A 57,671-nucleotide genomic window follows, 5' to 3' on the forward strand; every position below is an offset into this window, starting at 1 on the left:
AACTTCATTCTATCACTAGGAGGTTCTTTCCTTTTCTCTAAGAATTTTTACCGACCCCCAGTTTAACTGGGGGTTTAGTCATGCCTATTCGGCGTACAATAAAAAAACCTCTCTAGACTGTATCCTAGAGAGGTTCAGTACTTTCACCATTATTATAGTAAAAGCAGTTCATATATTATTGTTGTTTGATATATTATTGTTGATTACGTACGTCGTTTTTGTTACGGCTCTTCCAGATAGCCCATAAGGATGTCGCTACGCAGATAGAGGAGTACGCACCACTAGCAAAGCCGATGATCATACAAAGCGCAAAGTTCTTCGTTGTATCCCCACCAAATACATAAAGAGATACGCAGGCAAACATAACAGTTGCCAATGTATAGAAACTACGATGAATACTTTGTGTAACAGAAGCGTTTGCAAGGTCTGCAAATGTATCAGAACGTTTATGCGTATGTGTATTTTCACGAACGCGGTCGAAGATAACTACAGACTCATTCATGGAATAACCTACAACCGTAAGTACAGCTGCCAAGAAAGATGCATCAATTTCCAATTGGAAATAAGAGAATACACCAAGTACCATAATCAAGTCATGGAAAATCGCAATCAACGCAGAGATAGCTACTTTATATTCAAATCGATAAGAAATATAAAGCGCTAACGCCAAGAATGCAATGAGAAGGTTTGTTAACGCGTGTTCTGTTACTTCAGAACCGATAACAGCACCTACTGTTTCAATACGCTTAACAGTATTTTGACCAACGTTTTTAGTCAAAGACTCAACAACGGCAGCGCTTTCACTAGATTCAAGGTTACGAGTACGGATCATTACATCTTTACCAGATGTATCGCCTGTAGTATCACCAGAAAGCTGAATTTGTGCGTTTTCAAGATTGTATTCTTTCAAAACATCACGAACTTGGCTAACCTCTACAGGTTGTTCAAATACTACTTCAACAATCGTACCACCTGTGTAGTCGATACCAAAGTTAAAACCTTTCATGAATATCGATATTAAGCTAATGATTACAAGGATGGAGGAAATAGCAAACCACCAACGATGATGTTTAACTACGTTTAATGTCATTTGCGTTTACCTCCTTTCGATACTTTTGGTGCAAATGCGTCAGCACTTGTGCTTGGAGAAATATTCGCACCAAACCAGAATGGATGGTTTGTAAAATTACATTCAATTAACATGCGCAATAAGAAACGGCTTACGATAATTGCTGTAAACATACTTACTACTACGCCCACACCTAAGCTGATAGCGAAGCCTTTTACTGGACCAGAACCTAAGATTGTCAAGATACCAGCCGTAATAATAACGGATACGTTCGCATCTGTAATTGTTGCTAAAGCACGACTAAAACCAGCTTCCATTGCTACACGCATGGATTTACCAGAGAATACCTCTTCTTTGAAACGTTCAAAGATAAGGATGTTCGCATCTACCGCCACCCCCATGGACAAGATAATACCTGCGATACCAGGTAACGTCATTGTAGCACTAAAACCTTTACCTAATACTAGGAGTAAAAGCATTACATATACAAGCAATGCAATATTAGCTACGATACCGGATAAGCGATATAAAATAACCAAGAAAATCATGATCATCGCAATACCAGCACTGAAAGCTACTATGGATTTGTCTTTGGAGTCTTGCCCCAGAGAAGGACCTACTGTACGCACCTCTAATACATTAATTTTAACAGGCAATGCACCAGAACGTAATAAGATAGCTAAATCTTTAGCTTCTTCTAAGCTTTGGCTACCAGAGATAGTTGCTTTACCACCTGTAATCGCTTGTTGTACTACAGGATTAGTCAATTCTTGACCGTCTAATGTAATCGCAATGCGACGGCCGATATTTTTAGAAGTCAAGTCAGCAAACTTTTTAGCCCCTTCATCACTTAACTCAATGGCAACAAGTGGTTGTTTGTTTTGACCTAATTCTTCTTTCGCATCTTTTAAGTCATCGCCAGTCATAACAGTTTGGCCTTGGTCATTTTTAAATTCCAACACCGCTGTTTTACCGATACGTTTAATCGCTTCGTCAGGATCTTTTACACCTGGCAATTCGATGATAATACGACGAGCACCTTCACGTTGTACTAATGGTTCAGATAAACCCATTTCATTAATACGACGCTCTAAGATTTGCTTTGCCCGTTCAACTGCATCATTGTCAGCTTTACCAGTTGCAGAATCTTCTGCTTCCAATACGATATGCGTACCACCTTGCAAATCAAGGCCTTGTTTCAAAGAACCCGCTAAAGGTTCAATACAATACGCAAAAGTACCAATGATGACAGCAACGACTACTAAAAACTTGATAATAGCTTTACCGTTCAAAATAGTTGCTCCCTTCTACTATACACAATGTATAACGCCCTGCTCTGTCACAATTTTGCTCATCCGTTGGTCCAATGCATCCATAGGAATTGGTGTATCCCACAATTGTACTGACCAACATACGCCCATAAATGTACTTGGTGAAAGTTCCTTGAGAAATCGATCATAATACCCATTCCCCATCCCCATGCGACCACCTTGACGGTCAAAGCCAGCACCAGGCACTAAAATCAAATCCAAGTCATGTGGATTAATAACCTCGTATGGCTCAGAGGGAATGCGTATATTTAACACACCCCGAGTGATAGATTCTAGAGACTTGAGACGAACTGCAATCATAGTCGTCTTATCAGTACATACTGGAACGTATACAGATTTACCATGTTCTAAAGCATGACGAATCACATCGTCTAAATTGGCCTCTTTGGGCATCGCCAAATAGGCCATAATGGCATTTGCTGATATATATTCAGGACAATTGACAATCTGCTCCGTCAATAGAGTCGTCCACGTATTACAATCAGCAACGGATAAAGCAGCGCGCTGGGACTTGCACGCCCGTCGCACTGCTTCCTTTGTATTCATTATTTTTCTTCCTTGTTTTTCTTGGAAAGCACGTTAGCCACAGCAGTACGAGCAAATGTTAACTCAACTTTTTCAGATACTTGAACTTTTACTTTTTCATCATCAAGTTCTACGATCTCGCCATAAATACCGCCAATAGTAACGATTTTTTGGCCTTTTTTCAAGCTGCCTAACAAATTAGCACGTTCTTTTTGTTGTTTCTTTTGTGGACGCCACAACAAGAAGTAAAAAATTACTACCATTAACAAAATAGGCCAGCTAGTTTGCAACACTTGTAAAATATCTTCCATTTTATCCTCCTAGTTTAATAAATATGTATTTCTTTTCTAGTATAGCCACCTAATATAGATTTGACTAGACTTAATTACTATTTTTTGAAGCTATCCCAAAATTGCATTCTAAATTGAGGGAATCGATCTTCCAAAATGGCTTGTCGCATTTGACGCATAAACTCTAATAAGAAGTAAAGATTATGATACGTTACGAGACGCAATGCTAATATTTCTTCCGCCTTATACAAATGACGAATGTAAGCGCGAGAATAATTTTTACATGTATAGCATTGGCAGCCTTCTTCCAAAGGACCCCAATCATGAGCAAACTGCGCATTTCGAATATTAAGACGACCACTCCAAGTCATAGCCATACCATTTCGAGCAACACGAGTTGGATAGACGCAGTCGAACATGTCTATACCACGTGCCACGCCTTCTACTAGACAGTCTGCAGTACCAACGCCCATCAAATAGCGTGCTTTATTTGTTGGCAATAGTGGTGTAGTATACTCAAGAATTTCATTCATCAAATCATGCGGTTCACCTACAGACAAACCACCGATACTATAACCTTCAAAGTCCATAGCTACTAGCTCTTCCGCACTTTGTTTACGCAAGTCTTTGTACATGCCGCCTTGCACGATACCAAACATACCTTGACGGTCATGAGCCTTACGAGCCTCTTGGCAACGATGAGCCCAACGTGTGGTACGCGCCGTAGAGCGCTTCGCATAATCGTGATCTGCAGGATATGGAATACATTCATCAAAGGCCATCGCAATATCAGAACCTAATTGTTCTTGTACCTTTGTAGCCACCTCTGGAGATAGGAACTGTTTAGAACCATCGATATGAGATCTAAAGGTTACACCCTCCTCAGTGATTTTACGCATATCACCTAAACTGAAAACTTGGAACCCACCGCTATCAGTCAATATGGCTTGATCCCAGTTCATAAATTTATGTAAGCCACCAGCTTCTTCTACTAGTTCAGGACCAGGACGAAGGAATAAATGGTATGTATTACTCAAAATAACTTGAGACCCCATCGCCTTTAATTCCTCTGGCGTCATAGTTTTAACTGTAGCTTGTGTACCTACAGGCATAAACATAGGTGTTTGGAAGGTGCCATGTGGCGTATGCAGTAAACCTGCCCGTGCCCCCGTATGAGGACATGTTTTTTGTAATTCATAAGTAATACTCGCCATGGTCCCTCCTAACGAATAAACATAGCATCGCCAAAGCTAAAGAAGCGATACCGCTCTTTTACAGCCTCTTCATAGGCCGCTAAACAATGTTCTCGACCAGCCAATGCGCTAATTAACATTAATAATGTAGATTGAGGCAAGTGGAAATTCGTTACCAATGCATCAATCATTTTAAATTTGTAGCCAGGATAGATAAAGATTTGTGTGGTCCCGCTAAGCCCTTGCAGTATCCCTTCATCATTAGTAGCAGATTCAAGAGTACGTACCGATGTAGTACCCACTGCAATAATGCGAGAGCCTTTTTGTTTAGCTGCATTAATACGGTCAGCTGTATCTTGTGACACTACGAAGAACTCACTATGCATTTCATGATCCTCAATAGTCTCTGCCGATACAGGCCTAAAGGTACCTAATCCAACATGCAAGGTTACAAACTCAAGCTCTACGCCTTTAGCTTTTATTTTTTCTAAAAGCTCAGGTGTAAAGTGTAAACCCGCAGTTGGAGCCGCAGCAGAACCTTTCTCCTTAGCATATACCGTTTGATAACGATCTTTATCTTCTAACTTTTCATGAATATATGGAGGTAATGGCATTTCACCAATTTCTTGTATCACATCATCAAATACACCATTGCAAGTGAACTCAATGATACGGCCTCCAAATTCAGTCTTATCTATTACAGTCCCACTTAAGCGGTCATCAAACTCTATGACTTGACCAACAGGACATTTTTTACCAGGTTTAACAAGGCATTCCCAGCGGTTTTCACCACACGGTGTTAGGAGTAATACCTCAACCTTGCCACCAGAGCCTTGACGATGGCCATATAATCTCGCAGGGATAACCTTCGTATTATTAAATACGAGTACATCGCCTTCGTGGAGTTCTTCTAGCAAATCGTAAAAATGCTCTTTATGCACAACTTCACCCGTTACTTTGTCCAAGGTTAAGAGTCGCGCTGTATCACGAGGCTCTACAGGGTGCTGAGCAATCAGTTCCTCTGGCAATTCATAATCAAAATCTGTAACTTTCATCGCAATCCTTATTAGTACATTTTCTTCAATGTAATGCCACTATAGTAGTGACGCAAAATAGTTTGGTAATAATTAGCATCCCCTGGAGTAGCGCGCTTAGCCATTTCCGCAGCGCCCCATTGAGACATACCAAGACCATGTCCCCAACCGTGGCCTTTAATATAGACAGTATCATTATTGCCCGTAAAGTTATGATATGCCTTACCCGTACCTTTAGCAGGGTTGTGATTTACATAGAAATCAAATAGTGTAGATTTTAAACCTAAAATACTACGCAAGGAATCGCCATCTACTGTCGTCTTTCCAGAGGTGCCTATGAAAGTAGCACTCTTAATACGTCCAGACACGCCTCTGTCAGATGTTTGTTGACCAGGATTGCCAAGAGGAGTCAATTGAATACTCTTCAATTTGCCGACACCTTTACTTGCTGCATTGAGCTTACTTTCAAGAGCTTGACGAGATGTAGTAACGGTCCAGTTTGATGTAGATGTGCCAGTACTATAGTCTTTTACACCTTTCAAATATGGAATGTCATTCCCCCAAACATTGACACTATCCTCTGTATAACCGCCACCATCGGAGTGGAATAAAGCATTGATAGGACGTTGGTTATACAGCATAACTACGCCTTTAGTTTTATTTACTGCATTTGTTGTCGCTTGGTCCTCACCACTCACACCACTATATACTTGGTGATCCGTGGAATTGCTCACATCATACAATTTACCTTTATTTTGTTCCATCGTATGAAGAGCATAGGTACGAGCTGCTACAGCTTGAGCCTCTAAAGCAGCTGCTGGCCAAGATGGTACTACCTCTTGTGGCACAACCCCATAGAGATAATCCTCAAGAGGAACAGAGTTAATCACCATCATTGTACCGTTATTAGCGCGTAATGTAAGTCCACCGCGGTACCCTTTGCCTTCAAACAAGAATGGTGCATCACTATTAGTCGGTTTCAATGTAACTACTGTATCAATAGCCTTACCATTGACAGCTATTTTACCACCTCGAACACCAATTGACGTACCACGATTAGCACTTATCGTACTAACTTGACCATTACCACTGTTCAACACAACCATATTTGCTGTAGATGTAACAGTAGCATCAGAACTACGACTACCTAATAGAACACGTACATTCGGCACATGTTCGATTCGCTCTGTAGCAGGTGTCATCACAGAACCTACTTTATTACGAGTAATCACAGCTGTATTAGCTTTAATACTATCCGCTTCCGTTGTTTTGACTACCTTAGGAGTAGTTTGTTTTGAAGCAGCTGGCTTTTGAGCTATTGGCTTAGCGCCCGCAGCTACAGGTTTAGCAACTGGCTTCGGAGCAGTACCTGCAGGTTTTGTAGCTGTTGATTTAGCAGTGCTAACTGTTTTAACAGTCGTTGCAGGCTTTGCTGCAGTACTAGGCTTTGCCGCATTCACCGGCTTAGCACTAGGTTTTGCTACAGTAGGTGTAGCAGTAGACTTAGAAGTCGTTTTCGCTACAGGCTTTGCAACGGGTTTCGTTACAAGAGGACGAAAACTAGATTTCTTCGTCGTATTTACTTTCGATACATTTGTACTAGATACTGTTGATTTTGGTGTAGGCTTTTTCGCGACTACTACATTTTTATTCTGCAATGTAGCCCCCTGTGCTACAGAAGCGCCACCAATATTTACACCTAAAAACAACGTTGCCATTATCATCAATTGTAATCGTTTCGTTTTCATTGTCATTTCCCTGTCTGTGAAATACCTAAATGCTCATAGGCAAGTTTAGTAGCCACCCTCCCACGTGGTGTGCGTCCTAAAAATCCTAATTGCATCAAATATGGTTCATACACATCTTCGATGGTATCTCTCTCTTCGCTGATAGCCGCCGCAATAGTATCAATACCTACTGGACCACCATCATAGTTTCCAATAATACACTCCAACACACGTCGATCTATTCGATCAAGTCCTTCTTTATCTATGTATAAACGTTGTAACGCTTCATCTGCAATTTCCTGAGTGATAACCCCATCACCAATAACTTGTGCAAAATCACGTACCCGCTTAAGTAGACGATTTGCGATACGCGGTGTTCCCCTTGAACGACGCGCTATTTCGCTAGCCCCAGTTGGCTCAATCCCAATATTGAGTATTTCTGCGGCCCGAGTCACAATAAACTCTAATTCCGGTTGTTTATAATATTCCAACCGATTAATAATACCAAAGCGGTCCCGCAACGGTGCCGCTAAAGCCCCGGCTCGTGTAGTGGCACCGACCAACGTAAACTTTGGCAAGTCAATGCGTACCGTTCGAGCACTTGGGCCCTTACCGATGATAATATCGATAGCATAGTCCTCCATAGCAGAGTACAATACTTCCTCTACGCTACGAGACAAGCGATGAATTTCATCGATAAATAATACATCATGATCATCTAAATTCGTTAAAATCGCAGCCAAGTCACCAGATTTTTCAATGGCAGGACCAGAGGTTATGCGAAAGTTAACACCCAATTCGTTCGCAATTATACCTGCTAATGTAGTCTTACCAAGACCTGGTGGACCATAAAGCAAAACGTGATCCAATGCTTCACCACGTTGCTTAGCCGCCTGAATATACACATTCAGATTTCCTTTGGCTTCTTCTTGACCTACGTATTCATTAAAGTATTTAGGACGTAGACTATATTGCCATATATCTTCTTCGTGCTCGCCATTTCCGACAAGGCGTACTTCTTCGTTCATCCTTATCGTCCTTTCCCAAGCTCAATCAAGCTGACCTTAATCAACTCAGATACATCGCGTTTACCATCATCTAAAGACTCCACAATATCGGCCACATCTCGCTCGGAATATCCTAATGATACAAGAGCTTCAATAGCCTCTCCTGTAGCTCCACTTGCAGTAACGCCAATTGGCTGAATCACCGCCGGTGACTCCATAGAGATAGTTGTCATTTTAGCTAACTTATCCTTTAATTCAAGAACAAGTCGCTCTGCAGACTTCTTGCCAATGCCAGGCAATTTAGTTAGTTGCTGAACTTGGCCATTGATGACTGCTAGTTTGAAAGCCTCCGGTGTCATGCCAGACAAAATACCTAACCCCACCTTAGGCCCTATACCGGAAACAGAAATGAGTAGAATAAATAGCTCATATTCCTCTTCCGTCCAAAAGCCATAGAGTTGCATCGCATCTTCACGCACATTGAGATACGTAAATAACGTTGCCTCATGGCCTTCAATCAGTTGTTGACGCGTAGTGGTCGGCACATATACGCGATACCCTACGCCATGTACATCTACGTAGCAAGACTCTTTAAAGAGATGTGTTACGATGCCCCGTACATACCCTATCATTATACCAACCTCTTCAATCTATCGTGGTGAGAACTATGAGCCGTACAGATAGCGACAGCTAATGCATCTGCTGTATCATCGGGCTTAATTTTCTCACGAATCCCCAAAATATTCATCGTCATATAAATAACCTGATTCTTATCAGCCTTGCCATAACCTGTGACAGCTTGCTTGATTTGCAGCGGCGTATATTCATAGATTGGAATCCGTTGTTGCTCGGCAGCCAATAAAATGATGCCTCGTGCTTGACCAACTTTAATAGCCGTCGTTACATTTCGGTTAAAAAATAATTCTTCTACACCGAACTTATCTGGCTTATATTCCTCTAGAATATCACTGAGGTCATTAAATAAAATTTCCAACCGCTGTGAATCAGTTAATTCCTTAGGAGTTGTAATAGCCCCATAGGCTACCGGTGTTAGTTTACTGCCCTTCACGTCAATAATGCCATAACCGCATATCGCCGTGCCTGGGTCAATTCCTATAATTCGCACCCCAACCCCCTTAGTCTAAAAATGAGATAAGCTATCGCCTACCTCCATTACATAATCTATTTCATTATAGCACAATACCACATCGAAATTCATGAATTCCTGCATAAAATTTTATAAGAAGTCTATTAGTTTTATTAACTTTTACAAAAAATTCTAACATCATCTAGCAATAGGAAAGGAGCACCCCTCGTGTGGAGTGCTCCTTTTTATTATTCTTCGTCGTCTGGCAAGATACCATTGTGATATACGTTTTGTACATCATCAAGATCATCCAATACATCGAGCATTTTTTGCATTTTAACAGCATCATCACCTGATAACTCAATTGTAGTATCAGGGATCATTGTAATTTTTGCAACTACGGTTTCGATGCCCGCATCAGCAAGAGCTGCTTCTACCGCATCATAATCTTCTGGAGTTGTATAAATTTCAAATACATCATCTTCGGATTTAAGGTCTTCTGCACCAGCTTCAAGAGCTAACATAGTCAATTCATCTTCATCATGACCTTCTTTATCGATAACGAATACACCTTTAGATTTAAACATCCAACCTACACAACCGCTTTCACCAAGATTACCACCTTGTTTAGAGAACGCATGACGTACATCTGCCGCCGCACGGTTACGATTATCCGTCATAACCTCAACAGTAACAGCAACACCAGCCGGACCATAACCTTCATATACGATTTCTTCATATGCGTTCATATCCGTAGCACCAACGCCTTTATCGATGGCACGTTGAATATTGTCCTTAGGAATATTGTTTTCACGAGCTTTTTGTAAAGCCAATTTTAAACGCATATTACCTGTTGGATCGGCACCACCCATACGCGCCGCAACGGTAATTTCACGACCGATTTTCGTAGCCATTTTAGCTTTTAACGCATCTGTTTTACCTTTTTTATGTTTAATATTTGCCCATTTAGAATGTCCTGACATAGACGCCTCCCTATTTATTCCACCATGCCTCGCCCCGCAATCGATCAAGGATAATCGATACAGCACTGCGCACAGATAAGTGATTGTATTCACCGTGACCATATATGGGTTCTAAAATATAGTCAAAGCTTTCCATCGTTTCTTTTGTCATACCATAACCGGTACCAAATAATACTAACACAGGGCGCGTCTCATTTTCAAGGTGTTCACGCATCCGTACATAGGAAATTGTATTATCGTAAGTTCTAGCATCGGTAGTTGCTACGATAGGTTTTACCGCTTCCAGTTCCTCGATAGTACGCATCGCAACAGCGATAGAATTAACGAGTTCAACGCCTGTGAAAGCATCTTTTCTGTCCGGATTATAGGTACTACCAAAGCCTGACTTCCAATGCTCCATAATGGTAGCTGCTAATTCTCGTTGAGCCGGTATATTATGAATCACAAAATATTTAGATACATCATAGGTGATAGATGCGCGTGCAATGTCGTGAATATCATAATTGGTAATGGCCGTCGTAATGACCTCTTTATGTTTGTTCATAATCGGATAATGAACGAGCCCAATATATAAATTTGCCAATGCCTTATATCTCCTATAACCTAACAACAAAGATAAACAATATAATAGAAATACCAGCCTTACAACAAATAGAAACTATAGTAATACTAGCCTAATAACTTTATGCTCCTAACCCTATAATTTATGTACCATTAATTAACCTACATAGTTTTTAATCAATAACCAAAGGTAAAAAATAGGCTTCTGTACCAGCAATTTCTTCAGGAGAGAAACGGGCTCCTACAGCAGAGGCTTGGTCCCCAAGCATAAAACAAGACAGCGTCAAGCACCCTTCTTTTGTACCACTATCTACGGTGTGAATAAAACGTTTTTGCTTAATAAAATCTTGGTACATAACCTTCTTACTATCACGGCAAACAATGTCATCATAATTATCTACAAACTTTTCCATAAAGATCTTTGCTTGATCCCCATGTTTTTCTACGACTTGTATATTGCGTCCCTCACGACCCCAGATTTCCTTTTGAATATAGAGGCCCTCATCGAGGTTAGGAAAATCACTTTCAAAATAGGACGGAGTCAAATAACGTTCAATAATATCTCGCTCAGGACCTGTAAAAAATTGATTAGTTAAGTATAAGGCATACACCAAGGACATAAATGACTTATTTTGCAAAATGATCGCTTCTGGAGGATTAAATAAATTAAACCGTCCCTCATTATATAAATCTAAGAACATTTCACCTAACGGTTCTCCCGTTGCCGTCGTCTCATCGATTAACAATTCCATGGGATGCAAACGATATAGGTTTGATGCATGACTGCCATCGGGAAGTAAAATCCCTTCATCATCAATGACCATATCATAAAATGATAAAAACCGTACATCTGCCTCAGTACAAGCGGATTTCATCGTATTCATTAAAAACTTAGTAGTACCTAAATCTTCTAAATAATCATGAAAGCAAGCAAACACAAATGGATTCGCTTCACCATTCTTTACCGTATTATATTTACTATTTTCCTGAGAAGTGCGTTCATAAACACGTTTCAAAAAACGTTCTAGCTCATCCCTAGCCCCTTTATTTGGATGCTCTTTATTAAAATAACGGGCTCCTACCTCATTAGCATAATAACTTTCAATCAAAAAACAAGGGGTATCCGCATTAATTTCCACCATGCGCAATCGCCCCTGTGTATCGAGAACAAAATCAAAGCGAGACAGCCACGTAGGTAGGCCTAATGGATTTCCTCGGTGAAGATAAGGAATCAGATTTTCCGGCATATCCATATTGAGGGCGAACTCATCAGGTGCCTGCTGAAAGACCTTAGTAGCCTTATAAAATATTTGGAATAACATACGAGATGCATGTCGTATTTCATCGTAAAACTCAGCAGGAAAAGATTGTACTGAAAGCGTTGGATATCGGTCATCATATCCTTCATAATCTACAAAAGGCAGTATGTCCGTATCTAACTCATCAATATAGGATTGCATAGTACCGCCTCCCATCACGAGCCACCAGAGCGTGAACCAGCACTACCAAAGCCCGACTTTTGACCTATAGAAGAGGCCTTTTGACTTCTTCGCTTCTCATAGTCCTGATAAGTACGTCGCCCCAAAGAAGTACGCACATTTGAACCTGTTGCAGTATATACATAAGGTTCCTCATAGGGTTTTAATGGAGCCGCCACGCGATATGTCATAGTTCGTCCATCCATACGAGCTGTAGGTGGATTAAATCCATGGAAAATATAGTAGCCTGCTGCAATACTTGGCAAAAGACTGGCTAAACCAGCATCCCACACTAAACTGCCATCCTTTTCTCGGTGAAAGGTAACGGATCGGTCATCATCAAACAAAGCTGTTTCTTTACCATCGCCATGATTTAATAAAGAGTAGCGATTTCCTTGATTATCCTTTAATCGAACTTCCCCATCATTTGCTTCTGGGTAGATTTTATCACATACGGCATAAGCGATGTCATTCCAGTATGAAGACACACCAACGATGCCTGCCACAGCGGCAAAGGCACTCGTTATGTATATAGTTTTCTTACTTGGCTTATACATAGGACACTCCCTTAGTGCACAGCACCACTAACAACGAGAGCAAGACCTACAAAGATACCAAATACGAGAATACCAGCAGCTGTATTACCACGCATAATCTCTTCAGATAAATTATATTTACGATGCCATAAATTAATAAACATATAGCCTGTTACAAACAATACAATCCCTAAAATAGCATATATGATACTTGCTACTACACCGTGCAATAAAGAAGTATCTGCTGTAGTAACTACAGGAGACATGATAACAGCACGCAATATTTCACCAATACCGATAAAGGAACCTGCGGATAGCCATGCTACAGCACAGTTACCACGTTTGATTTCTTCACTAAATTTACCAGGTACAAAAAAATCAATAACCGTGTTGGCAGTTAACATTAAGAAAATTCCAAAACAAGCATAAAAAATCGTCAATAATACATCAGGAATAAAAATCATGATAAACCTCCTAATATTGTCCCGTTATATTCATAGTCAACGGTTAAACATATAAGCCTTATCGGCTTCATTAAGATTGTGTATATTAAGGAATTTCTCGCGCCCGCTACTATCCCGTTGGCGAACCATATAGGCATAGGAGTCAAGCACATGTGTCTTGCGCATTGTATTATTAATGAGCTCCTGTTCTTCTGGTGTCAACTTTCCTGGTTCACACACCTTAACGCGGGTTTGCCCATCTACGTTAGTGATAATATAGGCAGACTTAGCATCATAAAATACAATAACTTCACGACCTTCTGCTAAGCTCTCACCTTCATTTTTAATATCCCCGTTTAAAGAATCGATTAATTCTAATGCTGTACTAACAGGATCTAAACTAGAAGTATATTCATTATCCGAATCCGTCTTAGTATAATAGACGGATGTATCATGCATATGCTCCTTTGCAGTATAAGGGAAGCCAAAGGTACCACGTATACCATGCCAAGAAAAGTCAGAATCCCCACTAACAAGGAACATCCAAAATAATGCGCCGCAGCCAATGGCTATAGCAAATCCTTCGAGTCGTTTTTTCAAACGTTGATTACGTTTCTTTTTACGAACAGCGTTAGCTGCCGCATCATTACAGAGTTTAATATTCACCAACTGTACTCGAGAGCCTTCGGCAAACATTTTTTCCCCTTTGAACCAATTTTCTTCAAAGAATACGCTAGCGCCGCCTTCACAGGGCAATTGATATTCCTTATACCCAGCTCGATCACCTACGGACGCACCACTATCACCATCTACGGCTACAACCTTTTCCAAACCGATTTGATGTAATGTAAATCCTTTCGGCGCACGCTTACGATAGGATGTTCTAGATACAGTGCACCACTCATTATCATTGTACTCAATGGTAACCCATATTTTATCAGTTCCCTCGACAGCCTCTAGGCCATATTCATGCCAATAATCACCGGGAGACTTTTGCATAGATGGTTTAGCCTTATAGGCTTGTTCCTGATCAGCTTTTGGAATAATCTCATTATATTTAATTTTTTCAGTTATTATATAACGGCTGCCCTGAACCTCAAGGACATCGTAACAATTAAACTCCATAAACAACCTCGTTAGAGTAGCAATACCTATATACGCATCTAAACTACTCTCTCTCCTAAACGGGATTTAATGAAATTAAGCTTTAAAGTAGCCTGCACGTTCATGAATCGTTTCATTTTCAATAATAGAAATACCATATTGTTGCCCCATAGTAGCTGATACAAGCACCTTAGCTACATCAGCAGTTTTTACAGGCTCTTGACTCATTAATACACGTGCTTTATTAATGACCCCCAATACAGCACAGCTAATACGCTCTACCAATTCAGGTTCTTCTCGAATCAAGGTAGCTGGACGAACAATAACAATCGCTTCAAATGGAAGTTCTAAGATGACCTCTTCCAATTGTCCTTTCATGGACATATAAAAGAATTTCGATTTTGGATTCGCCCCTAAAGAGGAGACTAATCCATATTTTTTTACTCCATTTTGAGCTGCAATGCGAGCCATTTCGTACTGGTAGGTATAATCGACTGTCCATTGTGCTTCTTTAGAGCCTGCTTGTTTACGGTTTGTGCCCATAGCAGAGAATAAAATATCTCCTGTTACTAGGTGTGCCCATTCACGAGGTTCATCAAAATTAACGATATGAACGGTTACCTTTGGAGATGTATACGTAACTTGACGACGTACAAATACATGAATTTCTTGAATTTCATGATTGTCAATCAATGATTCTACAATATGGCGACCAACTGCACCAGTAGAACCTAATACTAAAGCTTTCATACTTCACCTGTATCTCTTTCAGACTCTTCAGCAATAATCTCTTTTAAAAGTTTAACTTCCTCTTTTGTTAATGGTCGTTCTAATAAATCGGGCCGCAACAATCGTGTCCGCTTTAAGGCTTCCTTTTTTCGCCACGTAGCAATGTTTTTATGATGACCGCTACGTAGTACATCAGGAACAACCCATCCTCTGAATTCTGGAGGCTTTGTATATTGAGGACATTCTAATAAAGGCTCATAAAAGGAATCCTCTTGGGCCCCACTAGCTGCACCTAATACACCGGGAATCATACGAGCCACTGTATCGGCTACAACCATAGCTGGCAATTCTCCACCAGTTAATACATAGTCCCCAATTGAAATAGTTTCATCTACTAAATGTTCCTCTACGCGATAATCGACGCCTTCATAATGACCACAAATGAGCACCAATTGATCGTACGTCGCTAGTTCCCGAGCCTTTTCTTGTGTAAAAGGTTGACCTGTAGGCCCCATAAAAATAACACGACGTCGTGTACTTTCATGAGAGTTACCAATGAGACTCATTTCATCACACAGCTCATCTGTTGTATAGGTATCATCCATAGCATTATCGTATTGGGCAATAACGGATTCTACAGCTTCAAAAATGGGAGGTGCCATCATGAGCATACCTGCACCGCCACCATACGGCGTATCATCTACTTGACCATGTTTATTATGACTAAAGTCCCGAGGGTTAGTTACGCCCATAGATAAGCGCTCCGCTTCGATAGCCCGTTTTATGATGGAATGACTAAAAAAAGCATCAAAAAACTCAGGAAATAAAGATACGATGTCGATACGCATAGACCGTCCTCTGTACTTATTAACTCACATAAACTCATTAGCATTATCTATATATAGCTATATTATATAACTTTTACCATAATATACCTATATGTAGATAAAAAAAACCGCCTAAAGGATTATATCCATTCAGGCGGATCTACGATCATCAATTTATTCTCCACATCGATGTCTTTAACGACCTCTTCAATGGCTGCAAATAATTGATCTGGTTCCCCATCTTTGGAAACCACATAGACATCATTAGCACCAGGTTGCAACACATCAGTAACCGTACCAAGCACGTTACCCTTAGTGTCTTGAACCTCAAGACCGATGATATCAAAAATGTAGTAGCGACCTTCTGGCAATTCTACCAAATCTTCACGACGGACTTGAATTGCTTTCTTACTGAATAATTCAGCCGTGTTACGGTCAGGAATTTCCTTAAAGGATGCTAGTACAAATTGCTTATGAAATCGTGCGGATGCAACGTGGTATTCTTTACCATCGATGTAACAGGCATCCATATGCATAAACCGTTCTGGAAAATCGGTTTGAGGCATAATACGAAGATCACCCCGCACGCCGTGCGGGGCGATGATAACACCTATTGTGATGAAATCGTTATGTTTCATTATTGACGAAACGCAACGATTTTACCGTCTTCTAATAGGATTTCAGCGCCCATCATGGCATCCAAATCATCCCCGATTTTAACGGTAACTGTTTGCTCTAAAGTACCTTGAGGAATTTCAGTTCCCAAAGCTAAACCTTGAGCGTCTTTCAATTTAGCTGTTACTTCTTCTTTGAAAGCCAAGCGTTTATTTTTTTCTTCGTCGATTTGTTGACGAATAGCAGTAAGACTTGTTGCATCAACTTTAGCTGCATCAGCCAAAATACGTTGGGCTTGAAACTCAATTGCTTCCAAATCTTTATTCACCATATCAAGGCGAGTTTCAAGATCAGATACAATTTTCGCTTTCAAGTCTTCTGTTACTTTTGCTTTTACTGCTACAGGGACACGTAATGTCATTTCTTCCATTGGAATACTCCCTTTTAGACAATATCAACAGATATCTTTTTGTTCTCTTTAATAGCCGCCGCTTTCACCACAGCGCGAATCGCCTTCGCAATTCGTCCTTGCTTTCCGATGACTTTGCCCATATCCTCTGGGGCTACGTGAAGTTCGTAAACCTCCATATTTCCCTTTTGGACCATGGTAACAGATACGGCATCAGGCTGCTTCACTAATGATTTCGCAATTAATGAAATTAATTCTATCATCACAGTATGCCTCTCTATTAATTACTTTTTAGCGTCCGCAAATTTTTGCATAACGCCTTGTTTTTTGAACAAGGAGCGAACAGTGTCAGTAGGCTGAGCACCTTTAGCTAACCAAGCCAAAGCTTTTTCTTCGTCTACATTAACGATAGCTGGTTGTTTAGTAGCATCATATTGACCAATAGTGTCAACAGGACGACCTTCACGTGGAGCACGTGCGTCAGCAACAACGATACGGTAGAAAGGAGCTTTTTTAGCACCTAAACGAGTCAAACGAATTTTTAACATGTGAAATTCACCTCCTTATACTGATGTGGGTGGACAGGTTCAGCGCCCCTGCCCATGTATTACATAAACGGTAATTTAGGCATTCCTGGGAAGCCGCCCTTACCGCCACGTAAACCTTGCATGCGCTTCATCATCTTCCGCGCTTCCTCAAATTGTTTCAACAAGCGATTTACATCTTGTACCTGAGTACCAGAACCTAATGCAATACGCTTGCGGCGAGAACCATTCAGAATATTTGGATTTTCTCGCTCTGCTGCCGTCATAGATGTAATGATGGCCTCAATGCGGCGCACCTCTTTACTGTTCAAATCAAGGTCTTTCAATTGATCCTTAATTTGTCCCATGCCTGGCAACATACCAATAATATTTTGTAATGGCCCTAACTTTCTCACCTGATTCATCTGTTTCAAGAAATCATCCAAGGTGAAATTGTTTTTCGCCATTTTCTTAGCCATTTCACGAGCTTCTTCTTCATCGATAGCGCCTTGAACATTTTCGATCAATGTTTTAAAGTCACCCAAGTCAAGAATACGAGAAGCCATGCGGTCTGGATAGAATACATCGAAACCATCCATTTTTTCGCTCACACCAGTGAACTTGATTGGCAAGCCTGTTACAGCTTTGATAGATAATGCAGCACCACCGCGCGCATCACCATCGAGTTTAGTAAGGATAACACCATCAACGCCTAATTTTTCATTAAACGTTTGTGCTGTTGTTACCGCATCTTGACCGATCATGGAGTCTACAACGAGTAGAATTTCATGAGGTCGAACAGCGGATTTAATATTGGATAACTCGTCCATGAGGACTTCGTCTATCGCCAAACGACCAGCTGTATCGATGATAACAACATCTTTCAACATATGCGTGCTTTGCTCTACAGCGCGACGCGCAATATCTACTGGATTAGCACCAGGTGTTTCATCAGCAAATACGGGAATATCGATTTGCTTACCTACAACTTGCAACTGTGTAATCGCGGCTGGACGATATACGTCGGCAGCTACGAGCATTGGGTGCTTACCTTGTTTGCGAAGGTATACTGCCAATTTACCAGCTGTTGTAGTCTTACCAGCACCTTGCAAACCAACAAGCATAATAATCGTTGGAGGCTTGCTAGAAATCATGATACGGCTTTGTGTGCCACCTAAGAGAGCGGTTAATTCGTCATTTACGATCTTAATAACCGTTTGCGCAGGGTTCAAAGAACCGAACACCTCTTCACCGAGGGCCTTTTCCTTGATGGACTTAACAAAGTCCTTTGCAACCATAAAGTTAACGTCCGCTTCTAAAAGTGCCGTACGTACTTGACGCAACGCAAGATTGACATCTTCTTCTGTAATTTTGCCCTTCCCTTTTAAGGATTGAAAGGCTTCTTGCAGTTTTTCTGACAAGCTATCAAATGCCATAATATCCCTCCATTTGCGCCAATACTTGTTGTACCTTACTTTCAGCTAACACCTCTTTAGGCAAGGTTTCTTTCAACTGTGAAAGCAGTCCTTCACGCTGTTCATATTGTGCTACCAAGTGTAATTTAGATTCGTAATCGTTTAAAATATGTCGAGCGCGCTGTAAATTATCGTGTACAGCCTGCCGTGATACACCTAATTCCTCAGCAATCTCGCCAAGGGACATATCGTCTTCGTGGTGAAGTTGTAAGGACATGCGTTGCTTGTCCGTCAATAATGGCCCATAGAAATCTAAGAGCAAACTTATAAGTACTCGTTCTTCCATTTCGCCACCTCCATCACTGTCAAGTCATATTACTTTACATATACTACAGCATAAAAAAAGATGTGTCAAGTAGAAATACTTAACACATCTTTTTTATTGTAAAATTATTATTAAAATAAATTTTTAAATTGCAATATGAAATTGAGCTGTATCCAAATCTACAATTCTATTAACTTCTTCAAGAAAGACCTCCAAGGGAGTTCTATAATTTAGAAGCTTGCATGGCAATAATTTAATTACAATATTTAATTAAATTAGCGGTTTATTAGTTACACCATATCTTACTGAATTGTTGGTGCATAAATCACTTGGCGAAGATTCACCGTGCGAAGTTCGTCCATCGCAGGGGCCACTTTTTCGTCCACAGGTTTCACGCGATTGTTGCCGTCTTTCATTGCTTCGTTCAAGCTGAAGATAACCATTTCGTTCATGTAGAAACGCAGTTCGTCATCATGTACATTGGCCGTATTGCGATCCAAGATGTCGATGATTTGTTGCGCGTAGTCCAATTTAGCGTTTTCAGATACAGTCGCATGCTCTGTAAAGAACTGTTTGTAATCGTTGTACAAACGATCTAATGCCATGCGCGCATAGCTGTCGTTTTTGTAACGATGACTCACGATGTACCAGCTGCGACGAACGTTCATGTAGTACAACACATTGTTACGGTAACGCTCTTGACCGGTCATAATGCGGGAATCATCCATGATACGCTTGCCCTTTTGATCCAATTGGAATTGTGTGAAAGCATTCACTACGTCCCAAACTTCTTCGCTAGGTACAGGAATAGCCACTTCTGCTTCAATCACGTTTAATGGTTCAGCTGGTTGTTCCGGCATCATCAATCGATCTTGAGCCGCATCCACTTGGCCCACCGCACACACACACGCAAGTGCCAATATAGGCATAATTTTTTTGAATTTCATACATTCTCCTGATAATCAGTCGCCCTGCGAAGGGCGGCTTTCATATTCCTTACATAACTAGACTAAGAATTCTCCCTTATTTAGAAAGACCCACTTGTTGCATAAGTAATGCGATTTGAGCTTTCATTTGTTCATTATCTTCCTTCACAGAGGATAATTCATCAATACGTTGTTGCATACGTGCATTATCCTCCTTAACAGAAGACAACTCATGGAGGCTTTCTTGCATGCGTGCATTTTCAGCTTTCAACGCTGTTACTTCATCTTGCAACACATAAATAGAGCTGATAGGACCGCCCTTATAACGTTCAGGAACAGCTTTCTTCGCATCGGAAGTGCCGAATTTACGAGTTACACCAGCATTCACCATGTTATGGTGGCTACCTACGGACATCCCTACATGGAACATTGTATCTTCCGCCGTGTAATGTGCAATGCCTAGAGCCGCCGCCGTTTCACCGCGATAGTTGCCGATGCCGGCCATCACCTGAGTCGGTTCCAACGGATCATACTGAATAGGTTTCAACGCTGAAATTGCCGCCGCATGAGCGCCCACACGTTGCGTTTCGCCCGCTACCGCATTAATGGCATTTGACAAGCCGCCAGTAGCATCTTTCAATTGATTTACGTTAACCGCATCGGTACCATTTACGCCAGGGCCGACATTGGTAATTGTATTACCGCCGTTATCCAAACCGTTTTTAGTAAGGCTTACAGTATTTCCGTTAGCAGGTGTAATCGTTACACCGCCACCGTTCATAACTATAGTATTACCTGCAGCATCTTTAGTTGTGACTGTTTCAAGACCTTTCAAATCTTTCGCCATACGAACCTTAAGGTTGCCAGCACCATCAGATACGACACCTAAATTATCTTCTGTAGTCAACTTGCTAGCATCAGTGATACCGCCGATTACATTTACTTGTTCGTTAAGCTTTTTCTTGATAACATCACCGGAGTCACCACCGTATTTCATACCGTCGTCTTTAGTCGCCACTTGATGTGTCTTACCGTTTTCGTCTTGGTATTTAATGCGAGTGATTTCTTTACCTTCGAGATCAGGATCTCCTTTTTCAACAGTGATATCTGCGCTACGACCATCTTTGCCGTTTAAGCCAATGTGACCAATGCCGTCTTTACCGGACATGGATACAGCATCTTTACCGTCTTTGCCTGTGATACCTACTTTGCCGTCTGTACCGTCAGCACCATTAGGACCAGTAATAGATACGCCATCTTGACTGTTTTTACCAACTTTTACCTTATCAGTAGTTAAGCTGTCAGTCTTAAGGTTTTTCGCCATCTTGATATTAACATTACCATCTTGGTCGGCTACTGTTTTAATATTTTCGCCGGAGTATTTATCGTCAGACTCTGTACCTTCACCTTTGATAGTAACCTTTTGGCCTAGATTACGGTGGAATTCACCTGTATTACCAGCAAAATCCATACCTTTTTTCGTGATTTCATCACCTATGTTATTAATCTTATTATCTAAGGATTTGTGAGATTTTTGCAATTGATCTTCTGTAGCCGCACGACCGCTTGTGATGTTGTCAGGATCCCAATCTTTGTTTTCTAGGCCTGTCACATAGCCGTCTTTACCATCAACAGAGACTTTACCTGCTGCAATCTTACCATCTTTACCATCGATAGTCACCTTATCACCAGCTTTAATTGTACCGTTTTCACCGTCAATTGTTACGTTGCCAGCTTTAATAGTACCTTTGTTGCCGTCGATTGTAACTTTATCACCAGCTTTGATAGTACCTGTAGTACCATCCATTGCGATTTGTTTCGTAGCATCAGAGCCCAATGTCACTTGATCTTTAAGACTTACTTCATAGTTCTTGGAACCATTCGCATTGGTGCTAGGTGTCACAGTAATATTATTACCTGCAGATACCGTTGTGGATGCAGCTGCTGTAGCTTTATCCAATTGAGATTTATTAACCGCATCTTTAGGATCCGTACCGTCGGCTACATTCGTAATCTTATTACCGCCGTTATTGAGGCCGTCCTTTGTGAGGCTCACCTTATTACCGCTGGCAGGATTGATTGTCATACCGTCACCGTTGATAACAGTGTTATTACCACCGTTTGTGAAAGTTGTAGACGTTAAACCCTGTAATTCTTTCGCCAATTTTACATTCAATGTACCGTTACCGTCGGATACAACACCGATATTATTGTCGGATAATTTAGCTACATCAGCACCGCCTTTGATAGTTACGGTATCACCTAATTTTCTGTTGCTTACGGCACCGGTATCACCGGCAAAGTTCAAGCCTTTTTCAATAGTTTTATTGATATCGGAGATATCCTGTTTATTCTTATTGATGTTCTGCGTATTGTTGGCGATATCTCCGGCATTTTTAGTGATGTTCTGTTTGTTACCCGCAATATCCTGTTTATTTTTGTCGATGTCGGATCTATTCGTATTAACTTTGTCGTTAACCTTCTTCAACTGATCTTCCGTAGCACCACGACCGGATACAGCCACTGGATTATCCACATTCCAATCCGTATTCGTGAGACCTGTTACATGACCTGTATCACCATCTACAGTTACAGGGTGGGCAGCACCGACATTGATTTTATTGCCTAAACCGACAGTAAATTCCTTACCGCCATTCGCATTCGTACCTTCCGTTACGGTTACATTCGCATCCTTTGCTTTCACAGTGGATGCCTTCGCAGTACCGTTGATAGCTTTTTGTAACTGACCGTAGTTAACTGCATCATTAGGATTACTACCATCCGCCAAGTTGGTAATCTTCTGATTGTTCGCATCAATACCATTCGGCGTTACATAAGTCTTACCGTCTACAGTCAAGCCGTCATTGTTGATAGTCGTACTGCCGGCAGTAACGCTTTCTAGACCGGTTAACGTTTTCGCCAATTTTACATTTAATGTATCCGTTCCGTTGGATACAACGCCGATATTATTATCGGATAGTTTTGTCGGATCGGTCACACCACCGACAATATTCGTCTGTTCACCAAATTTACGAGTAAATTTATTAGCTGTAGCCGATGCAGCTTTCACATCACCAGCATATGCCACGCCCTTATCCATCTCCGAAGTAACTGCATGCAATTGACTGCCGTTGATAGCATCCGTAGAAGTATCGGAAATACGACCTGCCGCTACATTAGTAATTGTCCGTTCCATGCCTGCCTTGCCGACACTTACGGTGGATGCCGGATTAATACCTGCAAAGTTATGTACAGCCCCGTTAATGGTTGCGGAAGGTGTCGCTACAGCTGCTGCCGTTTCAGAACCGGTCCCCAGAGCTACAGCGCTTTCATTATCTACCTTTGTATTATTACCGAGAGCCACAGCATTTTTCGCCGTCACGGAAGCATTGTTCCCGAGAACCATAGCCCCATCAGCGGAAACATTGGAGTTACTGCCCACTACATAAGAATTATCGGCCGTAATACTGTTCTTATAGCCGAATGCACCAGACATATTACCTTTAACAGTACCGTCTGTAACAGTTGTAATTTTATCCTGATCGGCACCTGCACCACTACCATTTGCTTCCGTCGTGGTCATAACAGTAGCGGAACCGATAGTATTTCCTGCACCGATAGCATACGCCTGATTACCGTAAATCGTATTCTTGGAACCAACAGCAGCAGACTCTTTCCCGGATTTAGAACCGTCTTTCATATCTAAACCGACCTGGTTCGTATCACCGATAGAGGATGAACGATCACCGTAAGCACCAACCTGCGTACCAAGAGCAAGAGAATTTGTTCCCCAACTACGTGTCATGATACCGATGCCGGTGCTGGCTACACCTTTAGTCAAAGAGTTGATACCAATTGCTGTAGAGCCTGTACCATAGGCTTCGCTCAATGTACCGATAGCCGTAGTTGCATCACCGATAGCCGCCGTATTTGCATATTTACCTTTTACATTAATAGATGCCGAACCAAGAGTGCCGGCGAATTTATCTTCAATTTCCTTGTTAAAGCTCTTTTTAATACCGTTTCCAGCAGCCAATTGAGGCACAGTTGTTTCCAATTCAGTACGAGCCATATCGATATCATCACCGCCGATGGCAACGGATGAATTACCGATAGCTCTTGTATCTGCACCGAGAGCAAGAGACTGTGTACCATAAGTTTTCGCAGTGCTGCCGATAGCTACACCTTGCGCATATTTAGGGTTAACAGTACCGCCATCATTCTTAATTTTTACATTTGTTTCCGCAGATGCACCGATAGCCACATCACCACGAGCACCGTAGGAAGCAGCATCCGCCCCCATAACAACAGCGCCGGATCCAGGATTACCATGATGCGTAGAAACAATACTCTTTGCGGAACGACCGATAACGATATCTCCGTTTTCCAAAGCTTGTGCCCCTTGACCTATAGCTACTGTACTTGTCGGGATATTCGTGCCTACAGTACTTTCACCGGCTGCTTTTGCACCTGTACCGATAGCAATAGAATTAGTACCCCGAGCATTTGTGCTATCACCAATTGCGATACCACCGTCATTTTCAGCTTGTGCGTTGATACCATTTTTAATCGGTGCCCCCAAAGCATCCGTAGGCATCATAACGCCCGTCAACATAACGGCAAGCGCAGTAGCACCTACCATTTTAGAAAATACAACCGACAAAGAAGAACGTTTCGTCATGTTCTTTGCTGTTTCCGCTACGACTACGTAACACCCCTTTGTACGATTCCAAATTACTTTAAAAACTCGATTCATCAATCTTACCCCTTTAAATTAAACTAACTATATCCACTTACATAAAAATTACAGTAACCAATCGATAATCACTGAGACTATATCGATTTTCTCAAAATCATATAACTAAAATACCACATTTTACTGTATAAGTAAAATTTTTTTCATTTTATTTTCACATAATTATGCGTTCAAACTATCAATTTTTCGATATACAAAAATATCGAGGCACCGTCACTCGAACAGCCCTCGATATTCTTATATATACTATTAAATTATTCTATTGGATTGTCGGTGCATTAATCGCGGTGCGAAGATCAACCACATGAGTGTCCTCCATCACAGGAGCACCTTTTTCGTCGACCGGTTTCACGCGATTATTGCCATCTTTCATAGCTTCGTTCAAGCTGAAGATAACCATTTCGTTCATTTTCACCTTTCAATGCTGTTAGTTCATCTTACTCTCATTATATTAAGTATTTAAAAGTTGTAAATATACATTTTTACTTAAATAGAATAGGAGATTATGTTATAATAAATACATCCAATATTTTCAATATAAAGACAGGAGGTATTTTATGAATACCAAACATTATGATCTTATCGTCCTAGGTTTCGGCAAGGCTGGTAAAACATTAGCAGCTAAATTTGGCTCTATGGGCAAATCTGTAGCTATGATTGAAGAAAACCCACTTATGTATGGTGGCACATGTATTAATATTGCATGTATCCCAACTAAAACGATGATTATAGCTGCATCAAAAGGCTTATCTTACGATCAAGTATTAAACCAACGCGAGGTAGTTACATCTCGTTTACGCAATAAAAACTTCGGTATGTTAGATACTAATGAACATGTCGATGTATATACTGGACATGGTGAATTCATTAGTAATAAAGAAATTGCCATTACAGTTGGGGAAGATAAAATCATCTTATCTGGTGAAACAATTATTATTAACACTGGTGCTGTAGCGATTAAGCCTAACATTGATGGCATGGACACAGCAACAGGCTTCTATAATAGCACAGAAATCCAACAATTATCCCCTCAACCAAGTACTCTAGGCGTCATCGGCGCGGGCCCTATCGGCCTTGAATTTGCCAGCCTATATGCTAAACTAGGTACAAAGGTAACAGTATTTAATATTGAATCTGGTATCTTAAAACGGGAGGAACCTATCGTACAAGAATTAGCTAATGAGTACTTGACTGAGCAAGGTATTACTATTCTTAACGATGTAACATTAAACTCTGTATCTAATGATGGCAACAAACCTGTTATCACAGCAAATGGTCAAAACTATACGTTTGATGCCGTTTTATATGCTACAGGTCGCAAACCAAATACAGCTAACATCGGTTTAGAAAATACGGATATTACTACTAACGAACGCGGCGCTATCGTAGTGAATGATACATGTGAAAGCTCCGTTCCTGGCGTATATGCAGTAGGCGATGTAAACGGTGGTCCTCAATTTACGTATATTTCTCTCGATGACTTCCGCATTGTGTTTGGTGCTCTTACAGGTAATGGCCAATACACATTAAAAGATCGCAAAAATATTCCTTACACAACATTCTTAACACCTCCACTCGCTCGTGTAGGTCTTACAGAAGAAGATGCTATCAACAAAGGATATACAGTTAAAACTAAAGAAATGCTCGTAGCTACCATGCCAAGAGCTCATGTAAACGACTATTTAAAAGGTGCTTTTAAAATTGTAGTAAATGCAGAAAACAATTTAATCCTTGGTGCTACACTTTATTCTCAAGGTGCTGAAGAGTTGATTAACCTCATTAAAATGGCTATGGACAACAACATTCCATATACATATTTTAAAAATCAAATCTTTACACATCCTACCATGGCAGAGAACTTAAACGACCTTTGTAACTTTTAATGCCATAAACAAACTCAATAACAATTGATATATACTGAAAAATAAAAGGGCGCTCATTAGCTTATATATGCTAATGAGCGCCCTTTAACTATTTAGAAAATAAGGTGCGATTTATAGTTATATACCCTGAATTGAGATACTACAGATTATAATGACAAAGTTCTACTAAATTTCCATCAGGATCTCTTAAGTAAATGCTTTCCATATTTAAAACTTTCATAAAAACCTCTATCTACTGTAATGTAACCTATTCATAGTACCTATTATTAAGATAGTTCCATATAGCATCTGCAATTGTTCTCTCTATTAGTTTTTTGTAAATAATCTACGTACTACCTTTTGTAGTTTTGGTGTTAACACAATAGCTACAATGATACCAGCCGCACTGGTAATCAAGGAGTATTGGATTTTGCTAGCTGCTACAGCCGCGCTGTTAAGAACAAACCACCAAGCAATGAAGTAACCAAAGGCAGTCCAAATAGCACCGATGATGAGAGCTACTAAAATACGACTAAAAGATGCTGTCGGTTTATTGATAGATGGAGGCAAGTAGCCAGCTGTCATACCACCTACGATGAGACCTGCAATACCTTTAATAAAGAAAGAGAATACAATGTATTGCGTATGTCCACCAAAAAGATCAAATAATGCGGAACCAATAGCCGCACCTAAACCACCATATAAACCACCGAATAGAATTGATGTCGTAAAGAGAGCAGCGGAACCTAAATGAACCATGGCCCCACCTGGTATTTCAATGCGAATCGTTGTTGCTACTGCACATAAGGCAGCAATAAAACCGATATATACAATATCGCGAGTCTTTAATTTCATAATAAACTCCTTCCCTTTTCTTAAGAACTATACTCAGTATATCAGATGATAAGTACTATAAAAATACCGAATTTATAGGAATTAATATATTACCAATAAAAATGAAGAACTACAAAACAGCACCTATACCATTCTATAGGTGCTGTTCTATATTTTATCTCATATATAATTAGATTTTTGCTCGTTTCAAGCGAAGGGAGTTACCCACAACGGTGACGGAACTAAATGCCATTGCTGTGCCTGCAATCATAGGATTTAATGCACCGATAGCAGCCAATGGAATACCAATGCAGTTAAAGATCAATGCCCAGAATAGATTTTGTTTAATATTAGTCATAGTCTTACGACTGAGGCGTACTGCTTGTACTAGTGTGTGTAAATCATTTCTTACAAGAACGATATCTGCTGCCTCTACCGCAATGTCTGTACCACTACCGATGGCAAAACCAATATCTGCAGTTACAAGAGCAGGTGCATCATTGATACCGTCGCCTACCATACCTACTACAAGACCTTTATCTTGTAACTCTTTTACCTTGCTAGCTTTATCTTGTGGCAAGACTTCTGCAATAACATGAGTAATACCTGCTTGTTTAGCAATATATTGAGCCGTACGTCGATTATCACCGGTAAGCATCCACACATCAATACCTTGAGACTGTAATTCTTTTACAACCTCAATAGTTTCTGGACGCAATTCATCCTCTACAGCCCACAAAGCACTGATTATACCATCTACAGCTAACACAGAAACGGAAGCACCTTGTTCTTCAAAACGAAGAATATCGTCTTGAACCGCACTTAAATCGTAACCTAATTCAGTCATCCAACGGCTATGACCAAGCTGTACAGATACGCCTTGGTATGCCCCTTGTAAACCTTTACCTGGTACATCACCAAAACTTTCAAGTTCAACAGCTGTACCTTTATAGCCACGATCTTCACCGTAGTACACCATAGCTTTAGCAATCGGATGTGATGTACCACTTTCAAGAGCCATCATAATAGACATATTTGTGCTTTCATCACCATTATAGTTTTTGAAAGCCGTCACATCTAGCACACCTTGTGTGAGGGTACCAGTTTTATCCATAACGATAGCATCAAGTTTTCCTGCTTTTTCAAGATATTCCGCACTCTTAATGAGAACACCATGTTCTGCACCTAGACCAGAGCCAACCATGATAGATGTTGGCGTTGCAAGACCAAGGGCACATGGACACGCAATAACGAGGACTGCTGTGGCATTAATGAGCGCCACATTGAGAGAATCGCCCATTACAAAGTACCAAACGAGACCTGTTAGAATAGCAAGGCCAATAACGATAGGAACGAAGTATTGTGCTACGATATCAGCAATACGTTGAATGCTCGCTTTAGAGGTTTGTGCCTCTTCTACAACCTTAATGATTTGGGACAGCATTGTATCGGAACCAATACGCTTCGCTTCCATCGTGAAAGCACCACTCAAGTTAATGGTCGCCCCAATTACCTCTGAGCCTACTTGTTTTTCTACAGGCAAGCTTTCACCTGTGAGCATAGCCTCATCTACTGTAGAATAGCCGTCAGTAATTGTACCATCCACTGGGATTTTTTCGCCTGCCCGTACTTGTAAAATATCGCCGGCTACTACTTTAGAAGTAGGAATATCTACAAACTCACCGTCACGCAACACATGAGCCGTTGCAGGTTGTAAGGCAATCAATTTTTGAAGTGCTTCAGAGGTACGCCCTTTTGCAATCTCTTCTAAGAGTTTACCAAGAAGGATAAAGGTAATGAGCCACGCAGAGGTTTCAAAGTAAATGCCATGAGGACCTAGCTCAGGATGGAACTGCCAATTATAAATACTGAATAGATACGCTACTGTCGTACCCATTACTACGAGAACGTCCATTGTAAGAGCACCATTTTTCACGGCACTCCACGCACTCTTATAAAACATGAGGCCAGGTCCGAACTGAGCGATAGTAGCTAGAATAAACTCAACCCATACAGGCAATGCTTCAATACCAAATCGATGGAGGGTCATATTCACCATCATAGGCACAGCCATACAAGCTGCAATTATTAATCGGATAATATGAGGCTTTAAATTAACCTTTTCTATTTCCTGCTTTGTTTCATCCGCCTCTTCAGCACCAAAGCCGATATTTGTAATAGCCTCTATAATCTGTTGTGGATCTACGCTAGAGCCCTCTTTATATTCAACGCTACCCTTTCGAGTTAAGAGATTTACCTTTACAGACTCTACACCATCGACTTTAGAAACAACGTTTTCAACGCGCTTTACACAGGCAGCACAATGCATACCTGTTATATCAAACTCTTGTTTCTTTTTACTCATAGTATCACTTCTTTCTAACAGTATATGTAAAGTTATGTACACTTATAGCAATACAAGACTTATGACCATAAACTTATAGTATACATAGCTTGTATTAATAATATAGCTTTTTAAAAAATTCTATCATATAACATATGAACATATTTACATGAGTACTTATTCATACGTCTATATTTAATAGTAACATAAATTCTCATTACGTCAATATCCTACTAAATCTAGAGGATTATTCCTTTTTTATAGGGGAATTAACATGTCCCCACCTATACACAACATTCATAAATAGATTATAATAAAGTGATGATGAATAAACATAAACTTTGATTCTAAAGGAGGTGAAAATATGCCTGAATCAATGAGTCCTACAGTAGAATTTACTTCGGTAGCGAAGGAATTTCGCCATGAATATATTGTTGATAAATCACGATTTATCACAACTATTTACCCTTGTACAACTGAAGAAGAGGCGCAAGCTTTCATTGGTCGCATCAACAAAGAGTTTTGGGATGCCACTCATAACTGTACAGCCTATGCATTAGGACCTAAGCAAGAACAACAACGATCTTCCGATAATGGCGAGCCATCTGGTACAGCTGGCAAGCCAATGTTAGAAGTGCTTAAGAAAACTGGTATAACCAATGTTGCAGTCGTTGTAACTCGCTATTTTGGTGGTATCAAACTAGGTGCTGGTGGCTTGATTCGTGCATATTCACACTCTGTTGCGGAAACATTACGTCTTGCCCCTAAAGAACTACACACAACACGAACTCAACTACAAGCGACCATCGATTACTCACTATATGGCGCAGTAGAAAGATTTGTACAAGACAAAAAACTACATTATGAAGCGAACTTTGGTGAACATGTAACGGTAACAATCTTAGTCCCCCCTACTGATGTGGAGGGCGTACAAAAAGAGCTCCAAGACATGAGTCATGGAGCTGCAGATTGTACAATATTAGATTCTATTGAAGTGGTACTACCGCTAGATGAATCATCTAACCAATAGACACTAAGCAATTAGTTGCCGTGGTTAACTAAACCTGTTACACCTTGACTAAGTTCACGACGTTTTTCATTAGTCAACGGATGAGGCCACACGCGTTCAAGTTGTTTTTTACGACTTAAACCAGTATTGTGTGCAGTCATTAATCTACGTGCTTCCCAGTTACGAATTGCTTTACTTAATGTTCTTTTTACCACGCCCATAGTAGTACCCACTTTCTTAACCACCGTCATTATATCAAAAATTGTGATAAGGATAGAAAGTTTATTTCACATTTAATTAACTCACTATTTCCTTGTTGAGTATAGTATATATGCCATTTTATAAAATGTGAAATGACGGTTACTTAGTTCGTTATAATTTTTATTTATTTTATTTTGTGTATAATAGGGAGATTCCATGGATACATCTTACTACCACAATTTTATTACCCTCGTTCAAACGGGCAATATGACGCAGGCCGCAGAGATTCTTCATATTACACAACCAGCGTTAAGCAAGCAGTTGAAATATTTAGAGGCTGAATTTGGAGCCCAGTTAATCAATATCAAACGCGGGCAACGAGGATCCAACTTACAATTAACAGATGCTGGTAAAATCTTCTATGAAAAGGCACAACAGCTTTGCTCTATTGAAGAATCTACCTATAATGCTGTACAACAATTGAACTCTCGCATTGAAGGTACCTTGCGTATTGCAACCTCTGCTTCTCGTTCAACCCCGATTGTACAGCAATATTTACCAGCCTTTTCTATGAAATATCCGTCTGTTCACTTTGAGATTTACGAAGGTCTCATGACAAATGTAGTAAATCAACTCATCAACGGCAGTGCTGAATTAGGTATTGCTAACATTCAGATGGTAGACACTGATAAATTTGATATTCTTCTTACCCAAGAAGAACATTTATATGCTATCTTCCGTCGCGATGTATTCTGGACAGATCGTGAACATGATACCATCACTTGGGAAGACATCAAAAAATGTCCTCTATCCCTCTCTGGTGGCTCTGTAAGGATGATTATGCAATCTAGCTTAACAGACATGGAACAACTCAATGCAGTGGCTATAACTACTACTAAAAGCTCCGCCATTGAATGGGCTTCTTCTGGCCGCACTGTATCATTAGTTCCAATGGATGCAAAAGAATTAATCAACCATCGTAAGATGGCCCGCATCAAATTGCCAGAATTCTCAGGGGACTTTAAAAAAGCCTTTATCACTCTTAAAGGACATGCTTTATCTCCTGTAGCACAGCAATTTATCGATTTCTACAAAGCTTATGTTTAATTAAGAATAGGCAAAACGATTACCACAATATGACTTTAATAGAGCATACTACTGTAGCTGCTATAAATATAGCCTTCAGTAAAATACATAAGAAAAGACCTAGTACAATATGTACTAGGTCTTTTTGCATCATATCTTGTATATCAGTAAAGCTTATGGTTGTACAGTAAAACTTATGATTGTGCAGGAAAACTTATGGTTGTGTAAGTTTACCATAGATATGATTAGATTAAGCTTGATGAACAGCACCTACAATATCAGTGATACTGTTTAAATTATATTGTTCTACATATACACTCATTTCACGGGCAATACGTGAAATGGTCGTTGGATCTACCATCGTAGCAGTGCCAACTTGAACGGCTTTAGCACCAGCCATCATAAATTCGATAGCATCCTTGCCAGTCATAATACCGCCAAGGCCAATAATAGGAATATTTACCCCTTTATATACTTGGTGTACCATGCGAAGTGCAACAGGCTTTACAGCTGGACCAGATAACCCACCGTAAGTATTTCCCAATAAAGGTTTACGTCGGTGAATATCAATAGCCATACCCAACAATGTATTGATAAGGCTTACCCCATTACCACCGCCAGCTTCAACGGCTTTTGCAATTTCCACAATATCCGTTACATTTGGTGAAAGCTTAACGATAATAGGTTTATCACTGACCTTACGAACGGCCTTCGTTACCTGTTCAACCACCTTTGGATCCACTCCAAAAGCCATACCTTCACGTTCTACATTTGGACAAGATACGTTAACCTCTAGGCCTGCAATACCGTCTACAGATAAGGTTTCTGCCATCCACGCAAATTCTTCAATGGTGCCTGCAGACATATTAGCAAGTAATGGTACATCGTATTTCTTTAAATCTGGCAAAATATCTGTAACAAAATATTCCGCCCCAGGATTTTCAAGGCCGATACAATTCAAAACACCAGATGGTGTTTCTGCAATGCGAGTACCGCGGTTACCATGACGACCTTTTGGAGTCAAACCTTTTACAGAGATAGCCCCTACTTCATTGCTTAGATCAAGGTAGCCTGCATATTCAGGGCCATTACCAAAGGTACCAGACGCAGCGATAATAGGATTTTTCATCTTAATACCGCAATAATCGATAGCTAACTTTGGATTTGGCGTAACGGTGTTATTTAAATCGCGTTCACTCATTAAAAGAACACCTCCTCAGCCGGGAATACAGGACCATCTTTACAAACTTTATAGCGTTTACCTTCTGCACCATCACAACCACAGCCTAAACAACCACCTGTACCACAACCCATGCGCTCTTCAAGAGAAACTTGGCATGGTACATTGAGGTCTTTAGCCACTTGAGCTACACCTTTCATCATCGGCGTAGGACCACAAGTCATAACAGATGTGAAAGAATTAGCATTAATCAGATCTGGCATGATGGCCGTAGGAAAACCTTTTGTACCTACGCTACCATCATCAGTGGTGATATGTACTTTAACAGGCGTATCTTTAAATAAGTCAGCCCAGAAGGTTTCGCTTTCATTTCTAAAACCGAGAATAACTTGTGCTTCTTCCCCTTCTTTCAAATGGGAAGATATGCATAACATTGGTGCAATTCCTACACCACCACCGACGAGAAGCATATTCTTAGATGTAACAAATGGCTCACCCAAAGGACCTAAACAATCTAGAGTATCGCCTGGAACAAGGTGAGTCATAATCTCAGTCCCTTTACCTACGACACGATACAAAAGGGTAATCGTCCCCTTTTCTGCATCAAAGCCTGCATAGCTGATAGGTCGGCGCAATAATGGTGCCGTTGAGTCCGCTACGCGAACATTACAAAACTGTCCTACCTTTGCTTCTGCTGCTTGTTTTGGTGCGTGGATATCCATAATCCACACATCAGAGCCTATTTGCTCATTGCGAACGACTTCGCCCTGTTCTACATAGCCACTCATGATTATTACTCCAATTCAAAATCCTGTAACGCTTCTACAGTATAATTTGCATTATTTATACGATTTGCTACAACTCGTAATACTTCGCATGCTGTATTGAGACTTGTTAAGCAAGGTAGTACTAACGTGCCTTTTATCGTAAGACTACGCCATCCTTCATGACTACTTCGCCATTAACGACTGTAAGTTTTGCTTTACCTTTAACAGTCATGCCATCGAACGGGCTTACCTTACCTTTTGTATAGAATTTATTGCGGTCTACAGTCCATTCTTCAGTTGTAGAGAATACTGTAATATCCGCTGGTTTGCCAACTTCAAGAACACCTGCATCGAGACGCATCAATTCAGCTGGACGAGTACTCATATTGTACACAACTTGATCAATGCTAAGTTTATCTGGACCGTAGGCATTTGTAATAACCGCTGCCAAAGATGTTTCGAGACCGCTAAAGCCATTTGGTGCACAGCAGAACTCATGGTCTTTTTCTTCAAATGCATGAGGTGCATGGTCTGTGATAATAGCATCAATTGTGCCATCTTTCAAACCTTCTAACAAAGCTTGACGATGATCTTCTGAGCGAATTGGAGGAGCCATTTTGAAAGCTGGGTTATATTCGCGTAAATATTCGTCAGTGAAGGATAAATGTTGGCTTGTAACTTCACAAGTTACATTAAGGCCTTTAGCCTTCGCACGACGAACCATATCTACCGTGTTTTTACTACTTACGTGAGCGATATGGATATGACCACCTGTCATTTCAGACAATAAGATATCACGTGCTACAGCCAAATCTTCAGCTACTGCAGGACGACCAGAAACACCTAGCTCATAAGATACAATACCTTCGTGCATATGACCATTTTTAGTCAATGTAATATCTTCCGCATGGTCGATAACCATTTTATTGAACATGGAGGAGTATTCTAAAGCGCGACGCATGAAAGCCGCATTTTCTACGTAGTGACCATCATCGGAGAATGCAACTACACCTGCTTCAGCCATATCGCCTAATTCAGCAAGTTCTTTACCTTCAAGGCCTTTGGATACAGCACCGATGAATTCTACTTTAACTACACCAGTAAGCTCTGCTTGTCTTTGCAAACCTCTTACTAGCATCGCATTATCTACTACAGGATTAGTATTAGCCATAGTTACAACGCGTGTGAAACCACCTGCTGCAGCTGCTTGTGTACCAGAGTGGAAGTCTTCTTTCGCTTCTTGGCCTGGTTCACGCAAATGTGTATGAATATCGATAAGGCCAGGTGCTACGATAAGACCTGTTGCATCATATACTTCAGCGCCGTCTGCACTTAAATTTTGACCAATGGCTGCAATTTTACCATCTTTTACGAGAACGTCTGCTACTTCGTTTTGTTTTTTCGCCGGATTTACTACCGTACCATTTTTAATAAGCAAGCTCACTACCGTCACCTCCGATAATAGTTAAGTACAATACAGCCATACGTACAGCTACGCCATTGCGTACTTGTTCTTGAATTACTGATTGATCAGAATATGCTACATCTGGCGCAATTTCAAGACCGCGGTTCATCGGACCTGGATGCATTACCATTACATCGTCTTTAGCTAATTTCAATACTTCGTTATTGATGCCAAAGATTCGTGCATATTCTCTATTTGTAGGATATAGTGCAGAGTGAATACGTTCTAATTGAATACGAAGTACGTTTACTACATCTGCATTAGCAACTGCTTCACGAATATCATGGTGTACAGTAACACCTAATTTTTCAAGTTCTGGATATACCATTGTACGAGGACCAGCTAGATGTACATCAGCACCCATTTTAGTAAGGCCGTAGATGTTAGATCTTGCTACACGACTGTGCATGATATCGCCGATAATTACTACTTTTAAGCCTTCAAGGGATTCTTTTTTTTCTAAAATAGAGTACATATCTAGCAAGGCTTGAGTTGGATGCTCATGAGCGCCATCACCTGCGTTGATGATGATAGGATCAACTGCTTTAGTAGCATATAAAGGTGCACCTTCTGCGCTGTGGCGCATTACGATAGCATCTGTGCCCATGTAGGACATTGTTAACAATGTATCGCGGAAGCTTTCACCTTTACCCATGGAAGAGCCACTTGGAGAAAGATTGATAACGTCAGCCCCTAAATATTTGCCGGCTAACTCAAAGGAACTACGGGTACGAGTACTTGGCTCCATAAAGAGGTTAATAATAGATTTCCCCTTCAAAAGTGGAACCTTCTTGTCATCTGAAAGTACGATGTTCTTCATTTTCTTTGCCACATCTAAAATCAATTTGATTTCTTCAGGTGACACATTTTGCAAACCTAATAAATGTTTGCCTTTTAGGCTAACTTGTCCCATGATTTCCTCCTAACTCACGTAACAAAAAAGACCTTTTGCCCAGGGCAAAAGGTCAAATAGTTTGCACAAAGAAGCCCTTATGGGCGCTTCAACTATATTCCTTTTTCAGCCTCTCTGGACTAAATTAAAAGGTATTGTATTATGCAATGGTCTCTCGTACCATATACGCATTTTCTTTTTTTATTGTACTGAATCTACCTGTGAAAGTCAATGTAAAACGCAAAATTCATAATGATTTTAAAAAGAGGACAAGCACATAAAATTGCTTGTCCTCTCTATATTTAAACAGCTTTTAACCCCTCACAATAGACTAATTTAACTTAAAAATTTTATCAATTGAAATTAACAGTATTAGCCTAAAGGATAAATTCTTGGAGGATTTTGTTCTTCGTTTTGCTGTTCATTTTGTGGTGCCAATGGAGCTACCGGCGCAGTTGGCATCGGATTCACTTGCACATATTGCTGATCTTGTGGCACTTGCGGTTGTCGTTGATCACGACGACGCGTATTTTGAGATGCCGTCGGTCTTGGCTTAGTTAATTCATCGATAGATACTGCATTTGGAATTGTTACACTCGGTGTATCTTCATGAATATCGTCAAGCTCGTTAAAGGATGGACCAGTCTTAGCAGCTTGAGCCGCTTTACGTTCCGCTTCAATTTGTTGTCGAGCAAGCTCCGCTCGACGACGAGCATTTTCTTGTTGTTCTTTAACGCGTTGAATCGCTTCAGCACGCTCTTTAGCTTTACGTTCGATTTCAGCTTGTGCCAACGCTTGTTGACGAGCCGCTTCAGCCTTGCGCTCCGCTTCAAGATGTGCTTGGTATCGTTCCTCAGCAATACGGCGTGCCTCTGCGGCTTGGCGTTCTGCTTCAGCTCGTTCTGCCGCAAGTCGTTCTTGCTCTGCCTTACGAGCCTCTTCAGCCAAGCGAGCTTGTTCAGCTTTACGGGCTGCTTCAATTCTCGCCTCTTCTGCTTTACGCGCTTCTTCAGCACGTTTTGCTTCTGCTGCTAAACGTGCTTCCTCTGCCTTACGAGCAGCCTCAATTCGTGCTTCTTCAGCTTTACGAGCTTCCTCAGCACGGCGAGCCTCTTCTGCCTTTCTAGCCGCTTCAATTCGCTGTGCTTCTAAAGCAGCTTTCGCCTCTGCTGCTCTACGAGCATCTTCTTGACGTTTTGCTTCAAGAGCTGCTTGCTCTGCTGCACGTTGTGCTTCCAAGGCAGCTTTTGCTTCTGCCGCTATGCGAGCTGCTTCCGCTTTTCGTGCTGCCTCTAAACGTTCTGCTTCCGCCTTACGTGCTGCTTCGATACGGGCCAACTCAGCTTTACGCACTTCTTCTGCCTTGCGAGCTTCCTCAGCTTGGCGTTCAAGCTCAGCCTTTCTACCTGCTTCTATGCGTTTTGCCTCTTCTGCTTGTCGCATTTCTTCGGCTTTCTTAGCCTCTAAAGCTGCTTTTTCTTTTGCCGCTTGTGCCTCTTGAGCCGCTTTTAATTCAGCTGCCTTGCGGTCAGCTTCGGCTTTTTCTGCCATTTTACGCTCAATTTCAGCATGTTTGGCTTCTGCAGCCTTGCGTGCCATTTCTGCTTTTTCAGCAGCTAATTTTGCTTCTTCTGCTTTTTTACGAGCTAATGTTTCCTCCGCTTCTTTTGATTTTTTAAGTTGAGCTTCTTTTTTAGCTTCAGCAGCTGCTTTATCACTTAACTTTTTAGTTTCTTCATGAGCGATATTCTCTGCCTGCTTACTAAGTGTCAATGTGGATTTTGTAGTATCTACAGTACCTTTATTGCTATCTTTACCACCTATAGGTCCTACCGGAATTTGCGTAGTCCCTTGAGTTGGATGACCTAAACTATCTTTTACATCCTTAGGAACATTAACAGCAATAGTTTGATGTTTTTGTGGATTCGCAAGAGATTCAGGAATTAACAAGAACCGTATCGGCAAGTTAGATGCCCCTGCAGGCATAAAGTTTAATGTTAATAAATCACCTGCGTTATAGTTACCCATGATGCGACTATCTAAAATAGTTCCATCCCCAAGTGCAGAGATACCATCAGCACCACCAATATGATAGGTTCGTGTATCTGTTTGACCACGGCGAGCACCTTGTTGGTGTAATGCTTTCACCGTAAAGGAACCAGAATAGGGACCACCAAGAGGGTTAAAATACAATCTAAATGGTTCATTACCCTTTGTAGGAATTTTTAGTGTATAAGATACACCATAGTTACCACGATCGCGAACAAATGCTTTATTTTGCATTTCGTCTACACCGTTGATAAACATATCTTCACGGTCATTACCGATTTCTACAAAAGCACCACCTAATGTCGTATCAAATGGTGTAGTAACCTCCATATTACGCTTAGACCCAGTATAGGTACCACGCAACTGAATTTCATCAATAGGCAAATTTTTCGCCCAATGAGATGCATCTACAGCATCAATACCCATAGGTAGCATCATAACGCGAGCAAATACAGGCGCTTCCGTTTTAATATCTACAATCCCTGTAAATAATGCGTCTTGATATACAGGCGTTTGCTCTAAATCGCTAAATATTAGTTTACGACCTTGTGGTGGAATACTTAATGAATATAATGGTCTAGCATTAGGGCTTTCATTAAGAGGCTGTTCTAAATCTTTACGCGACAAATCACGACCAGCCGCAAAATAGTCAGGTGTGGCTATAGATTTTAACTGTCGCATTACATGGACTGTATTAGGATATGCCGTTTGATTTTCGAGAACAATAGCAATTTTATGAGGCTGATCCATTTCATTTACATGATAAAAATAGATACGGCCATTGCCATTAATTGTACCTGCACTAAGCGTACCACCTACAGGCCCTACGTATTCAGGGCTATCTGATAGGAGTAATGTATCCGTTTGAGATACTAATGTGGGTGGTAACGGAGAGAACTGAAAATATCCAATTGATTGTAAATCTATATCACGAGCCTCTACATGGCCTGTAAGAGCAGCCATGGCGGCCATAGCCGCAGCTACACAATATCTTGATTTATAAGAAAACATATATTATTACCTCTATATTTCTTCAAGCCCCATCGGGTCATATGTAAGTGCTAATGCTTCAATCTTTTTAAGACGGTGGCCAATGCCCGATTTAGACAGTTCACCATCCATTAACTCTTCTAGCTCTTTTAAACTCGCTTCGGGATTTTCCCACCGAAGTCTTGCAACGACTCGCAATTTTTCAGGCAGTTCTTCAATACCGATTTCTCTATCGATAATACGGATGGCTTTTACCTGACGTACCGCTGCATCTACAACCTTTTGTAAATTTGCAGTTTCACAGTTTACCTGTCTATTAATCTGATTTCGTACAGTCTTCATAATCCGTACGTTTTCAAATTCCATGAGAGCAGATTGAGCACCCATGATTTGTAAGCAGTTCGTCACTGCATCGCCTTCTTTAAGGTATACTACATACTCTTCCTTACGCTCTGTTAATCCAGCGTGAATGTGAAAGAGCCGTAACACATGGATAATCTCCCGTGCAAAACTTTCATTGCCCGTCATAAACTCTAGGTGATAATCACTTTGCGGTTTATTAACGGATCCTCCACCTAGGAATGCACCCCGTAAAAAAGCACGTCGAGCCTCCATAGACTTGAGCCAACTGCGTGGAATTTGTTCAGTTACAGGCCATAGTGCAAGGTCTTCTAAAGCTTTACGCCCCTCCATAGATGGTTCTACAGATAAGGTATACATATTTTTCTTACGCAAGTTTAAGCCTTGTCGTACTAATACATTAGTAGGTAATTCGTATTGTTTCTTTAAAATACCTAGTAAACGACGAGCTACCGCATTATTAGCCGTAGCCAATCGAATTCCTACGGCACCTTTCATACCTAAAATGATGGATCCACCCATGCGCAATAAGCAGGACGCTTCAATTTTCATGGCCACATCTGCATCACTAGAGGATTCATATTGGCATAATTCATTTTTTACATCTTCTGCAAATGACATGGGTATCCTTTCTTATTAATGATCGTCTCGTTGGAGATAATATTCTAGGATATGTGGTTCTGTGTTAGATTGCATAGCACGAACGATATCCATAATGACTTTGCCTAACCGTTCTGGATCATGAACAGCTGGCTTTTTAGAACTAATCAAGGTAGCACGAATTGTACGAATACCTTTAGCTTGTAATTTTTTCGTATCTAATGCTACAGGTTCAGAGCCTACCGCACTATATTGCTCAACCATTTGAATTGGCAACGGACCGTCATTAGCTAAAACAGTATCTACAATACCTTCCCCACCATGAGCAATTAAAGCCTCTACATGGTCATTTAATGTATAACCCGTAGTTTCACCTGGCTGCGTCATAACATTAGCAATATAGATTTTATTGGCCTTACTTGCTCTTACATGAGAGGCAATCTTATCGGTCAACAGATTTGGAATAATACTAGTATATAAACTACCAGGACCAAAGATGATTACATCGGCTTCATCGATGGCACGCAAAGCAGCACCTTCCGGCTTTGGTTGAGCAGGATCGCTGTAAATACGTTGAATGCGCTTTCCGGAATTCGGAATATTGCTTTCACCTTCTACGATAGTACCATCGGTCATCTCCGCTACTAACTTAATGAACTCAGTAGACGACGGAATTACACGACCTCGTACACGCAATAATTTACTAGCCGCTTCGAGAGCCTCCTCCACATCACCATCATATACTTGAGCAAGTGCTGTGATAAAGAGGTTACCAAAACTATGCCCAGATAGCTCATTTTCCCCTTCAAAGCGGTAACGGAACAGGTTTTCCATAACCCCTTCTTGTTCAGCTAATGCAATCAAGCAGTTTCTCAAATCGCCAGGAGCAATCATTTTAAAATCTTGACGCAAGCGACCAGAAGAACCTCCATCATCAGCCACAGTTACAATAGCTGACAAATTTGACGTATGAGACTTCAAGCCACGCAATAAGTTTGATAACCCCGTGCCACCGCCGATAACGACGATTTTTGGGCCCTTATCAAGGCGAATATTCTGGAAAATAATATCCGATACTTTGCTATCAGGATTTGGTAATACAGCACGAATAATCGTTTTAATAACCTTACTCGTACCGATGAGCATCAGTATAGCACCGATGGATAATAGTACAAACCCTACAGCAATGAGAACATTATAATTGTAAAAGCCCGTTAAATCATAAGAAAAGGCTAGTACAATATCTTCAAGCACGGCTAACCATTGATAGTTGAACATCAATGAAATACCAATAATTAATAGACCTACACCAACACTAAACAGGGCAAGCCAACGTTTTATATTTAGGCCCGGACTTAGCCACCGAAACCATCTTTTTCGCAACATAAGAACCCCTATCTAGTTACCAAGTGTTTTAATTTCATGAGGATTAAAGTCTTCTTCCACATTATTTTTCATCATATCTCGATGTTCAACAGATACGCGGTAGCCCTTTTCAAGCAAGTGAGAGTATAAGGATTCTGCCATAGCAACAGATCGATGCATACCCCCAGTACAGCCTACAGCTACGATAAATTGAGATTTGCCTTCTTGTTCATAATTTGGCACAAGAAAATCTACCGTATCAAAGAAGCGTTTTTTAAACTCATCTGTCACTTCGAAAGAGTGAATATATTCATTAACGGCCTTCACGCGACCTGTTTTATGTCGGAATTCAGGAATATAAAACGGATTTGGTAAGAAGCGTACATCCCATACCATGTCCGCATCGAGAGGAATACCATATTTAAAACCAAAGCTAACTACCGTAATAGCCATGCCATGACCTTCATCCACTTGAGTAAAGCGAGTTTTTAAATACTCTTTAAGACTAGCTGTTTTCATATTTGTAGTATCAATGATGAAGTCTGCTTTATGGCGTACAGAATTAAGAATTTGACGCTCTTTTTTGAGACCAGTCGTAATCAACCCATCTGGAGCCAATGGATGGCTCCGACGACTTTCTTTATAGCGACGAATTAATGTTTCATCAGTAGCGTCCATGAATACGATTTCAAAATCTACCTTCATATCTTTTAATCTATCAAGAGATGAAGAGAGAGCTTCAAAGAACTCACCACCACGAATATCTACAACTAAAGCTACCCGATTTGTACGCTCCCCACCTTGACGGCAAATTTCACTCAATTTTGGTATCAGCACAGGTGGAATATTGTCGATACATAAATATCCCATATCCTCTAAGGCCTGTAATACTTGAGTTTTACCAGCACCAGACATGCCAGTAACGATTAATAAACGAAAGGCTTCCATAGTTTTACTCCATTATAAAAGATTCTCTTCAATCCAGCGGGCCACACCATCTTCATTATGGTGACCACAAATTGCATGAGCTACAGATTTCACATGATCAGTAGCATTTTCAACAGCTACTGAATAACCGGTTTCACTGAGCATTGAAATATCATTCTCTGCATTGCCAAAGGATATAATATTCTCTAAACCGATGTGATTATCAAAAGCTAACTGTGCCAAAGCACGCCCTTTAGATACATTTGGAGCAATGATTTCTAAAAAGTCACGTTGACTGCGAACTAATGTAACTACATCCCCCACCAAAGGCGTTAAGGTATTAATAATTCTATCAATACCTTCTACAGTATCGATAGCAATTAATTTATTAGGTTCGGATATTAAATTATATAATTCATCCCCTAAAAACTCCGCTTTAGCACCTGTTTGGGCTTCATAAAGATCAGACTGCCATGTTTTATGGTGGCATAATAAGTGATCATCCACATAGGATTGAATGTGCCAATTGTATTGTTTAGCTAAATCAAAAATACGACGTACAGCCTGAATAGAAACAGTCTGCTCAAAAAGCTTACGCTCCGTCTCTAACTCTTGAATAAGGCCACCTGAAAACAAAATCATCGGTACATTACCAAGCTGTAAAGCCAAGCCAATAGGCTTAGCCGTCTGGTACATGCGCCCCGTAGCTATAGTGATGGCAATCCCTTTTTTATGCAGCCTTTGTAATACATCTATAGTATAGTCAGAAACAGTATTATCGCTGCATACTAAGGTTTCGTCACAATCGATAGCCACCATTTTAATACAAGAAAAGGAAGGGTTCATATTTGCCTCCTTTATAGGAAAATCTAATACTCTTTATTATACCATTTATAGCACTTATATACATAGAAATAACCTTGTTTCACGCTAACAAACTTAATATGTATCTATTATTTAACCTTACTAATAAATAAACCCCAAAATTATTTTACGTACATCATGAGTATTAAAAGGTTAAACTTAAATAGCACAATAAAAAGTCTTATATATCAATTTCACATAGACCTATATATGTTACACACAAAAAAGAGACTCCCGAAGGAGTCTCTTTTGTATTGATAACTATCAAATTAGAATTTGTAGTTAAGGTCTGCACGGTAGAAGTCAGCTTTGTCGTTACCGTTTTGGTCTTTCCAGTCGAAACCGTAGTTAGCGGACAAACCAACATTGTTTTGCAATGCATAGTCAACGGAAGCCATCCAACCTTTAGCATTTGTAGTGTACAAGTGGTTGTAAGTAGTGTCAACGATAGGAGCATTAACTTTTGCATCGAAGTATTGACCTTTTACACCCCAAGTACCTTGTTTTTTGATGTCGTAGTTACCGAAACCAACGCCTGCAGTCCAAGCAGTGGAGTCGTCAACATGGGAGTCTTTCAACCATTCGCCGCCTACCCAAACTTTGTCGAAGTTAGCGTCAGCGTTGAAACCGTAGATGTTTTTGTAACCATTAGAGCTATCTTGGTTTACACGATTGTAGAAACCACCAACTGTAGTGTGTTTACCTAATTTACCATTTAAACCTACATATGTATGAGTTACATTGTCAGATTTAGATAAGGAATTATCCCAAACAACAGTGCCATTAGGATCAATTTGAGGATTACCATTAGAATCAAGTTTTGGAGTACCAGTAATCAAGCCGATATTACCAGATACCATATAACCGTATGCAGCTTGTAAGTTTACTTTATCGTTACCAGCGTTGAATTGAGCACCGTCGAATGTACCGTCAAATGCTAAACCGCCACCAAGAACTTGGTTGAAACGACCAGCTTTCAAGGATACGCGTTCGCCGAATTTGTGGTTAACATAAGCGCGGTCAACTTTTACACCAACATCTTTTGTATCACCCAATTCAAAGTTATCAGAAGCTACACGAACTACTGCGTCTGTACGATCGTTAACTTTTGCGTTGAATTGCAAACGTGCACGAGCGTCGAATTTGGAGTTATCATGTTCAGCATCACGGTAACGAAGACGAGCATCACCAGTAACTTTTACGTTACCAACGCGGTCTTCCAAGCGAGCTACACGAACGCCCAAGTTGTTCAATTCGTTGGAGAATTCATCAGCCAAACGGTTGATCATAGCTTGTTGTTCAGCGTTAGCGCGGTCTTGGTTAGCCATAGCTTTAGCTACCATTTGAGCCATTTCGTAACGAGTGATGTTGTTTTGGCCTTTGAAAGTGCCATCTGGGTAACCGTTAACAATACCAGCGTTTGCCAATTGGGAAACTGCTTGGTATGCCCAAGAATCTGGAGTTACGTCGGAGAATGGGTTAGCTGCGAATGCAGTAGTTACACCCAAAACTGCTGTTGCTGCGAAGATTGCTGCGAATTGTTTTTTCATAGTTGAATTCCTTCTTTCTGAAAAAAAATAGAAATATAAAATGTTACAAGTTATAACATTCACATTCTACTCCATTCTTCAGATTAAGAATTTCTGGGAGTGTCCACGTTTCCTCGCCACATTCTACATCGAAGTTCTTCGTTTCATGTGTTTGTTATCTCTTGTACGGTGATATTAGCATAACCAAATTTTCGTGTAAACCCTTTTTTCTCATTTTCATTCTCATTATAAAAATTTTATAATTTAAAATGCCTTCAAATTTAGATAATATCTAGTTTTATGAGGCATAATTTTTTTCAATAAATTTATTAAATTTATCTGTTTTTAGTTTAAATGAGATTATTTATCACTGTTATTATTAAGTAATACTAATCAATTAATATATCATTAATAACTCATTAAAGGTTTTATGCAAAACGGTTCATAAATACCTCATACAATATATTGTGCCAACAATACTGTGAACTACTAATTTATTCGATAATCTAACTCTACTTATATATGTATTTATTTTACTATATATATACTATTATATACAAAAGATAATTAATAAGTTTTTATACAACAAAAAAAGACTTCCTAAGAAGCCTTTTTTTGTTTGTGAGGGAATTAGAATTTGTAGTTTAATTCTGCACGGTAGAAATCGGAAAGATCTTTACCGCTTTGGTCTTTAGAGTTAAAACCATAACCAGCAGATAAGCCTACGTTATCTTGTACTGCGTAGTCTACGCTAGCCATGTAACCTTTGTAACCATTAGATGTATTTGTTAAGTCATATGCTTGATCCCAAGTGGAGCTTACGATTGGAGCGTTAGCTTTTTGGTTGAAGTATTGACCTTTTACATCCCATGTACCTTTTTTAGCGATGTCGTAGTTGCCATAACCAACACCGGCTGTCCAAGCTTGGGAGTCATTTACGTTGGATGCTTTCAACCATTCACCACCAACCCATACTTTATCTTTACGGAAGTCCGCATTGAAGCCGTATACGTCTTGGCTATCGGAAGTTACTGTAGCACCGTTGTGATTCAAGTTGCCGCTAGATAATTTGGAGTAGAAGCCACCAACTGTAGATTCTTGGCCAACTTTACCTTTAAGGCCTACATAAGCTACGGAAGGGTTATCAGATTTGGAGTTGCCTGCAGCAGCGCCGTCTACCATGTAACCGTAAGCACCTTGTACTTGAACTTTATCATTGCCTACATTTAATTGAGCACCGTCGAATGTATCATCGTACATCAAACCGCTACCAATTGTTTGTTGGAAACGACCACCTTTAGCGGATACATGATTACCAAATTTGTGATCTACATAAGCGCGATCGATTTTTGCATCAGCGCCTTTTGTAGAATCACCAAATTCATAGTTACCTTTCACACGAACAACTGCTTCAGTTTTATCGTTTACTTTAGCATTGAATTGTACACGTGCACGGCCATCTGTTAAGGATTTGCTATTAGCTTTGTAAACGCCTTTATCTTCAGAGCCTTGGTAACGGATACGAGCATCACCAGTTACTTTTACATTACCAACGCGGTCTTCCAAGCGAGATACGCGAACACCTAAATTGTTCAACTCGTTAGAGAACTCATCAGCTAAGCGGTTAATCATTGCTTGTTGTTCTGCGTTAGCGCGGTCTTGGTTAGCCATTGCTTTAGCTACCATTTGAGCCATTTCGTAACGTGTGATGTTGTTTTGGCCTTTGAAAGTGCCATCTGGGTAACCATTAACGATACCAGATTGTGCTAATTGGGATACTGCTTGGTATGCCCAGCTATCTGGAGTTACATCGGAGAATGGGTTTGCAGCGAACGCTGTTGTTACACCTAATACTGCTGTTGCTGCTAAAATTGTAGCAAATTGTTTTTTCATAATGAATTCCTTCTTTCTTTTCATATAAGAATATATATTCGCAGAAGACATTCACTACATATGTAGTATCACTATGAAAGATCTATTAGGAGTGTCCACGTTTCCTCTACTAATTATCTATCTAAGATCAACCACTTTGTGGTGTCGTCCTTCTGTGATGTGAATATACCACTACCCAAAAAGTTTGTAAAGCATTTTATACAACTAAATTTGATGAAATTTCATTCATGAATAAAAATAATCTCATAAACATAGATTTTTACTGCATTTTCTAAAATTAAATTTTGTACAATTTCATTTCTTAAATTTATTTTTTCTTGTTTTTTTTACTTAATTAACATTAATCATTAATTAATTTTTCTAATTTATTAGAATTATATTAAATACTTCCATTTATAAATGTACGATTCAATGCTTTCATGTAACATATTTTCTTCTTTTAAGTCATTAATCTTCTTTATATAACACTATATACTAATGCATACTACTAGAAACCATTTACAATGTTGTAAGGCCATCGTAATTTTAACAAAAAAGCCTATCTACAATGTCATTTGATATATATCCCCTTTACTGTTGTCCAGTAAAGGGAGTACATATCAATTACATCAATAGATAGGCTTTTACCATTATTAAATTGCGTAGGATACAAATCCTAAAATATGATCTACAGGTACAGAACCGATAAAACGACTATCGCTAGAGTGATTTCGATTATCCCCCATTACAAATACATGACCATCTGGAACGATTACAGGCGTAGAACGAGTAAAGTTCATTTTAGGATCTTTAGTATATGGCTCTTGTAGTTGTTCCCCATTACGCCATACGTGACCATCTTTAAACTCTAATACATCACCAGGGAGACCGATAACGCGTTTTACCCATACATCATTAGTTTGAGCAGCTTTATTAAAAACAGATGCGTAATTCATCAATGGCTCTTTCACATCATCTACCCAAGTACGCGCACGATTGACACGGCTATCGATGATAACAATTTGACCATAATCTGGCATTTCATTCATGATATGATGCCATTTTGTAACAATCAAATATTGGCCATTGTGCAATGTATCATCCATAGATTCACCAGATACACGTGTTGGTTGAATCAAAAAGATGTGAATTACCATAGCAATAATCAATGCTAACACGATGGCATAAATCCAATCTAGAATTTCTTTTATTATTGTATTACCTAATTTATTACTCATATTATCCCCTTAATGACCACCTTTTGTAAATCTTCCACCAAAGACATCATGTACGTCTTGAATGGTAATAAACGCAGCTGGATCGACTTCATAAACAGTATCCTTTAATCTTGTAATCTCAAGACGTGTTACTACAGAGTATAATATATGCTTCGGTTGTTTTAAATAACCACCTTCACCATACATAATTGTAACACCTCGGTTAAGATTAGCATTTAATGCATCTGCAATATCTTTAGAGTTATCTGCATCAGTAATAATCATAACACCTTTAGATTCTTCAAGACCTGTAATGGTTACATCAATCATCTTATAGGCAATGAAATAAGCAATTAAAGAATACATTGCACTATTCCAGCTATAAACAAAGCCGGCTGCCCCAAGAATGATTAAGTTCATAGCCATTACGATTTCACCTACTGAGAAAGTAGACTTCTTATCCCAAATAATAGCTACGATTTCAGAGCCATCTAAAGAGCCACCATTACGAATAATAAGGCCCACACCAATACCTAAGATTATACCACCAAAGATAGAACCTAAAAATGGATCTGTCGTAATAGGTGTAAAATCATGAGCAAAGTTGGAGAATATAGCCATCCAGACAATGGAAAACAATGTAGATAAGGTAAACCCTTTACCGATTGCTTTATATCCTAAATACAAGAATGGTAAATTGATGAGTACTACGAAAATACTAAAGGATATACCAGATAGTTCCGCAGCCATCAACGAAATACCAACTACACCACCGTCGATGATGCTATTGGGTACTAAAAATAAATCTAAGCCTACCGTATAGATAAAGGCCCCTAAAATCATCATTACACAACGCATAATAAGGTTTGACCAGTTACGCGTTGAAGTCTCACTTGTCATGTACTTCTCCTTTTCCGTATAACTGCTCCATAGCATGTAATCGTTTTTCTTCTAACTCACTAGAGCTTATCGTCGCTTCTTTTACTTCGATTTTACTTTGAGCCAACTGCTTTGTATAGCGTAATCCAATTACAAGCGCCGTTAAATCATCTACAGGTTCAGGTGGAAACTGCATAGATGTAGGAAGAAACTTGCGCCATCCTGTAGGTGGATTGTATTTCCAATATAATTTACGCGCCTCTTCTGTACTATGAGATTCATCGATTAAGCTTGTAGTGATTTTATGATTACGTCCAATTTGTTGAAGAGATGGATATAAATATTTATGATTCGTACCATTCCCACATACAATATGAACGATTCCATAATATTCTGTTAGTAGACATTCAATATCATCATTGAAGGTCTTCGTAGAAATAATGTTGCGACATACCATAGATCCATCAGGTGTTACAATAGCAACACCTGTTTTTTCATTACCTGGGTCTACTGCCAAAATATATGTATTTTCAGTCATTTAACTATCCTCTTTGTAAATACAGTAGTTATATTTTAACATAAAAAGAAGGTCTTATGTAAAAATTTACATAAGACCTTCTCTACTATAATGTATGAAACCAACATACTTATATTAATTTGTTTGCATTTTTACCCTATCATTTAGAGCAGGCATTTGAGTAATACGCAATTTAAGATGTACAGGACCAGAAGAATACGTATCGCCATCTACATAAGCCTCTACATGAACCTTGCCATGCATTGTGCTGACACGCCTAATGGCAGTAAATAAATCATCGCCTGGTATGGTCCCAATATCCCCAGATAAAGAGTCAGGTATAATACCTTTGGCTTTTGCTTTTTCATTTACTTGTTTCAAGAATTGAAGCATAGAGGATTGAGCATTGCTACCACCATCCATAACAGTAGAGTGAATAACTTCATTGTTCTTATAGATAAACTGTTGTGGATACACTTGGATAAGCGCTACTGCAGGTTCACCAGAAATAATATTTCCTGCCGCTACAACTTGAACAACCATTGGTGTCTTAGAGTCGATTAACTTTTGAGTAGCCACCTCAATATTTTGACGATCAACATAAACTACAGCTTGACCTTGGTCTTCTATACCAAGACGGCGCAATACTAACTGATTAGTATCATCAATAATGTGCTTGATAGTCGCTTTACTATCTTCAGCACTCAATCCAGGACGAACAACAGCTTGGGCTAATAATTGATCTACTTGGAACAGTATTGTCCCTTCCCGCAGATGAATAATGCCATTTTGCAATTGTTCTTGTGTATTTTGTAGCTCTTTTATATGGGCTTCCATCTTAGCTCGAGTAGCCTCAAGATCAGCTAACTTTTTAGATACCTCTGCATAAGATGATTGTAGCGATGCAAGTTCTGCTTCAGTAGCATCCTTAGCAGCTTGAGCACTAGCTAATTCAGCTTTTGTAGCTTCTACTTCGCGACGAATTTGTTCTATCTCGGCCATTCGCTCCTCAAGCTCTTGCTTATTTTGTTCAAGCAAAGCTTTACCACGAATAAGCTCTTGTGTCTTTGCAGCAACCTCTTCATTAAGATGTTTCATATCCGCTCGTAATTGGTCCATACCAAACAATGCAGTTCGCACACTTTGAGATGTAAAGGATAAAACACCTACTGTAGCAGCAGCAACTAGTAAACCCGTTACAATAGTAACAATAATCGATGTATGCTTAGGTCGCAATCCAAAGAGGGACATGCGACGCTTACCAACTTTGGTGCCTAACTTATCTCCCATGTAGGCTATTAGACCACCCATAAGGGCAATAATTATTAAGATTTTAACACCTACTACCATCGAGTCCCTCCTTTCATAAAATTACAATCTTCAAATCAATTATAAAACTAGATTTCCTAATTCTAGTTTATCTCTTTATCCCAGGTTACTTCGATACACGCCAATTCAAATATAAACCAGCGATGATACCTAATGTATCAGGTATTAATGCAGCAAATACAGTTGGCAAAGCACCGCCTTTACCTAAAGCACCGGCAAATGTCATTACACCATAGTAGATAAAGATGATTAGAATACTAATACCAAAACCGATAGATGAACTAGAACGTTGTTTTTGAAGTCCTAGTGGTGCACCTACTAAGGCAAAGACAAAGCTAGCAAGAGGAATTGTAAAACGTTGGTACATTTCCATTTCCAACTTATTAGCATTAGTATAAGCGGCCTTATATGCTTTAATTTGATGACGCAATTCCTTAATTGTTAATTCTTCAGGTTTGCGTTGATCTTGCTGAATATCTTTTGGTGCAGATTTAATCGGTAAGGATTGTTCCTTAAACTTCATAGTTCGTTCTACACCATCTCCAGCAGACACGTCATAGATAATACCATTTTGCATTATCCAATATTGACCATTCCAGATAGCAGTGTCAGCATTTTCAACTTGCTGTAGTTTGCCACCTTCTCCAAACTGTTGCACCGTAATCATAGACAACTGTTTAGTCTCAGCATTGTAGCTCTTTGCATACATTAATGTACCTAGCTCATCGCCATTCATCGCTTTCAACACAATGTGATTTTGTGTTTGAGGAGTCGCATTTTTCATGATTTCTTCCCGTACAATAGTTTGATACATATGGTTTGTACGAGGTACAACAAATTCATTAAATGCTACCGCACCAATAGAAATCATAAGAGCAATGATATATACTGGCATCGCAAGACGCAAGAAGCTAAGGCCACCGGCACGCATAACTACAATCTCACTAGTACTACTCAAACGACTAAAGGTCATAAGAGACGCTAAGAGTACTGACATAGGGAATGTTAAGATAACAATACTTGGTAAGGCCAAGACAAAGGCTTTCATAACAAGCAATAATGGTGCCCCATATTCAGTAATGTATTGAGCAATTCTAAATAATGTGCCTGTACCAATAAAAATACTGGTAAAAGCAAATACCCCAAATAGGAATGGACCTACGAAGGCTTTTAAAATATATTTATCTAATAATCTCATCGTCCCTCCTATAATCTAAAGTTATCCCCTAAATAATGTTCGCGAGCGATTGGGTCGTTTGCGATTTCATCAGGGGTACCCTCTAGGAGGATTTTGCCACTACTCAAAATATAGGCTTTATCTACAATCCCCAATGTTTCACGCACATTGTGGTCTGTAATCAAGATACCTATACCTCGATTTTTAACATGTAAAATAATTTGTTGAATATCCGCTACTGCAATTGGATCGACACCAGCAAAGGGTTCGTCCAAAAGGATGAAGTTAGGTTCTAGTGCAAGACAACGAGCAATTTCTACACGACGTCGTTCACCACCAGATAATTGCATCCCCATGCGATCACGAACATGACCGATATGGAATTCATCAATTAACGACTCCACAATAGCCTCAATCTCATCAGATGTTTTCGTCGTAGTCTGTAGCATAGCACGAATATTATCCTCTACAGACATAGATCTAAAGATTGATGCCTCTTGTGGTAGGTATCCAATACCTTCAGCAGCCCGTTTATACATAGGGATATTTGTAATATCCTTGCCATCAACGGTAATGATGCCCGAGCTTGGTCTTTCAATACCTACAATCATATAGAATGACGTAGTTTTACCGGCCCCATTAGGACCTAATAGACCTACAACTTGCCCTTTATCAACGCGTAGACTTACCCCATCTACAACGTTTCTCCCGCTAAAGGTTTTAACTAAGTTTTTGGTTTCTATATACATATACTATCCTTATTTATTCGGAACAATGATGAGCGTACTACGGCCACCTAATGTTTCAGCAGAATCATCAGCTAGACGAATTCTAAGCTCTGGCGCATTTAGCACATTCCCATTTTGAACGGCATGAGCAGAACCAGATAAGAGTACGACACCATCATTTTGGTTAGGTGTTTGTGTGTATGTAGCTCGGTCTGCAGAACCAGATACATTTCTTTCAGGGTTATTGAAAGTTACATTACCTTGTGCTACTGCACGAATCTCCTTTAGCCAACCTTCTACTTGATCACCTGTCAATGTTGTACCTTCAGCAATCAATCGAGCATTACCACTAACGAGACCATATTCGGAATCAGTACTATATTCCACACTGTCACCAAAAATTTGGCGATCACCACGTTGTAAATGAACACCACCACTAGCAGTAAATTTATTATTGTTATAACTGTGAACTGTTTGGGCAGACATAGCCATATCAGAACCAATCAAAGATACACCACCGTCAAGACTCGCTTCTTGAGTTTTTGTGTTGTACCAACCATTGGCACCAGTCATAGTTTTATCCGCTTGAGTAATAACAACATTACCGGTTGCATCAGCACGACCTGTATTGCCATCATAAGACAATGTATCAGCGCTAATAGTCAATGGATCATTTGCAGCCCAAGCTGTAACAGATGCTGTCATGAGTACAGCCAAAATAGCCATACCAATCTGTTTTTTCTTATTCATCATATTTCCCCTCAATTACTTCTTCGTTAATTTTGCGTTGCCAATGGCTTTAATAATTTTCAAAGACATATTCCCTTCAAGCTTATCGCCTGTAAGAGTTACATCCTTACTGTTATAAGTAAAAGCCGACTTAGATGTCAATGTTTTCGTTTTGTTATCAAAGTGAAGGGCTTCTGTTTTAAATTCTGCACCTTCCGTATTGGTAGCTGTAACACCTTGGTCGATATCAAGAGAATTTCGGTCACCCGTCAATACAGCATGAGGAGCTGTAATAGTAGTAGTCACATCATCTTGATAGAAAAGACCCTTCAAGTTAGTCAAAACGATGGCCTTTGTCCTTGGGTCATATTCAATCTTTTCAGCTGATAAGGCCCATACTAATTTGCCATCTTTTTCCTCTTGTAGGTCAGCACCTTGGAAATTAACGAGTTGACCACTTGGATTTTGAGTGGTAGTAACCTCATTAGAGTCTTTCATAATGTATACGATAAGACCAATTAAAGCCAGCACTATTGCGGCCACAATGGCAATTAATTTTTTATTGTTTTTCATGTGCCCTCTCCCGTGCAGCTATCTTCTTATCATAATCAATAATTTGATCCATCTTAGTCATCCAACGATGTTGGAACCAAAGCCATTCATCTGGATGCTGGCGGATGAAGTCTTCAGTAACGCGTACACATTCCTCAGTTAGACGATACATATCTGCATCTTCATCACCAGTTTCAATATAATGCAATGCTGGTAAAATGTGAACAATATGCCCACCTTCAGGCTTGCGAGATGCAAAAATCGGAACTACAGGCGAACCAAATTTCTTCGCAAATGTAGCTGGCCCAATAACCGCTGAGGAGTCTTGACCTAAAAACGGAACCGGCAAACCATGTATATATCCATCTTGGTCAGCTAAGAAGCCAAGCAGTTTTTTCTTCTTTAAGGCCTTTGCAGCGGAAACGATTTCGTTGCCACCACTTGCAAATACATCAAGCCCTACCATCTCACGATACTCATTCATGAGACGTGTAAATTGAGCATTTGGTTGTTTCTTAACAATTGTAGTAGATGGGTATCCATGAGCCGCCATAGCAGCGCCCATCCATTCCCAGTTTCCTACATGTCCAGTAAGAACAATAACACCTTTATCTTCTGCGATGGCTTCTTCTAAATATTCGACACCACGCATTTCAATATGTTCATCGATAAAGGATTTTGTAAGGTTTGGCATGTACAATACTTCCATAACACTGCGGCCAAGGTTTTTGAACAACTTATCAATGAGTTGTTCTGCCTCTTGATCATTCATGTTCATGCCAATTTTGATATTTTTAATACCTCTAAGTTTTTGCTTCTTCGCTATTAGCCCATATACAGGACCTAAACTAGCGCCTATGAGCAAAATGAGCTTGTACGGCAGTCGGCAAACAAGCCAGCTAATGCCTTTAACTAAATGGTATTGCCATTCGTTATTCATTCTGCCCACCTCCTTTATTGTCCATGAGCATGGGCCTCTCGTGCATAGTCTGCTACGACAGTTTCCCATAATCCTTGATTCTTCAAGATATACTCTACAGCTTCTCTTACGGCACCTTGACCGCCATTAACAGTAGAAATAAATTTTGCTAATTGTTTTACCTCTGGTACCGCATTATTTGGCGCCATTGGTAAGCCAACTATTTGAAGAGCCCCCAAATCGTTGAGGTCATCTCCCATGTATGCAATCGTCTTTAAGTCGATTTGATGTTCTGTACAGAGTGTTCTTAATGCTTCTGTTTTATTAGCATGGCCCATAAGGAGTGCATCAAAGTGAAGCTCCTTAGCACGACGCTCAACCATCGGGGAAATGCGAGCTGTAATAATTGCAAGTTTAATCCCTGATTTACGAGCCGCTGTTAAACCTAAACCATCTTTTACAGAAAAAGATTTCAGCTCTTCTCCACTCGATGTATAAACGAGAGATCCATCAGATAAAACGCCATCCACATCGAGAACAATCCATTGAATATTCATTATACAATGCCTCTACGCAATAAATCCGTAATATGAACAATGCCAAGACATACATTATTACCATCTACAACAGGTAGTACAGTAATTGGACGTGGTTGATTTTTCTCCATCAAGTGAAGAGCTTCAGCAGCCAGTTTGTCCTTAGTAATTGTGCGAGGCATAGCAGTCATCATATCCTCTACAGGCCATTCTAAAAAATTACTGCCAGAATCAAGACCGCGGCGGACATCACCATCAGTAACAAGACCTAATAAGTGACCTTCTTCATCGATTACATTAGTAGCGCCCAATCCTTTTTCTGTCATTACAAAGAGTGCATCTCGAACAGTAGCACCTTTAAACACAGTAGGATTATCTTCACCACCGTGCATGATATTTTCCACAGTCAGCAATAGCTTGCGACCTAAAGAACCACCTGGATGGAATACAGCAAAGTTTTCCGGTGTAAAATGATGACGCTCTAATAAGCATACAGCTAATGCATCTCCTAGTGCCAACGCAACTGTAGTACTTGTAGTAGGCGCTAATCCTAGTGGACAGGCTTCACGTTCTACTTCAGCCAACAATACGATGTCGGAATTCTTAGCTAATGTAGACTCCGGTTTCCCTACAACGCAGATTAATTTTGCACCTATGCGACGCAAGGAAGGCAAAATACTAATGATTTCACCAGTTTCACCGCTATTAGAAAAGGCTAATACTACGTCATCTTCTGTAATCATACCGAGATCACCATGTACGCCTTCACCAGGATGCATGAATAATGCTGGAGTCCCTGTACTTGCCAAGGTAGCCGCAATTTTACGGCCAATATGACCAGATTTACCCATTCCCGTACATACTACACGACCCTTACAAGCCAAAATCATATTTACAGCATTTACAAAGTTGTGATCCAAACGAGAACTTAATTCTTCTATAGCACGAGCTTCCTCATGAAGCACTTGTGCAGCTTGTTCTAAAATAGTCACAAATACCGCCCCTAACCTTTTACGATTTTATCAATAGCTACTAAATCGCGAAGCACAGCTTCGAATTGATCTAAATACAACATGTTTGGACCATCGGATAATGCTTCCTCTGGATTGTCATGCACTTCAAAGAACAAGCCATCTACGCCACTAGCTACAGCTGCGCGAGCCAAGTTAGGGACAAATTCTCGATTACCGCTAGATTTAGTACCTGCACCGCCTGGTAATTGAACACTGTGAGTAGCATCAAAGATTACAGGATAGTCGAAAGAGCGCATGATTGGGAAGGATCTCATATCAACTACGAGGTTGTTATAGCCAAAGCTAAAACCACGTTCTGTAAGCATAAGATTTTCATTACCTGTTTCTTTCATTTTATTAAGAACATTTTCCATGTCCTTAGGCGCCATAAATTGGCCTTTTTTAACATTTACGCATTTACCAGTTTTAGCGGCCCCGTAGACAAGGTCTGTTTGACGGCATAAGAAAGCTGGAATTTGAAGAATATCTAATACTTCAGCAGCAGGCTCTATTTGCTCAATAGAGTGAATATCACTTACAACTGGTACGTTGAGTTCCTTCTTAATAGAAGCGAGCATTTTTAAACCTTCTTCTAGACCTGGTCCACGGAAGGAACCAAAGCTAGAACGATTAGCTTTATCGAAAGATGCTTTAAAGATGTATGGAACACCTAAACGCTGACAGATCTCTTTTGCACGTTTACCAATGGCTAATGTGCGATCATAGTCCTCGATAACACATGGTCCAGCAAGAACGAATAAGCCTTTGCCACCGCCTACTGTAATATCTTTAATTTGAACTGTTTTCATTTATTTCTCCTCTTGCTCGTAAATTGCATTTACACGAGCTAAGTCTTCTGGTGTGTCTACACCGATAAATCGTTTATCTGTAAGAATAACACGAATAGTATAGCCATTTTCAAGAGCGCGTAATTGCTCTAACGATTCTGTTTGCTCCGCAGCAGTTGGCTCCATCTTAGCGTAAT

At 40.1% G+C, this 57,671-nt stretch carries 57 protein-coding genes (1 of these 57 running past the window's edge); 3 read left to right on the forward strand and 54 right to left on the reverse strand.

Going from position 1 to position 57,671, the window contains the following annotated elements:
- Nucleotides 1-193 precede the first annotated feature (193 nt).
- From secF to KH364_RS04395, 27 genes are all read right to left on the reverse strand, one after another.
- The gene (gene secF / locus KH364_RS04265) at nucleotides 194-1,090 is read right to left on the reverse strand and encodes a protein translocase subunit SecF (protein WP_273298734.1); all 897 of its coding nucleotides are present in this window, start codon (nucleotides 1,088-1,090) and stop codon (nucleotides 194-196) included.
- Nucleotides 1,087-2,361, reverse strand: coding sequence for a protein translocase subunit SecD (gene secD, locus KH364_RS04270; protein WP_273298735.1), 1,275 nt, complete (start codon nucleotides 2,359-2,361; stop codon nucleotides 1,087-1,089). Before secD ends, secF begins: the two co-directional genes overlap by 4 nt.
- Nucleotides 2,362-2,379: 18 nt before the next feature.
- Entirely contained in the window at nucleotides 2,380-2,946 is a 567-nt protein-coding gene (locus KH364_RS04275; protein ID WP_273298736.1) for a 5-formyltetrahydrofolate cyclo-ligase, read from the reverse strand.
- A complete protein-coding gene (gene yajC, locus KH364_RS04280; RefSeq protein ID WP_009352666.1) occupies nucleotides 2,946-3,236 on the reverse strand; it encodes a preprotein translocase subunit YajC in 291 nt (96 codons plus the stop codon). The genes KH364_RS04275 and yajC overlap by 1 nt, the downstream gene beginning before the upstream one ends.
- Before the next feature lie 77 nt (nucleotides 3,237-3,313).
- A complete protein-coding gene (gene tgt, locus KH364_RS04285) occupies nucleotides 3,314-4,429 on the reverse strand; it encodes a tRNA guanosine(34) transglycosylase Tgt (protein WP_273298737.1) in 1,116 nt (371 codons plus the stop codon).
- Between the two features lie 8 nt (nucleotides 4,430-4,437).
- A complete protein-coding gene (gene queA / locus KH364_RS04290) occupies nucleotides 4,438-5,463 on the reverse strand; it encodes a tRNA preQ1(34) S-adenosylmethionine ribosyltransferase-isomerase QueA (protein ID WP_273298738.1) in 1,026 nt (341 codons plus the stop codon).
- Nucleotides 5,464-5,474: 11 nt separating this feature from the next.
- The gene (locus KH364_RS04295; protein WP_273298739.1) at nucleotides 5,475-7,190 is read right to left on the reverse strand and encodes a SpoIID/LytB domain-containing protein; all 1,716 of its coding nucleotides are present in this window, start codon (nucleotides 7,188-7,190) and stop codon (nucleotides 5,475-5,477) included.
- A gap of 2 nt (nucleotides 7,191-7,192) precedes the next feature.
- The gene (ruvB, locus tag KH364_RS04300; RefSeq protein WP_273298740.1) at nucleotides 7,193-8,197 is read right to left on the reverse strand and encodes a Holliday junction branch migration DNA helicase RuvB; all 1,005 of its coding nucleotides are present in this window, start codon (nucleotides 8,195-8,197) and stop codon (nucleotides 7,193-7,195) included.
- A gap of 2 nt (nucleotides 8,198-8,199) precedes the next feature.
- The gene (gene ruvA / locus KH364_RS04305; protein ID WP_273298741.1) at nucleotides 8,200-8,808 is read right to left on the reverse strand and encodes a Holliday junction branch migration protein RuvA; all 609 of its coding nucleotides are present in this window, start codon (nucleotides 8,806-8,808) and stop codon (nucleotides 8,200-8,202) included.
- The gene (gene ruvC, locus KH364_RS04310; protein WP_273298742.1) at nucleotides 8,808-9,302 is read right to left on the reverse strand and encodes a crossover junction endodeoxyribonuclease RuvC; all 495 of its coding nucleotides are present in this window, start codon (nucleotides 9,300-9,302) and stop codon (nucleotides 8,808-8,810) included. Before ruvC ends, ruvA begins: the two co-directional genes overlap by 1 nt.
- Before the next feature lie 209 nt (nucleotides 9,303-9,511).
- On the reverse strand, nucleotides 9,512-10,246 hold the full coding sequence (locus tag KH364_RS04315) for a YebC/PmpR family DNA-binding transcriptional regulator (RefSeq protein ID WP_265137561.1): 735 nt from the start codon (nucleotides 10,244-10,246) through the stop codon (nucleotides 9,512-9,514).
- Between the two features lie 10 nt (nucleotides 10,247-10,256).
- Nucleotides 10,257-10,829 (reverse strand): RNA methyltransferase, encoded by a 573-nt coding sequence (locus KH364_RS04320; protein WP_273298743.1) that lies wholly within the window; start codon nucleotides 10,827-10,829, stop codon nucleotides 10,257-10,259.
- Nucleotides 10,830-10,980: 151 nt separating this feature from the next.
- Nucleotides 10,981-12,267 (reverse strand): glutathionylspermidine synthase family protein, encoded by a 1,287-nt coding sequence (locus tag KH364_RS04325; protein WP_273298744.1) that lies wholly within the window; start codon nucleotides 12,265-12,267, stop codon nucleotides 10,981-10,983.
- 14 nt (nucleotides 12,268-12,281) lie between these two features.
- The gene (locus KH364_RS04330) at nucleotides 12,282-12,842 is read right to left on the reverse strand and encodes a hypothetical protein (protein ID WP_009352621.1); all 561 of its coding nucleotides are present in this window, start codon (nucleotides 12,840-12,842) and stop codon (nucleotides 12,282-12,284) included.
- A gap of 11 nt (nucleotides 12,843-12,853) precedes the next feature.
- Complete coding sequence (locus KH364_RS04335; protein WP_054748465.1) at nucleotides 12,854-13,285, reverse strand: DUF350 domain-containing protein; 432 nt, start codon at nucleotides 13,283-13,285, stop codon at nucleotides 12,854-12,856.
- Between the two features lie 36 nt (nucleotides 13,286-13,321).
- The gene (locus KH364_RS04340; protein ID WP_273298745.1) at nucleotides 13,322-14,389 is read right to left on the reverse strand and encodes a hypothetical protein; all 1,068 of its coding nucleotides are present in this window, start codon (nucleotides 14,387-14,389) and stop codon (nucleotides 13,322-13,324) included.
- Between the two features lie 75 nt (nucleotides 14,390-14,464).
- Nucleotides 14,465-15,118, reverse strand: coding sequence for an NAD(P)H-binding protein (locus tag KH364_RS04345; RefSeq protein WP_273298746.1), 654 nt, complete (start codon nucleotides 15,116-15,118; stop codon nucleotides 14,465-14,467).
- A complete protein-coding gene (gene trmD, locus KH364_RS04350; RefSeq protein ID WP_273298747.1) occupies nucleotides 15,115-15,945 on the reverse strand; it encodes a tRNA (guanosine(37)-N1)-methyltransferase TrmD in 831 nt (276 codons plus the stop codon). Before trmD ends, KH364_RS04345 begins: the two co-directional genes overlap by 4 nt.
- Before the next feature lie 119 nt (nucleotides 15,946-16,064).
- A complete protein-coding gene (gene rimM / locus KH364_RS04355; RefSeq protein ID WP_005387340.1) occupies nucleotides 16,065-16,562 on the reverse strand; it encodes a ribosome maturation factor RimM in 498 nt (165 codons plus the stop codon).
- Nucleotides 16,562-16,969 carry a YlqD family protein gene (locus KH364_RS04360; protein WP_005387339.1) on the reverse strand — a complete coding sequence of 136 codons (408 nt, stop codon included), beginning with the start codon at nucleotides 16,967-16,969 and terminating at the stop codon, nucleotides 16,562-16,564. Before KH364_RS04360 ends, rimM begins: the two co-directional genes overlap by 1 nt.
- A 14-nt stretch (nucleotides 16,970-16,983) precedes the next feature.
- On the reverse strand, nucleotides 16,984-17,211 hold the full coding sequence (locus tag KH364_RS04365) for a KH domain-containing protein (protein WP_009352618.1): 228 nt from the start codon (nucleotides 17,209-17,211) through the stop codon (nucleotides 16,984-16,986).
- Nucleotides 17,212-17,232: 21 nt separating this feature from the next.
- Nucleotides 17,233-17,496, reverse strand: coding sequence for a 30S ribosomal protein S16 (gene rpsP, locus KH364_RS04370; RefSeq protein ID WP_004695565.1), 264 nt, complete (start codon nucleotides 17,494-17,496; stop codon nucleotides 17,233-17,235).
- A 59-nt stretch (nucleotides 17,497-17,555) separates the two neighbouring features.
- Nucleotides 17,556-18,908, reverse strand: a complete 1,353-nt coding sequence (ffh, locus tag KH364_RS04375) for a signal recognition particle protein (protein ID WP_105081321.1) — start codon at nucleotides 18,906-18,908, stop codon at nucleotides 17,556-17,558.
- Entirely contained in the window at nucleotides 18,898-19,233 is a 336-nt protein-coding gene (gene ylxM / locus KH364_RS04380; RefSeq protein ID WP_005387334.1) for a YlxM family DNA-binding protein, read from the reverse strand. Before ylxM ends, ffh begins: the two co-directional genes overlap by 11 nt.
- 281 nt (nucleotides 19,234-19,514) lie before the next feature.
- On the reverse strand, nucleotides 19,515-20,159 hold the full coding sequence (locus KH364_RS04385) for a hypothetical protein (RefSeq protein ID WP_273298748.1): 645 nt from the start codon (nucleotides 20,157-20,159) through the stop codon (nucleotides 19,515-19,517).
- A gap of 76 nt (nucleotides 20,160-20,235) precedes the next feature.
- Nucleotides 20,236-24,894, reverse strand: a complete 4,659-nt coding sequence (locus KH364_RS04390; RefSeq protein ID WP_105081319.1) for an ESPR-type extended signal peptide-containing protein — start codon at nucleotides 24,892-24,894, stop codon at nucleotides 20,236-20,238.
- A 259-nt stretch (nucleotides 24,895-25,153) separates the two neighbouring features.
- Complete coding sequence (locus KH364_RS04395; RefSeq protein WP_273298749.1) at nucleotides 25,154-25,303, reverse strand: hypothetical protein; 150 nt, start codon at nucleotides 25,301-25,303, stop codon at nucleotides 25,154-25,156.
- Nucleotides 25,304-25,451: 148 nt separating this feature from the next.
- On the opposite strand from KH364_RS04395, the gene KH364_RS04400 reads away from it, so the two are divergent.
- Complete coding sequence (locus KH364_RS04400) at nucleotides 25,452-26,777, forward strand: FAD-containing oxidoreductase (protein WP_273298750.1); 1,326 nt, start codon at nucleotides 25,452-25,454, stop codon at nucleotides 26,775-26,777.
- A 306-nt stretch (nucleotides 26,778-27,083) separates the two neighbouring features.
- Here KH364_RS04400 and KH364_RS04405 read toward each other — a convergent pair whose 3' ends face one another.
- Both KH364_RS04405 and KH364_RS04410 read right to left on the reverse strand, forming a co-directional pair.
- Nucleotides 27,084-27,611, reverse strand: coding sequence for an ECF transporter S component (locus tag KH364_RS04405; RefSeq protein WP_009352656.1), 528 nt, complete (start codon nucleotides 27,609-27,611; stop codon nucleotides 27,084-27,086).
- A 169-nt stretch (nucleotides 27,612-27,780) separates the two neighbouring features.
- Nucleotides 27,781-29,955, reverse strand: a complete 2,175-nt coding sequence (locus KH364_RS04410; RefSeq protein WP_273298751.1) for a heavy metal translocating P-type ATPase — start codon at nucleotides 29,953-29,955, stop codon at nucleotides 27,781-27,783.
- Nucleotides 29,956-30,298: 343 nt separating this feature from the next.
- Here KH364_RS04410 and KH364_RS04415 point away from each other — a divergent pair, with 343 nt between their 5' ends.
- On the forward strand, nucleotides 30,299-30,964 hold the full coding sequence (locus KH364_RS04415) for a YigZ family protein (RefSeq protein ID WP_273298752.1): 666 nt from the start codon (nucleotides 30,299-30,301) through the stop codon (nucleotides 30,962-30,964).
- An 11-nt stretch (nucleotides 30,965-30,975) separates the two neighbouring features.
- Here the strand turns inward: KH364_RS04415 and KH364_RS04420 are convergent, their stop codons facing one another.
- Nucleotides 30,976-31,164, reverse strand: a complete 189-nt coding sequence (locus tag KH364_RS04420) for a hypothetical protein (RefSeq protein ID WP_009352671.1) — start codon at nucleotides 31,162-31,164, stop codon at nucleotides 30,976-30,978.
- A 196-nt stretch (nucleotides 31,165-31,360) separates the two neighbouring features.
- Between KH364_RS04420 and KH364_RS04425 the strand changes: the two genes are divergently transcribed.
- On the forward strand, nucleotides 31,361-32,251 hold the full coding sequence (locus KH364_RS04425) for a LysR family transcriptional regulator (protein WP_105081316.1): 891 nt from the start codon (nucleotides 31,361-31,363) through the stop codon (nucleotides 32,249-32,251).
- Nucleotides 32,252-32,480: 229 nt separating this feature from the next.
- On the opposite strand, the gene KH364_RS04430 is transcribed toward KH364_RS04425, so the two are convergent.
- From KH364_RS04430 to kdsB, 24 genes are all read right to left on the reverse strand, one after another.
- Nucleotides 32,481-33,431: a dihydroorotate dehydrogenase gene (locus KH364_RS04430; protein ID WP_273298753.1), complete on the reverse strand. Its 951-nt coding sequence runs from the start codon at nucleotides 33,429-33,431 to the stop codon at nucleotides 32,481-32,483.
- Nucleotides 33,431-34,198, reverse strand: coding sequence for a dihydroorotate dehydrogenase electron transfer subunit (locus KH364_RS04435; protein ID WP_273298754.1), 768 nt, complete (start codon nucleotides 34,196-34,198; stop codon nucleotides 33,431-33,433). The genes KH364_RS04430 and KH364_RS04435 overlap by 1 nt, the downstream gene beginning before the upstream one ends.
- A gap of 133 nt (nucleotides 34,199-34,331) precedes the next feature.
- Nucleotides 34,332-35,621, reverse strand: a complete 1,290-nt coding sequence (locus tag KH364_RS04440; RefSeq protein WP_105081313.1) for a dihydroorotase — start codon at nucleotides 35,619-35,621, stop codon at nucleotides 34,332-34,334.
- Nucleotides 35,605-36,555 carry an aspartate carbamoyltransferase catalytic subunit gene (locus tag KH364_RS04445; protein ID WP_105081312.1) on the reverse strand — a complete coding sequence of 317 codons (951 nt, stop codon included), beginning with the start codon at nucleotides 36,553-36,555 and terminating at the stop codon, nucleotides 35,605-35,607. Before KH364_RS04445 ends, KH364_RS04440 begins: the two co-directional genes overlap by 17 nt.
- 351 nt (nucleotides 36,556-36,906) lie before the next feature.
- Nucleotides 36,907-39,594: an ATPase gene (locus KH364_RS04450; RefSeq protein WP_273298755.1), complete on the reverse strand. Its 2,688-nt coding sequence runs from the start codon at nucleotides 39,592-39,594 to the stop codon at nucleotides 36,907-36,909.
- A gap of 12 nt (nucleotides 39,595-39,606) precedes the next feature.
- Nucleotides 39,607-40,554, reverse strand: a complete 948-nt coding sequence (gene whiA, locus KH364_RS04455) for a DNA-binding protein WhiA (protein WP_273298756.1) — start codon at nucleotides 40,552-40,554, stop codon at nucleotides 39,607-39,609.
- Between the two features lie 15 nt (nucleotides 40,555-40,569).
- The gene (locus tag KH364_RS04460; protein ID WP_105081309.1) at nucleotides 40,570-41,919 is read right to left on the reverse strand and encodes a gluconeogenesis factor YvcK family protein; all 1,350 of its coding nucleotides are present in this window, start codon (nucleotides 41,917-41,919) and stop codon (nucleotides 40,570-40,572) included.
- Between the two features lie 12 nt (nucleotides 41,920-41,931).
- A complete protein-coding gene (rapZ, locus tag KH364_RS04465; RefSeq protein ID WP_009352646.1) occupies nucleotides 41,932-42,846 on the reverse strand; it encodes an RNase adapter RapZ in 915 nt (304 codons plus the stop codon).
- Between the two features lie 12 nt (nucleotides 42,847-42,858).
- Nucleotides 42,859-43,671, reverse strand: coding sequence for a Cof-type HAD-IIB family hydrolase (locus KH364_RS04470; protein ID WP_273298757.1), 813 nt, complete (start codon nucleotides 43,669-43,671; stop codon nucleotides 42,859-42,861).
- A 287-nt stretch (nucleotides 43,672-43,958) separates the two neighbouring features.
- Nucleotides 43,959-45,239, reverse strand: coding sequence for a putative porin (locus tag KH364_RS04475; RefSeq protein WP_273298758.1), 1,281 nt, complete (start codon nucleotides 45,237-45,239; stop codon nucleotides 43,959-43,961).
- 609 nt (nucleotides 45,240-45,848) lie between these two features.
- On the reverse strand, nucleotides 45,849-47,111 hold the full coding sequence (locus KH364_RS04480; RefSeq protein ID WP_273298759.1) for an S-layer homology domain-containing protein: 1,263 nt from the start codon (nucleotides 47,109-47,111) through the stop codon (nucleotides 45,849-45,851).
- Nucleotides 47,112-47,743: 632 nt separating this feature from the next.
- Nucleotides 47,744-48,328: a signal peptidase I gene (gene lepB, locus KH364_RS04485; RefSeq protein ID WP_273298760.1), complete on the reverse strand. Its 585-nt coding sequence runs from the start codon at nucleotides 48,326-48,328 to the stop codon at nucleotides 47,744-47,746.
- A gap of 9 nt (nucleotides 48,329-48,337) precedes the next feature.
- The gene (locus KH364_RS04490; protein ID WP_009352688.1) at nucleotides 48,338-49,207 is read right to left on the reverse strand and encodes a YitT family protein; all 870 of its coding nucleotides are present in this window, start codon (nucleotides 49,205-49,207) and stop codon (nucleotides 48,338-48,340) included.
- Entirely contained in the window at nucleotides 49,197-49,724 is a 528-nt protein-coding gene (locus KH364_RS04495; RefSeq protein WP_273298761.1) for a hypothetical protein, read from the reverse strand. The genes KH364_RS04490 and KH364_RS04495 overlap by 11 nt, the downstream gene beginning before the upstream one ends.
- A 114-nt stretch (nucleotides 49,725-49,838) precedes the next feature.
- Nucleotides 49,839-51,053: a DUF3084 domain-containing protein gene (locus KH364_RS04500; protein ID WP_273298762.1), complete on the reverse strand. Its 1,215-nt coding sequence runs from the start codon at nucleotides 51,051-51,053 to the stop codon at nucleotides 49,839-49,841.
- A gap of 85 nt (nucleotides 51,054-51,138) precedes the next feature.
- A complete protein-coding gene (locus tag KH364_RS04505; RefSeq protein WP_273298763.1) occupies nucleotides 51,139-52,230 on the reverse strand; it encodes an LptF/LptG family permease in 1,092 nt (363 codons plus the stop codon).
- Between the two features lie 8 nt (nucleotides 52,231-52,238).
- Complete coding sequence (gene lptB, locus KH364_RS04510) at nucleotides 52,239-52,958, reverse strand: LPS export ABC transporter ATP-binding protein (protein WP_273298764.1); 720 nt, start codon at nucleotides 52,956-52,958, stop codon at nucleotides 52,239-52,241.
- A gap of 9 nt (nucleotides 52,959-52,967) precedes the next feature.
- Nucleotides 52,968-53,690, reverse strand: coding sequence for an LptA/OstA family protein (locus KH364_RS04515; RefSeq protein ID WP_273298765.1), 723 nt, complete (start codon nucleotides 53,688-53,690; stop codon nucleotides 52,968-52,970).
- 12 nt (nucleotides 53,691-53,702) lie between these two features.
- The gene (gene lptC / locus KH364_RS04520; RefSeq protein WP_009352718.1) at nucleotides 53,703-54,239 is read right to left on the reverse strand and encodes an LPS export ABC transporter periplasmic protein LptC; all 537 of its coding nucleotides are present in this window, start codon (nucleotides 54,237-54,239) and stop codon (nucleotides 53,703-53,705) included.
- Nucleotides 54,226-55,158, reverse strand: coding sequence for a lysophospholipid acyltransferase family protein (locus KH364_RS04525; protein ID WP_009352642.1), 933 nt, complete (start codon nucleotides 55,156-55,158; stop codon nucleotides 54,226-54,228). Before KH364_RS04525 ends, lptC begins: the two co-directional genes overlap by 14 nt.
- A 14-nt stretch (nucleotides 55,159-55,172) precedes the next feature.
- On the reverse strand, nucleotides 55,173-55,694 hold the full coding sequence (locus KH364_RS04530; protein ID WP_009352641.1) for an HAD-IIIA family hydrolase: 522 nt from the start codon (nucleotides 55,692-55,694) through the stop codon (nucleotides 55,173-55,175).
- Entirely contained in the window at nucleotides 55,694-56,665 is a 972-nt protein-coding gene (locus KH364_RS04535; protein WP_105097508.1) for a KpsF/GutQ family sugar-phosphate isomerase, read from the reverse strand. The genes KH364_RS04530 and KH364_RS04535 overlap by 1 nt, the downstream gene beginning before the upstream one ends.
- An 11-nt stretch (nucleotides 56,666-56,676) precedes the next feature.
- Entirely contained in the window at nucleotides 56,677-57,495 is an 819-nt protein-coding gene (gene kdsA / locus KH364_RS04540; protein WP_105081432.1) for a 3-deoxy-8-phosphooctulonate synthase, read from the reverse strand.
- On the reverse strand, nucleotides 57,496-57,671 hold the end of the coding sequence (gene kdsB, locus KH364_RS04545; RefSeq protein WP_273298766.1) for a 3-deoxy-manno-octulosonate cytidylyltransferase. Its footprint extends 556 nt past the window's final position; 176 of the gene's 732 nt are visible here — the last part of the coding sequence; its start codon lies beyond the right edge, outside the window — the gene reads right to left on this strand; its stop codon occupies nucleotides 57,496-57,498.

Source organism: Veillonella sp. oral taxon 158 (assembly GCF_018376515.1).
GTDB lineage: Bacteria > Bacillota > Negativicutes > Veillonellales > Veillonellaceae > Veillonella > Veillonella rogosae.

Excerpts from the sequence above, each read along its gene's own strand:
- tgt (WP_273298737.1), bottom strand. The coding sequence starts at position 4,429 with ATGGCGAGTATTACTTATGAATTACAAAAAACATGTCCTCATACGGGG.
- KH364_RS04445 (WP_105081312.1), bottom strand. The coding sequence starts at position 36,555 with ATGGGACAAGTTAGCCTAAAAGGCAAACATTTATTAGGTTTGCAAAAT.
- KH364_RS04420 (WP_009352671.1), bottom strand. The coding sequence starts at position 31,164 with ATGGGCGTGGTAAAAAGAACATTAAGTAAAGCAATTCGTAACTGGGAA.
- KH364_RS04410 (WP_273298751.1), bottom strand. The coding sequence starts at position 29,955 with ATGAGTAAAAAGAAACAAGAGTTTGATATAACAGGTATGCATTGTGCT.
- KH364_RS04315 (WP_265137561.1), bottom strand. The coding sequence starts at position 10,246 with ATGTCAGGACATTCTAAATGGGCAAATATTAAACATAAAAAAGGTAAA.
- yajC (WP_009352666.1), bottom strand. The coding sequence starts at position 3,236 with ATGGAAGATATTTTACAAGTGTTGCAAACTAGCTGGCCTATTTTGTTA.
- KH364_RS04430 (WP_273298753.1), bottom strand. The coding sequence starts at position 33,431 with ATGAGTGAACGCGATTTAAATAACACCGTTACGCCAAATCCAAAGTTA.
- ylxM (WP_005387334.1), bottom strand. The coding sequence starts at position 19,233 with ATGGAAGAACGAGTACTTATAAGTTTGCTCTTAGATTTCTATGGGCCA.
- rpsP (WP_004695565.1), bottom strand. The coding sequence starts at position 17,496 with ATGTTAAAAATTCGTTTGACTCGTTTAGGTGCTAAAAAAGCTCCTTTC.
- KH364_RS04275 (WP_273298736.1), bottom strand. The coding sequence starts at position 2,946 with ATGAATACAAAGGAAGCAGTGCGACGGGCGTGCAAGTCCCAGCGCGCT.
- KH364_RS04405 (WP_009352656.1), bottom strand. The coding sequence starts at position 27,611 with ATGAAATTAAAGACTCGCGATATTGTATATATCGGTTTTATTGCTGCC.
- KH364_RS04395 (WP_273298749.1), bottom strand. The coding sequence starts at position 25,303 with ATGAACGAAATGGTTATCTTCAGCTTGAACGAAGCTATGAAAGATGGC.
- whiA (WP_273298756.1), bottom strand. The coding sequence starts at position 40,554 with ATGTCATTTGCAGAAGATGTAAAAAATGAATTATGCCAATATGAATCC.
- KH364_RS04495 (WP_273298761.1), bottom strand. The coding sequence starts at position 49,724 with ATGACTGAAAATACATATATTTTGGCAGTAGACCCAGGTAATGAAAAA.
- KH364_RS04515 (WP_273298765.1), bottom strand. The coding sequence starts at position 53,690 with ATGATGAATAAGAAAAAACAGATTGGTATGGCTATTTTGGCTGTACTC.
- KH364_RS04335 (WP_054748465.1), bottom strand. The coding sequence starts at position 13,285 with ATGATTTTTATTCCTGATGTATTATTGACGATTTTTTATGCTTGTTTT.
- lptB (WP_273298764.1), bottom strand. The coding sequence starts at position 52,958 with ATGTATATAGAAACCAAAAACTTAGTTAAAACCTTTAGCGGGAGAAAC.
- KH364_RS04530 (WP_009352641.1), bottom strand. The coding sequence starts at position 55,694 with ATGAATATTCAATGGATTGTTCTCGATGTGGATGGCGTTTTATCTGAT.
- KH364_RS04400 (WP_273298750.1), top strand. The coding sequence starts at position 25,452 with ATGAATACCAAACATTATGATCTTATCGTCCTAGGTTTCGGCAAGGCT.
- KH364_RS04475 (WP_273298758.1), bottom strand. The coding sequence starts at position 45,239 with ATGAAAAAACAATTCGCAGCAATCTTCGCAGCAACAGCAGTTTTGGGT.
- KH364_RS04490 (WP_009352688.1), bottom strand. The coding sequence starts at position 49,207 with ATGACAAGTGAGACTTCAACGCGTAACTGGTCAAACCTTATTATGCGT.
- ffh (WP_105081321.1), bottom strand. The coding sequence starts at position 18,908 with ATGGCATTTGATAGCTTGTCAGAAAAACTGCAAGAAGCCTTTCAATCC.
- KH364_RS04480 (WP_273298759.1), bottom strand. The coding sequence starts at position 47,111 with ATGAAAAAACAATTTGCTACAATTTTAGCAGCAACAGCAGTATTAGGT.
- ruvA (WP_273298741.1), bottom strand. The coding sequence starts at position 8,808 with ATGATAGGGTATGTACGGGGCATCGTAACACATCTCTTTAAAGAGTCT.
- KH364_RS04450 (WP_273298755.1), bottom strand. The coding sequence starts at position 39,594 with ATGTTTTCTTATAAATCAAGATATTGTGTAGCTGCGGCTATGGCCGCC.
- KH364_RS04470 (WP_273298757.1), bottom strand. The coding sequence starts at position 43,671 with ATGAACCCTTCCTTTTCTTGTATTAAAATGGTGGCTATCGATTGTGAC.
- KH364_RS04435 (WP_273298754.1), bottom strand. The coding sequence starts at position 34,198 with ATGAGTGGCTATGTAGAACAGGGCGAAGTCGTTCGCAATGAGCAAATA.
- KH364_RS04365 (WP_009352618.1), bottom strand. The coding sequence starts at position 17,211 with ATGATAGAATTAATTTCATTAATTGCGAAATCATTAGTGAAGCAGCCT.
- KH364_RS04415 (WP_273298752.1), top strand. The coding sequence starts at position 30,299 with ATGCCTGAATCAATGAGTCCTACAGTAGAATTTACTTCGGTAGCGAAG.
- secF (WP_273298734.1), bottom strand. The coding sequence starts at position 1,090 with ATGACATTAAACGTAGTTAAACATCATCGTTGGTGGTTTGCTATTTCC.
- KH364_RS04525 (WP_009352642.1), bottom strand. The coding sequence starts at position 55,158 with ATGAATAACGAATGGCAATACCATTTAGTTAAAGGCATTAGCTGGCTT.
- KH364_RS04460 (WP_105081309.1), bottom strand. The coding sequence starts at position 41,919 with ATGTTGCGAAAAAGATGGTTTCGGTGGCTAAGTCCGGGCCTAAATATA.
- trmD (WP_273298747.1), bottom strand. The coding sequence starts at position 15,945 with ATGCGTATCGACATCGTATCTTTATTTCCTGAGTTTTTTGATGCTTTT.
- lptC (WP_009352718.1), bottom strand. The coding sequence starts at position 54,239 with ATGAAAAACAATAAAAAATTAATTGCCATTGTGGCCGCAATAGTGCTG.
- KH364_RS04425 (WP_105081316.1), top strand. The coding sequence starts at position 31,361 with ATGGATACATCTTACTACCACAATTTTATTACCCTCGTTCAAACGGGC.
- KH364_RS04390 (WP_105081319.1), bottom strand. The coding sequence starts at position 24,894 with ATGAATCGAGTTTTTAAAGTAATTTGGAATCGTACAAAGGGGTGTTAC.
- ruvB (WP_273298740.1), bottom strand. The coding sequence starts at position 8,197 with ATGAACGAAGAAGTACGCCTTGTCGGAAATGGCGAGCACGAAGAAGAT.
- KH364_RS04325 (WP_273298744.1), bottom strand. The coding sequence starts at position 12,267 with ATGCAATCCTATATTGATGAGTTAGATACGGACATACTGCCTTTTGTA.
- queA (WP_273298738.1), bottom strand. The coding sequence starts at position 5,463 with ATGAAAGTTACAGATTTTGATTATGAATTGCCAGAGGAACTGATTGCT.
- KH364_RS04340 (WP_273298745.1), bottom strand. The coding sequence starts at position 14,389 with ATGGAGTTTAATTGTTACGATGTCCTTGAGGTTCAGGGCAGCCGTTAT.
- KH364_RS04385 (WP_273298748.1), bottom strand. The coding sequence starts at position 20,159 with ATGAAATTCAAAAAAATTATGCCTATATTGGCACTTGCGTGTGTGTGT.
- KH364_RS04345 (WP_273298746.1), bottom strand. The coding sequence starts at position 15,118 with ATGAAAGCTTTAGTATTAGGTTCTACTGGTGCAGTTGGTCGCCATATT.
- kdsA (WP_105081432.1), bottom strand. The coding sequence starts at position 57,495 with ATGAAAACAGTTCAAATTAAAGATATTACAGTAGGCGGTGGCAAAGGC.
- rapZ (WP_009352646.1), bottom strand. The coding sequence starts at position 42,846 with ATGGAAGCCTTTCGTTTATTAATCGTTACTGGCATGTCTGGTGCTGGT.
- lepB (WP_273298760.1), bottom strand. The coding sequence starts at position 48,328 with ATGAGTAATAAATTAGGTAATACAATAATAAAAGAAATTCTAGATTGG.
- KH364_RS04330 (WP_009352621.1), bottom strand. The coding sequence starts at position 12,842 with ATGTATAAGCCAAGTAAGAAAACTATATACATAACGAGTGCCTTTGCC.
- KH364_RS04295 (WP_273298739.1), bottom strand. The coding sequence starts at position 7,190 with ATGAAAACGAAACGATTACAATTGATGATAATGGCAACGTTGTTTTTA.
- KH364_RS04505 (WP_273298763.1), bottom strand. The coding sequence starts at position 52,230 with ATGAGATTATTAGATAAATATATTTTAAAAGCCTTCGTAGGTCCATTC.
- KH364_RS04500 (WP_273298762.1), bottom strand. The coding sequence starts at position 51,053 with ATGGTAGTAGGTGTTAAAATCTTAATAATTATTGCCCTTATGGGTGGT.
- KH364_RS04360 (WP_005387339.1), bottom strand. The coding sequence starts at position 16,969 with ATGGAAGAAATGACATTACGTGTCCCTGTAGCAGTAAAAGCAAAAGTA.
- rimM (WP_005387340.1), bottom strand. The coding sequence starts at position 16,562 with ATGAAACATAACGATTTCATCACAATAGGTGTTATCATCGCCCCGCAC.